Origin of the sequence: Stenotrophomonas sp. FR024, from assembly GCF_047500745.2 — a bacterium.
GTDB classification, from domain to species: domain Bacteria; phylum Pseudomonadota; class Gammaproteobacteria; order Xanthomonadales; family Xanthomonadaceae; genus Stenotrophomonas; species Stenotrophomonas maltophilia_A.
In genome coordinates this window covers 1-56,540 of record NZ_JAXAXM020000014.1, presented here as the reverse complement: position 1 = coordinate 56,540, position 56,540 = coordinate 1, and the positions used below count along the sequence as shown (strand labels likewise).

51 protein-coding genes and 1 riboswitch (1 of these 52 running past the window's edge) are annotated in these 56,540 nt (G+C 67.2%); of the genes, 34 read left to right on the top strand and 17 right to left on the bottom strand.

All coding sequences use genetic code 11. The annotated features are described in order from the left end of the window. The 12 genes from aspS to ACMZ91_RS15515 form a co-directional block, all read left to right on the top strand. A protein-coding gene (aspS, locus tag ACMZ91_RS15570) for an aspartate--tRNA ligase (RefSeq protein WP_010481582.1) crosses the window boundary here: on the top strand, positions 1-46 show its 3' portion. The gene continues 1,706 nt to the left of window position 1, outside the view; 46 of the gene's 1,752 nt are visible here — the last part of the coding sequence; its start codon lies beyond the left edge, outside the window; it ends in the stop codon at positions 44-46. A gap of 16 nt (positions 47-62) precedes the next feature. Next, the gene (locus ACMZ91_RS15565) at positions 63-380 is read left to right on the top strand and encodes a DNA primase (RefSeq protein WP_414577333.1); all 318 of its coding nucleotides are present in this window, start codon (positions 63-65) and stop codon (positions 378-380) included. Positions 381-411: 31 nt separating this feature from the next. Further along, entirely contained in the window at positions 412-933 is a 522-nt protein-coding gene (locus tag ACMZ91_RS15560) for a GNAT family N-acetyltransferase (protein WP_134951171.1), read from the top strand. 75 nt (positions 934-1,008) lie between these two features. After that, the gene (locus ACMZ91_RS15555) at positions 1,009-1,641 is read left to right on the top strand and encodes an esterase/lipase family protein (protein WP_110713300.1); all 633 of its coding nucleotides are present in this window, start codon (positions 1,009-1,011) and stop codon (positions 1,639-1,641) included. A gap of 179 nt (positions 1,642-1,820) precedes the next feature. Next, the gene (locus ACMZ91_RS15550) at positions 1,821-2,552 is read left to right on the top strand and encodes a YebC/PmpR family DNA-binding transcriptional regulator (protein WP_414577336.1); all 732 of its coding nucleotides are present in this window, start codon (positions 1,821-1,823) and stop codon (positions 2,550-2,552) included. 105 nt (positions 2,553-2,657) lie between these two features. Beyond that, positions 2,658-3,179 carry a crossover junction endodeoxyribonuclease RuvC gene (gene ruvC, locus ACMZ91_RS15545; RefSeq protein WP_032128530.1) on the top strand — a complete coding sequence of 174 codons (522 nt, stop codon included), beginning with the start codon at positions 2,658-2,660 and terminating at the stop codon, positions 3,177-3,179. A gap of 13 nt (positions 3,180-3,192) precedes the next feature. Beyond that, entirely contained in the window at positions 3,193-3,786 is a 594-nt protein-coding gene (gene ruvA, locus ACMZ91_RS15540) for a Holliday junction branch migration protein RuvA (protein ID WP_005410756.1), read from the top strand. Between the two features lie 49 nt (positions 3,787-3,835). Next, complete coding sequence (locus tag ACMZ91_RS15535) at positions 3,836-5,755, top strand: potassium transporter Kup (protein WP_032128529.1); 1,920 nt, start codon at positions 3,836-3,838, stop codon at positions 5,753-5,755. A 630-nt stretch (positions 5,756-6,385) separates the two neighbouring features. Next, on the top strand, positions 6,386-7,021 hold the full coding sequence (locus ACMZ91_RS15530) for a ubiquinone biosynthesis accessory factor UbiJ (protein ID WP_049420999.1): 636 nt from the start codon (positions 6,386-6,388) through the stop codon (positions 7,019-7,021). Next, positions 7,018-8,673: a ubiquinone biosynthesis regulatory protein kinase UbiB gene (ubiB, locus tag ACMZ91_RS15525; protein WP_049461676.1), complete on the top strand. Its 1,656-nt coding sequence runs from the start codon at positions 7,018-7,020 to the stop codon at positions 8,671-8,673. The genes ACMZ91_RS15530 and ubiB overlap by 4 nt, the downstream gene beginning before the upstream one ends. Before the next feature lie 5 nt (positions 8,674-8,678). Beyond that, positions 8,679-9,257: an O-methyltransferase gene (locus tag ACMZ91_RS15520; protein WP_414577512.1), complete on the top strand. Its 579-nt coding sequence runs from the start codon at positions 8,679-8,681 to the stop codon at positions 9,255-9,257. Between the two features lie 117 nt (positions 9,258-9,374). Beyond that, entirely contained in the window at positions 9,375-10,142 is a 768-nt protein-coding gene (locus tag ACMZ91_RS15515) for a pseudouridine synthase (RefSeq protein WP_414577510.1), read from the top strand. A 75-nt stretch (positions 10,143-10,217) separates the two neighbouring features. On the opposite strand, the gene ACMZ91_RS15510 is transcribed toward ACMZ91_RS15515, so the two are convergent. Beyond that, positions 10,218-10,745 (bottom strand): DUF2059 domain-containing protein, encoded by a 528-nt coding sequence (locus ACMZ91_RS15510; RefSeq protein WP_010487093.1) that lies wholly within the window; start codon positions 10,743-10,745, stop codon positions 10,218-10,220. A 134-nt stretch (positions 10,746-10,879) separates the two neighbouring features. Between ACMZ91_RS15510 and arfB the strand changes: the two genes are divergently transcribed. The 3 genes from arfB (at position 10,880) to dcp (ending at position 14,186) form a co-directional block, all read left to right on the top strand. Then, on the top strand, positions 10,880-11,311 hold the full coding sequence (gene arfB, locus ACMZ91_RS15505; RefSeq protein WP_032130467.1) for an alternative ribosome rescue aminoacyl-tRNA hydrolase ArfB: 432 nt from the start codon (positions 10,880-10,882) through the stop codon (positions 11,309-11,311). A gap of 46 nt (positions 11,312-11,357) precedes the next feature. After that, a complete protein-coding gene (locus ACMZ91_RS15500; RefSeq protein ID WP_223276957.1) occupies positions 11,358-11,918 on the top strand; it encodes a lysophospholipid acyltransferase family protein in 561 nt (186 codons plus the stop codon). Between the two features lie 111 nt (positions 11,919-12,029). After that, complete coding sequence (gene dcp / locus ACMZ91_RS15495) at positions 12,030-14,186, top strand: peptidyl-dipeptidase Dcp (protein ID WP_049461673.1); 2,157 nt, start codon at positions 12,030-12,032, stop codon at positions 14,184-14,186. A gap of 113 nt (positions 14,187-14,299) precedes the next feature. On the opposite strand, the gene ACMZ91_RS15490 is transcribed toward dcp, so the two are convergent. Beyond that, positions 14,300-14,746: a 3-dehydroquinate dehydratase gene (locus ACMZ91_RS15490; protein ID WP_004153636.1), complete on the bottom strand. Its 447-nt coding sequence runs from the start codon at positions 14,744-14,746 to the stop codon at positions 14,300-14,302. 3 nt (positions 14,747-14,749) lie between these two features. Next, positions 14,750-15,151 carry a hypothetical protein gene (locus ACMZ91_RS15485; protein WP_049461672.1) on the bottom strand — a complete coding sequence of 134 codons (402 nt, stop codon included), beginning with the start codon at positions 15,149-15,151 and terminating at the stop codon, positions 14,750-14,752. A 304-nt stretch (positions 15,152-15,455) separates the two neighbouring features. Here ACMZ91_RS15485 and lepB point away from each other — a divergent pair, with 304 nt between their 5' ends. Next, positions 15,456-16,082, top strand: coding sequence for a signal peptidase I (gene lepB / locus ACMZ91_RS15480; RefSeq protein ID WP_049461671.1), 627 nt, complete (start codon positions 15,456-15,458; stop codon positions 16,080-16,082). Positions 16,083-16,205: 123 nt separating this feature from the next. Further along, positions 16,206-17,462 carry an MFS transporter gene (locus ACMZ91_RS15475; protein WP_071228781.1) on the top strand — a complete coding sequence of 419 codons (1,257 nt, stop codon included), beginning with the start codon at positions 16,206-16,208 and terminating at the stop codon, positions 17,460-17,462. A gap of 82 nt (positions 17,463-17,544) precedes the next feature. Here ACMZ91_RS15475 and ACMZ91_RS15470 read toward each other — a convergent pair whose 3' ends face one another. Further along, positions 17,545-18,453 (bottom strand): LysR family transcriptional regulator, encoded by a 909-nt coding sequence (locus ACMZ91_RS15470; protein WP_049461669.1) that lies wholly within the window; start codon positions 18,451-18,453, stop codon positions 17,545-17,547. Positions 18,454-18,802: 349 nt separating this feature from the next. Further along, entirely contained in the window at positions 18,803-19,771 is a 969-nt protein-coding gene (locus ACMZ91_RS15465; protein ID WP_049421009.1) for a LysR family transcriptional regulator, read from the bottom strand. Between the two features lie 110 nt (positions 19,772-19,881). On the opposite strand from ACMZ91_RS15465, the gene aceB reads away from it, so the two are divergent. The 4 genes from aceB to ACMZ91_RS15445 all read left to right on the top strand — a co-directional run bounded on the left by aceB (position 19,882) and on the right by ACMZ91_RS15445 (position 26,866). Then, a complete protein-coding gene (aceB, locus tag ACMZ91_RS15460) occupies positions 19,882-21,504 on the top strand; it encodes a malate synthase A (protein WP_049462808.1) in 1,623 nt (540 codons plus the stop codon). Positions 21,505-21,568: 64 nt separating this feature from the next. Beyond that, positions 21,569-22,870: an isocitrate lyase gene (gene aceA / locus ACMZ91_RS15455; RefSeq protein ID WP_004153647.1), complete on the top strand. Its 1,302-nt coding sequence runs from the start codon at positions 21,569-21,571 to the stop codon at positions 22,868-22,870. Positions 22,871-23,290: 420 nt separating this feature from the next. Beyond that, positions 23,291-24,334: a GGDEF domain-containing protein gene (locus ACMZ91_RS15450; RefSeq protein ID WP_071229558.1), complete on the top strand. Its 1,044-nt coding sequence runs from the start codon at positions 23,291-23,293 to the stop codon at positions 24,332-24,334. 42 nt (positions 24,335-24,376) lie between these two features. Next, on the top strand, positions 24,377-26,866 hold the full coding sequence (locus ACMZ91_RS15445) for a putative peptide modification system cyclase (RefSeq protein WP_414577507.1): 2,490 nt from the start codon (positions 24,377-24,379) through the stop codon (positions 26,864-26,866). Between the two features lie 3 nt (positions 26,867-26,869). Here ACMZ91_RS15445 and ACMZ91_RS15440 read toward each other — a convergent pair whose 3' ends face one another. Then, on the bottom strand, positions 26,870-27,157 hold the full coding sequence (locus ACMZ91_RS15440; RefSeq protein ID WP_049462810.1) for an NHLP-related RiPP peptide: 288 nt from the start codon (positions 27,155-27,157) through the stop codon (positions 26,870-26,872). 120 nt (positions 27,158-27,277) lie between these two features. Here ACMZ91_RS15440 and ACMZ91_RS15435 point away from each other — a divergent pair, with 120 nt between their 5' ends. Further along, entirely contained in the window at positions 27,278-28,474 is a 1,197-nt protein-coding gene (locus ACMZ91_RS15435; RefSeq protein ID WP_049462820.1) for a putative peptide maturation dehydrogenase, read from the top strand. Between the two features lie 18 nt (positions 28,475-28,492). Here ACMZ91_RS15435 and ACMZ91_RS15430 read toward each other — a convergent pair whose 3' ends face one another. The 3 genes from ACMZ91_RS15430 to ACMZ91_RS15420 are packed head-to-tail and all read right to left on the bottom strand — an operon-like array spanning position 28,493 to position 33,286. Further along, entirely contained in the window at positions 28,493-30,493 is a 2,001-nt protein-coding gene (locus ACMZ91_RS15430) for an acetyl/propionyl/methylcrotonyl-CoA carboxylase subunit alpha (RefSeq protein ID WP_414574478.1), read from the bottom strand. A gap of 8 nt (positions 30,494-30,501) precedes the next feature. Beyond that, positions 30,502-32,112, bottom strand: a complete 1,611-nt coding sequence (locus ACMZ91_RS15425) for a carboxyl transferase domain-containing protein (protein WP_049400582.1) — start codon at positions 32,110-32,112, stop codon at positions 30,502-30,504. Between the two features lie 10 nt (positions 32,113-32,122). After that, the gene (locus ACMZ91_RS15420; protein ID WP_014645571.1) at positions 32,123-33,286 is read right to left on the bottom strand and encodes an isovaleryl-CoA dehydrogenase; all 1,164 of its coding nucleotides are present in this window, start codon (positions 33,284-33,286) and stop codon (positions 32,123-32,125) included. A 161-nt stretch (positions 33,287-33,447) separates the two neighbouring features. Between ACMZ91_RS15420 and ACMZ91_RS15415 the strand changes: the two genes are divergently transcribed. From ACMZ91_RS15415 to ACMZ91_RS15405, 3 genes are all read left to right on the top strand, one after another. Beyond that, positions 33,448-34,056, top strand: coding sequence for a TetR/AcrR family transcriptional regulator (locus ACMZ91_RS15415; protein WP_414577504.1), 609 nt, complete (start codon positions 33,448-33,450; stop codon positions 34,054-34,056). 205 nt (positions 34,057-34,261) lie between these two features. Beyond that, the gene (locus tag ACMZ91_RS15410; protein WP_149909497.1) at positions 34,262-34,780 is read left to right on the top strand and encodes a c-type cytochrome; all 519 of its coding nucleotides are present in this window, start codon (positions 34,262-34,264) and stop codon (positions 34,778-34,780) included. A 172-nt stretch (positions 34,781-34,952) separates the two neighbouring features. Then, positions 34,953-36,395, top strand: a complete 1,443-nt coding sequence (locus tag ACMZ91_RS15405; protein ID WP_049400583.1) for an ExeM/NucH family extracellular endonuclease — start codon at positions 34,953-34,955, stop codon at positions 36,393-36,395. Positions 36,396-36,455: 60 nt separating this feature from the next. Here the strand turns inward: ACMZ91_RS15405 and ACMZ91_RS15400 are convergent, their stop codons facing one another. Then, the gene (locus ACMZ91_RS15400) at positions 36,456-37,313 is read right to left on the bottom strand and encodes an EamA family transporter (protein ID WP_032128214.1); all 858 of its coding nucleotides are present in this window, start codon (positions 37,311-37,313) and stop codon (positions 36,456-36,458) included. Between the two features lie 43 nt (positions 37,314-37,356). On the opposite strand from ACMZ91_RS15400, the gene ACMZ91_RS15395 reads away from it, so the two are divergent. Then, complete coding sequence (locus ACMZ91_RS15395; RefSeq protein WP_049400585.1) at positions 37,357-38,028, top strand: alpha/beta hydrolase; 672 nt, start codon at positions 37,357-37,359, stop codon at positions 38,026-38,028. After that, positions 38,025-39,125 carry a cell division protein ZapE gene (gene zapE / locus ACMZ91_RS15390; protein WP_032128212.1) on the top strand — a complete coding sequence of 367 codons (1,101 nt, stop codon included), beginning with the start codon at positions 38,025-38,027 and terminating at the stop codon, positions 39,123-39,125. The genes ACMZ91_RS15395 and zapE overlap by 4 nt, the downstream gene beginning before the upstream one ends. A 75-nt stretch (positions 39,126-39,200) precedes the next feature. Here the strand turns inward: zapE and ACMZ91_RS15385 are convergent, their stop codons facing one another. Next, positions 39,201-40,037, bottom strand: coding sequence for a DUF2884 family protein (locus ACMZ91_RS15385; protein ID WP_414577501.1), 837 nt, complete (start codon positions 40,035-40,037; stop codon positions 39,201-39,203). Positions 40,038-40,567: 530 nt separating this feature from the next. Here ACMZ91_RS15385 and ACMZ91_RS15380 point away from each other — a divergent pair. Continuing rightward, positions 40,568-42,970 carry a ribonucleoside-diphosphate reductase subunit alpha gene (locus ACMZ91_RS15380; RefSeq protein ID WP_032128210.1) on the top strand — a complete coding sequence of 801 codons (2,403 nt, stop codon included), beginning with the start codon at positions 40,568-40,570 and terminating at the stop codon, positions 42,968-42,970. Positions 42,971-43,097: 127 nt separating this feature from the next. Continuing rightward, positions 43,098-44,117 carry a ribonucleotide-diphosphate reductase subunit beta gene (locus ACMZ91_RS15375; protein ID WP_004153683.1) on the top strand — a complete coding sequence of 340 codons (1,020 nt, stop codon included), beginning with the start codon at positions 43,098-43,100 and terminating at the stop codon, positions 44,115-44,117. Positions 44,118-44,306: 189 nt separating this feature from the next. Here the strand turns inward: ACMZ91_RS15375 and ACMZ91_RS15370 are convergent, their stop codons facing one another. Next, positions 44,307-44,942, bottom strand: a complete 636-nt coding sequence (locus ACMZ91_RS15370; RefSeq protein ID WP_032128209.1) for a LysE family translocator — start codon at positions 44,940-44,942, stop codon at positions 44,307-44,309. Between the two features lie 152 nt (positions 44,943-45,094). On the opposite strand from ACMZ91_RS15370, the gene ACMZ91_RS15365 reads away from it, so the two are divergent. The 3 genes from ACMZ91_RS15365 (at position 45,095) to ACMZ91_RS15355 (ending at position 47,572) form a co-directional block, all read left to right on the top strand. Then, positions 45,095-45,496: an acyl-CoA thioesterase gene (locus tag ACMZ91_RS15365; protein ID WP_004153688.1), complete on the top strand. Its 402-nt coding sequence runs from the start codon at positions 45,095-45,097 to the stop codon at positions 45,494-45,496. Positions 45,497-45,551: 55 nt separating this feature from the next. Further along, the gene (locus ACMZ91_RS15360; protein ID WP_149909494.1) at positions 45,552-46,358 is read left to right on the top strand and encodes an NAD-dependent protein deacetylase; all 807 of its coding nucleotides are present in this window, start codon (positions 45,552-45,554) and stop codon (positions 46,356-46,358) included. Positions 46,359-46,471: 113 nt separating this feature from the next. Then, entirely contained in the window at positions 46,472-47,572 is a 1,101-nt protein-coding gene (locus ACMZ91_RS15355) for an NADH:flavin oxidoreductase/NADH oxidase (RefSeq protein WP_032128207.1), read from the top strand. A 3-nt stretch (positions 47,573-47,575) separates the two neighbouring features. Here the strand turns inward: ACMZ91_RS15355 and ACMZ91_RS15350 are convergent, their stop codons facing one another. Next, on the bottom strand, positions 47,576-48,487 hold the full coding sequence (locus ACMZ91_RS15350; protein WP_414577499.1) for a LysR family transcriptional regulator: 912 nt from the start codon (positions 48,485-48,487) through the stop codon (positions 47,576-47,578). A gap of 114 nt (positions 48,488-48,601) precedes the next feature. On the opposite strand from ACMZ91_RS15350, the gene purU reads away from it, so the two are divergent. Further along, on the top strand, positions 48,602-49,453 hold the full coding sequence (gene purU / locus ACMZ91_RS15345) for a formyltetrahydrofolate deformylase (protein WP_414577514.1): 852 nt from the start codon (positions 48,602-48,604) through the stop codon (positions 49,451-49,453). A 287-nt stretch (positions 49,454-49,740) separates the two neighbouring features. Here the strand turns inward: purU and pncA are convergent, their stop codons facing one another. From pncA to ACMZ91_RS15325, 4 genes are all read right to left on the bottom strand, one after another. Beyond that, positions 49,741-50,367 carry a bifunctional nicotinamidase/pyrazinamidase gene (gene pncA / locus ACMZ91_RS15340; RefSeq protein WP_414577674.1) on the bottom strand — a complete coding sequence of 209 codons (627 nt, stop codon included), beginning with the start codon at positions 50,365-50,367 and terminating at the stop codon, positions 49,741-49,743. 55 nt (positions 50,368-50,422) lie between these two features. Beyond that, positions 50,423-51,109 (bottom strand): epoxyqueuosine reductase QueH, encoded by a 687-nt coding sequence (locus ACMZ91_RS15335; protein ID WP_005407678.1) that lies wholly within the window; start codon positions 51,107-51,109, stop codon positions 50,423-50,425. A 161-nt stretch (positions 51,110-51,270) separates the two neighbouring features. After that, positions 51,271-51,500, bottom strand: a riboswitch (cobalamin riboswitch). Between the two features lie 135 nt (positions 51,501-51,635). After that, positions 51,636-53,045, bottom strand: a complete 1,410-nt coding sequence (locus ACMZ91_RS15330) for a nicotinate phosphoribosyltransferase (RefSeq protein ID WP_414577672.1) — start codon at positions 53,043-53,045, stop codon at positions 51,636-51,638. A 64-nt stretch (positions 53,046-53,109) separates the two neighbouring features. Then, a complete protein-coding gene (locus ACMZ91_RS15325; protein WP_032963117.1) occupies positions 53,110-54,159 on the bottom strand; it encodes a bifunctional nicotinamide-nucleotide adenylyltransferase/Nudix hydroxylase in 1,050 nt (349 codons plus the stop codon). Positions 54,160-54,352: 193 nt separating this feature from the next. Here ACMZ91_RS15325 and ACMZ91_RS15320 point away from each other — a divergent pair, with 193 nt between their 5' ends. Further along, complete coding sequence (locus tag ACMZ91_RS15320) at positions 54,353-56,245, top strand: patatin-like phospholipase family protein (RefSeq protein ID WP_024956216.1); 1,893 nt, start codon at positions 54,353-54,355, stop codon at positions 56,243-56,245. Positions 56,246-56,540: the final 295 nt, after the last annotated feature.

The window sequence follows — 56,540 nt, the reverse complement described above, 5'->3', positions numbered from 1 at the left end:
GCAGCTGGCCGAAGTGCACATCCAGGTTCGCCCCAAGACCAACTGATCAGGAGATCCAGGCAATGACCGAGTTTGCGTTTTCGCTGGAGTGGGAAAAGCTGGGCAATGAAGGCTCCGAGGCCACCCTGGTCACCGAGCGTGCGCGCGTGTTCGGTGGTTGGCTGGTTCGCGTCGGAACCAACCCGACGGCGATGGCCCTGACCTTCGTCGCCGACGGCGAAGGCCGTTGGGACGGTGAAGACTTCGGCGTCGAGGATTACGAGGACGACGAAGAGGAAGAGTACGACGAGGACGAGGAAGGCGAAGAAGAGGACGAGGACGAAGAGGAGTACGAGGAAGAGGACGAGGAAGAAGAAGCGGAATCGCCTGAAAAGGCTTGACCCGCGCTTCGCCCTGACGTCAACTTCCTGCATGTATTCGATCCGCCGCGCCACCGTGGACGACGCGCCGACCCTGTCGGCGCTGGCTGCCCGCACGTTCACCGAAACCTTCGGCCATCTGTATCCGCCGCAGGACCTGCAGGCCTTCCTCGCGGAGGCCTACTCGGTCGAGCGCCAGCGCGTGATCCTGGCCCACCCCGATTACGCGGTGTGGCTGCTGGAGCTGGACGGGGAGGCGGTCGGCCATGCCGCCGCCGGCCCCTGTGGCCTGCCGCACCCGGACGTGAAGCCCGGTGACGGCGAACTCAAGCGCCTGTACCTGATCAAGACGCAGCAGAGCTGCGGCTGGGGCAGCCGCCTGCTGGAAACCGCGCTGGCCTGGCTGGAACACGAAGGCCCGCGCACGCTGTGGCTGGGCGTGTGGTCGGAGAACTTCGGCGCACAGCGTTTCTACGCCCGCTATGGATTCGAGAAGGCCGGCGAGTACCTGTTCCCGGTCGGTGATACCCAGGACCTCGAGTTCATCCTGCGCCGCGCACCGCGCGCGACCTGACGTTCACCGCCGCTTGCTGCGCGCGCGTGTTCAATCACCGTACGTTTCCGCCCCGCTGACCGCCAGGCTGTTTGCATGACTCCCCCCGTATTGCTGTTGCATGGCATCTGGAATGCCCGTGCCTGGGTCGGGCCGCTGGCCTGGCGCCTGCGCGCGCGTGGTTTCCAGGTGCACGCGTTCGGTTACTCCTCGGTGTTCGGTGGCCCCGACGTGGCCGTGCCGCAGCTGCTGGAGCGGCTGGCCGATGCCGGCCCGTTGTCGCTGGTCGGCCACAGCCTGGGAGGCCTGCTGGCGCTGGAAGCGCTGCGCCGCAATCCGCAGCTGCCGGTGCAGCGCGTGGTCTGTCTGGGCTCGCCGCTGCGCGGCAGCGGTACCGCGCGCTCGTTGTCCGATCACGGCTGGGGCCTGGCGCTGGGGCGCAGCAGCGAGCTGCTGCTGGATGGCCTGCCGGACTGGCGGGGCAAGGCCGAGGTCGGCCTGATCGCCGGTTCGGTGCCGCACGGCCTGGGCAGCCTGCTGGGCGCCATCGACGATGCCTCCGACGGTACCGTGGCCCTGGCCGAGACACGCCTGCCGGGCCTGGCCGACCATTGCGTGGTGCGTACCAGCCACAGTGGCCTGGTGGTATCGCCCGATGCCGCGCGGCAGACCGCGCATTTCCTGCGCCACGGCCAGTTCGATCACAGCCGCGACGCCGCCGCTGCGTAAGGCGGTTCGCCGGGCAGGGCGGTGCACTCTCGGTAGCGCCGGGCCATGCCCGGCGGCAGTAGATCCACGCCATGCGTGGATGGCGCCTTCCCGATATCCATTCGGCCCTAGACACGGTTGCCGCCCCCGATCAGGTAGAATCCGCGCCTTGATCCTGAAGCAGCCAGACGGTAGCACCCATGGGTAGAGGCCCCTCCATCGAAGCCCGCAAGAACGCGTCCGACGCGAAGCGCGGCAAGATTTTCACCAAGATCATCCGCGAGATCGGCGTTGCCGCGCGCGGCGGTGGAGGCGACCCCAACAACAATCCGCGCCTGCGCGTGGCCGTGGACAAGGGCCTGGCCGTGAACATGTCCAAGGACGTGATCGAGCGCGCCATCAAGAAGGCTACCGGTGAACTGGAAGGCGTCGATTACGAGGAAATCCGCTACGAGGGCTACGCCCCGGGTGGCGTGGCCGTGATCGTCGACTGCCTGACCGACAACCGCGTGCGCACGGTGGCCGATGTCCGCCATGCGTTCAGCAAGTGCGGCGGCAACATGGGCACCGAAGGCTCGGTCGCCTTCATGTTCAAGCGCCTGGGCGTGCTCAGCTTCGCCCCGGGTGCCGACGAGGAAGCCATCACCGAAGCGGCCATCGAGGCCGGCGCCGATGACATCGTGGTCTACCCGGACGACGTCTCGATCGACGTGGTCACCAGCCCTGACGCGTTCAACGCGGTCAAGGATGCGATGGCCGCCGCTGGCCATGTCGCCGACCACGCCGAAATCACCTTCCGCGCGGACAACGACATCAAGGTCGAGGGCGAGGTTGCCCTGCAGGTCAAGAAGCTGCTGGACATGCTTGAAGACCTGGACGACGTGCAGGACGTGTACTCCAACGCCGAACTCGGCGCCGACGCCTACGCCTGAGCCGTCCTTGACGGCCTGGGCGCGGGCCGTTGAACGGTCACCGCGGACAGTCATGAGCCCATACGCCTGCCAGCGCCTCCCGTTCCGCCCCGCCAGGAGTGCAGCATGACCCGCATCCTCGGCATCGACCCCGGTTCGCAGCGGACCGGGGTCGGCATCATTGATGTCGACGCCACCGGCCGCGTCAGCCACGTGCACCACCAGCCGCTGGTGCTGCTCGGCGCCGACGATTTCCCGCAGCGCATGAAGCTGCTGGTGCTGGGCCTGGCTGACCTGTGCCGCGAGTACCAGCCGCAGGAAGTGGCCATCGAACGCGTGTTCATGGCCCGCAACCCCGATTCGGCGCTGAAGCTGGGCCAGGCCCGTGGCGCGGCGATTTCCGCCGTGGTGCTGCGTGACCTGCCGGTGCACGAATACGCCGCCAGCGAGATCAAGCTGGCGGTGGTCGGGCGCGGTGGCGCCGAAAAGCAACAGGTTCAACACATGGTCGGGCTCATGCTCAACCTGAAAACCAAGCTGCAGGCCGACGCGGCCGACGCGTTGGCAGTGGCGATCACCCATGCCCACGTAAGGGCAACGGCCAACCGCCTGGGGCTCAGTGCCCGCCAGGCGTGGGGCCGCAAATGAGGAGCTGCACGCAATGATCGGTCGACTGCGCGGCATCGTCGCCTACAAGGCGCCGCCGTGGCTGGTGGTGGACGTGAACGGAGTGGGCTACGAGCTGGAGGCGCCGATGAGCACCTTCTACGACCTGCCCGAGCTCGGCCGCGAGGTCACCCTGTACACCCATTACTCGCAGAAGGAAGACAGCGTCTCGCTGTACGGCTTCCTGCGCGAAGGTGAGCGGCGCCTGTTCCGCGACGTGCAGAAGGTCAGTGGCATCGGCGCGAAGATCGCGCTGGCCGTGCTGTCCGGCGTCACCGTCGAGGAATTCGCGCGCATGGTCCAGGCCGGTGACATCACCGCGCTGACCCGCATTCCGGGCATCGGCAAGAAGACCGCCGAGCGCATGGTGCTGGAGCTGCGTGACCGCGCGGCGCAGTTCGGTGCCGGCGGCGCGCTGCCCACCGGCAGCGGCCCGGCCCCGGCCGATCCGCTGTCCGATGCCACCGTGGCCCTGCAGCAGCTGGGCTACAAGCCGGCCGAAGCGGCGCGCATGGCCCGCGATGCCTTCAATGAAGGTGACGAAGTGGCCACCGTGATCCGCAAGGCGCTGCAGTCGGCACTGCGCTGACCCGCCTTCCTTTCCCCCAACCCACCGCCTGAGCCTCGCCAGGAGTCCCATGTCCAGCAGTCAAACCCCGCACGCGGCCGCCCCAGGCGGTCATGGTCACGCCCCTCCAGCCGGAGGCCTGGCGCTGATCATCGGTGCGATCGGCGTGGTCTTCGGCGATATCGGTACCAGCCCGCTGTACACCCTGAAGGAGGCGTTCTCGCCGCACTACGGGCTCAACAGTGACCACGACACCGTTCTGGGCGTGCTGTCGCTGGCGTTCTGGGCGCTGAACATCGTGGTCACGCTGAAGTACGTGACCATCATCATGCGCGCCGACAACGACGGCGAGGGCGGCATCATGGCGCTGATGGCGCTGACCCAGCGCACGCTGCGCAACGGGTCGCGCTCGGCCTATGTGGTCGGCATCCTCGGCATCTTCGGTGCCTCGCTGTTCTTCGGTGATGGCGTGATCACCCCAGCGATATCGGTGCTGGGTGCGGTGGAAGGCCTGGAAGTTGCCGCGCCAGGACTGCACGCCTTCATCGTTCCGATCACCGTGGTGGTACTGCTGGCGGTGTTCGCGGTACAGCGCTTCGGCACCGCGAAGATCGGCAAGCTGTTCGGGCCGATCACCTCGATCTGGTTCATTTCGCTGGCGGCGATCGGCATCTACAACATCGTCGATGCACCGGAAGTGCTGAAGGCGTTCAACCCGTGGTGGGCGATCCGCTTCTTCATGGAGCATGGCTGGCACAGCATCTTCATTCTCGGCGCGGTGGTGCTGGCAGTGACCGGCGGTGAGGCGCTGTACGCCGACATGGGCCACTTCGGTGCCAAGCCGATCCGCCACGCCTGGTACTTCTTCGTGCTGCCGTGCCTGGTGCTGAACTACCTGGGGCAGGGTGCGCTGGTGCTCAACCACCCCGAGGCAGTGAAGAACCCGTTCTTCGAAGCGGTGCCGTCGTGGGCGCTGTATCCGATGATCATCCTGGCCACCATGGCCGCGGTGATTGCTTCGCAGTCGGTCATCACCGGCGCGTTCTCGGTATCGCGCCAGGCCATGCAGCTGGGCTACATCCCGCGCATGCGGATCAAGCACACCTCGCACGACACCATCGGCCAGATCTACATCCCGGGTATCAACTGGGGCATCGCGGTGATGGTGATCGGCCTGGTGCTGGCCTTCCGCAGCTCCTCCAACCTGGCGGTGGCCTACGGCATCTCGGTGTCGGCCACCATGCTGATCGACACCCTGCTGCTGGCCCTGGTGGCGCGCTCGCTGTGGCCGAAGGCGCGCAAGTGGATCCTGCCGCTGTGTGTGGTGTTCTTCGTCATCGACCTCGGCTTCGTCATCGCCAACGGCGCCAAGCTGCTGCAGGGCGCCTGGTTCCCGGTGGTGCTGGGCATCTTCCTGTTCACCATGATGCGCACCTGGCGCCGTGGCCGCGAGCTGCTGCGCGATGAGATCCGCAAGGACGGCATCCGCCTGGATACCTTCCTGCCGGGCCTGATGCTGGCGCCGCCGGTACGCGTGCCGGGCACCGCGGTATTCCTCACCGCCGACCCGACCGTGGCCCCGCACGCGCTGATGCACAACCTCAAGCACAACAAGGTGCTGCACGAGCGCAACGTGTTCCTGCACGTGGAAACCCTGCCCATTCCCTATGCGATGGAAGGGCAGCGGCTGAAGATCGAATCGGTGGGCGACGAGTTCTACCGCGTCTACGTGCGCTTCGGTTTCATGGAGACCCCGGACGTGCCGCTGGCGCTGATGCGCTCGTGCGACCACGGCGGCATCTACTTCGACCCGATGGACACCACCTTCTTCGCCAGCCGCGAAACCATCGTCGCCACCGCCAACCGCGGCATGCCGATCTGGCGCGACAAGCTGTTCGCGCTGATGCACAGGAACGCCGCTCCGGCCACGGGCTTCTTCCGGATTCCGGGCAACAGATTGGTGGAACTGGGCGCGCAGGTGGAGATTTAATCTCCACCTGCGCTACGTCCCACGATTTGCTGCGCAAACCGTGGGTCCCGCGCGCATTCCACCTTATCCCCGCGCCTGTCGGCGCGCCCCCTTGAAACGCAGGCGCCTTGGGCGCCGGCGTTCCGCGCATTCCACCTTAACCCCCCGCCTGTCGGCGCGCCCCCTTGAACAACAAGGGGGCTCCACTTGCGGAGACCACTCGACTTCTCAGGTCCATCCGCGCATGGCGTGGATATACCGTGTCGACCAAGGTCGACACCTACCAGATCTGACCCCGTGCCGACCAACGGTCGGCACCCACCAAAGCAGAACGCCGTTCCGACAGGCCGCAGGAAACTGTCGAAGGCGGGGTGGGTCCGCTTGCGGGGGCGTGAGCCGCATGGATGCGGCGACCGAGCTTACATGGGTGAGGGCGCTTTGCTTGCGAAGCACTGCTTCGCAAGCGCCCGAACGCACAGCCGCCAGCGGCTGGGCCGGGCCCCGGAGGGGGACTTGCAGCGGCCCCCGCAACCGAACCCACCCCGCCTCTCCACAGGAAGCCAGCCTTTGATGTTGCTCTGGCAGTGGCATCTGCGGGTGCCGGGCGGCAGCCCGGCCCAAGCCCCCCACCCACGCAGGTAGAATGCGCACATGGCTCTCTCCCTGCTCAAGTCCCTCAAGCCGGTCGCTGGCCGCGCCCTGCAGATCGCCCTGAACCGCGCGCTGGCGCTGGATCCGGATACCCGCCACGCGCTGGCCAGTCTGGATGGCCGGCATATCGACCTGACCCTGGAAGCGCCGTCGCTGGCCATGCGCATCAGCGTCGACGGTGATGCACTGCGGGTCGGCCCGGTGGACGCGCAGGAAGCCGACCTGGCCGTGCGCAGCAGCCTGGCCGGCGTGCTGGCGCAGCTGCCGCTGCTGGCCAACGCACGGCGCGGCGACAACAACGGCAAGGGTCGCGTGCGCGTGGCCGGTGATGCCGAACTGGCGCGTCGCCTGCAGCAGCTGGCCAAGGGCTTCGATCCTGACTGGCAGCAGCCGTTCGTCAGCGTGTTCGGCGAAGTGCTGGGCGTGCAGGTGGCCAACACCCTGCGCAGCGCCCTGCAGCATGCGCGCCAGGGCGCGATCGACCTGGCCCACAGCGCCGCCGAGTTCATCACCGAGGAATCGCGTGACGTGGTGCCGCGCGCCGAGCTGGATGCCTTCCACGACGATGTGGACGTGCTGCGCGATGACGTCGAACGCCTCGGTGCCCGTGTGCAGCGTCTGCGGGGTGCCGCATGAAGGCCGTGCTGCGTGCCAGCCGCATCGGCCGGGTGATCCTGCGTTACCGCCTCGACGACCTGTTGCAGGGCACTCCCGCCGAGCGCTGGCTGCGCCTGGCCAAGCCGTTCGTGCCGCGCGCCTCGGCCGACATCGCTGCTCAGTCGCGCGGTGCACGCCTGCGCCTGGCACTGCAGGATCTGGGCCCGATCTTCGTCAAGTTCGGCCAGATCCTGTCCACCCGCCGCGACCTGGTGCCGCCGGATGTGGCCAATGAACTGACCCTGCTGCAGGACCGGGTCAAGCCGTTCGATGGTGAGACCGCGCGTCGCATCGTCGAGGAAGCGCTGGGCCTGCCGGTCAGCGAGGCCTTCGCCAGCTTCGATACCGAACCGCTGGCCTCGGCCTCGATCGCGCAGGTGCACGCAGCCACGCTGGCCGATGGCCGCCAGGTGGTGGTCAAGGTGCTGCGCCCGGGCATCGAGAAGCAGATCGACGCCGATATCGCGTTGCTCAATTCGCTGGCTGCCCTGGTCGAGCGCACCCACCCGCGCGCCGACAAGATCCGCCCGCGCGAAGTGGTGGCCGAAGTCGAGAACACCCTGGCTGCCGAGCTGGACCTGCAGCGCGAAGGCGCCAATGCCAGCGTGCTGCGCCGCTTCTGGGAAAACAGCGACGATCTGTACGTGCCGGAAGTGATCTGGAGCCACACCGCCGAGCGGGCACTGACCCTGGAACGCGTGTGGGGCATCCCGTCCGATGACATCGCCGCACTGGACAAGGCCGGCATCGACCGCAAGGCGCTGGCCGCCAAGGGCGTGCGGGTGTTCTACACCCAGGTGTTCCGCGACAACTTCTTCCACGCCGATGCGCACGCCGGCAACATCTGGGTCGACACCGATCCGGCGCGCCGCGCCAACCCGCGTTTCATCGCGCTGGACTTCGGCATCATGGGCCAGCTCTCGCAGGAAGATCAGTACTACCTGGCCGAGAACTTCATGGCCATCTTCAACCGCGATTACCGCCGCATCGCCGAACTGCACGTGCAGGCGCGCTGGATGCCGGACAACGTGCGCATCGATGACCTCGAGGCCGCCGTGCGTTCGGTGTGCGAGCCGTACTTCACCCGGCCGCTGTCGCAGATCTCGCTGGCCGAAGTGCTGATGAAGCTGTTCCGCGTGGCCCAGCGTTACCAGCTGACCCTGCAGCCGCAGCTGATCCTGCTGCAGAAGACCCTGCTGAACATCGAAGGCGTCGGCCGCCAGCTCGACCCGCAGATCGACATCTGGGCGGTGGCCAAGCCAGTGCTGGCAAGGATCCTGCGCGAACGTTACAGCCCGCGCCGGGTGGTACGCGAGATCGGCAAGCGCCTGCCGGAAATCATGACCCATGCGCCGGACATGCCGCGCCTGGTGCACGCCTGGCTGACCCAGCAGGTGGAAGGCCGCCACGAACTGTCGATGCGTTCGCGCGACCTGGCCGCACTGGATGCCAGCGTGCAGCGCCTGCAGAAGCATGCGGTCGGCGCGATCACCGGTGTCGGCCTGCTGGCCATCGCTGCACTGATGTATGTGCTGCAGCCGCCGGGCTGGTACTGGGGCGACGTGCCGGCGTGGAGCTGGCTGTCCGGTGCGGTCGGCGCAGTGGCGCTGCTGCGCGCGTGGTGGAAGTAGGCCCCATGCTGCAGACACTCAAGGACAAACTGATCCGCTTCGGCGCCGACAACGACGCACGCGAAAGCGAGCGCGGCCGACGCATGCTCAACATCACGCCCGACACCGGTGAATTCCTGTCGGTGCTGGTGCGCTTCGGCAACGCTCGCCGGGTGCTGGAAATCGGTACGTCCAACGGCTATTCCACGCTGTGGCTGGCCGAGGCAACCGCCGCCATCGACGGCCACGTGACCACGCTGGAATACGCCGAGGACAAGGTGGCGATGGCGCGTGATACCTTCGCGCGCAGTGGTCTGGCCGATCGCATCACGCTGGTCCACGACGATGCCGGGCTCTGGCTGGCGCAGGCCGCCGATGCCTGCATCGACCTGCTGTTCCTCGATTCGGACCGCGGGCAGTACGCCGGCTGGTGGCCGCAGTTGCGTCGCGTGCTGCGCCCGGGTGGCCTGCTGGTGGTGGACAACGCCACCTCGCATGCGGAAGAGATGCAACCGCTGCGCGTGCTGCTGGACGCTGATCCGGACTTCAGCACCAGCCTGGTGCCGGTGGGCAACGGCGAGCTGCTGGCCGTGCGCAGCGCCTGACCGCTCTACAGGTAGGTGCCAACCTTGGTTGGCACGCGGTTGCCGGCCGCTGGCCGGCAACCGCAGCCATCCGATTGCCCGGAGGCAGCCGGCCAGCGGCCGGCTCTACCCCATTCAGTGCCCAGCCCCGATAATCCTGCCGTGAGCAACGAACCCGATACCCTCGCCGCGGTCGAGACCGACACCGCGCCCCTGCAGCTGCTGCACCTGGATGAACGCCTGGCCGTGGTCAACAAGCCTGCCGGGCTGATGGTCCACGACAGCAAGCTGGCCCGTGGCGAAGACGACTTCCTGGCCGACCGCCTGCGCGAGCAGCTGGGCCGCCCGATCTTCCTCGTGCATCGCCTGGACCGGGCCACCAGCGGCTGCCTGCTGCTGGCCTTCGACCGCGACACCGCCAGCGCGCTGGGCAAGGCCCTGATGGGCGGCGAAGTGCTGAAGGACTACCTGACGGTCTGCCGGGGCTGGCCGGCCGAGCTCGCCTGGCAGGTCGATCATGATCTGGACGGCGGCCCGGGCAAGCCGGTGAAAAAGCCGGCGATCACCGACTTCCAGCGCCTGGCCACCGGCGAGCTGTCGGTGCCGGTCGGTGAATTCACCAGCTCGCGGTACGCGCTGCTGCGCTGCCAGCCGCAGACCGGACGCTTCCGGCAGATCCGCCGGCACCTCAAGCACCTCTCGCATCACATGATCGGCGACACCAGCCACGGCGATGGCCGCCACAACCGCATCTTCCGCATGCAGGGCGTGCACCGCATGCTGCTGCACGCCGAGCGCCTGCGCTTCCCGCATCCGGACGGTGGCACGGTGGACGTGCGTGCGCCGTTGGACGGCGGGTTCCAGAAGGCGCTGGACCTGTTCGGCTGGCAGGTGGATACCGATTGACGGTAGTGCCGGCCGCTGGCCGGCATCTGCGCGATTCCAGATGTAATGGGGAGCCGGCCAGCGGCCGGCACTACTTCATTTCTTTTCCGGCTCGTTGACGATCGCTTCCAGATCCTTCTGCAGGTCCGCAAACAGCGGCTGCATGCGCGCCTGGATCGCCACCATCACGTTCTGCATCAGCGCCGGGGTCTTGTCCAGCAGGCTCTGGCCGGCCGCGCTCTCGTAGAACTCGGCCATCGCCAGCACGTCTTCCTTGCTGAAGGTCTTTTTGTACAGGTCCACGTACATCGGCCGCAGCTGCTGCCACGACAGGGCCTGGCGCAGGGTCTGGCTGGTCCGCGCCTGGATCCGCTTCAGCTGTTCCTGCTGCTGGGCATTGAGCTGGCGCTGTGCGGCTACCTGCTGGAACTGCTGCTGCTGCATCGCCTCGATCTGCGGCAGCATGGTGTCGATCATGCTCTGCGCGCGTGACGCCGACAGCAGGCGGTTGATGTCGCCATCGGTCGGCGGCGCGGCCAGGGCCGGAACGCTGGCCACGGCCAGCGCCAGCAGCAGGGCGGCGCGGCGCAGCAGGGACGGCAGGGCGGGTGCGGTGCGGGTCATGCGGGGCTTCCTGCAGTACATGGGACGGCCAGCATACCCGCAGCCAAGGCGAAGGCGGCGTGTTCGGTACCTGATCGGCGGCATACGGGGCGCGATGCCGCACTCCGGTGCGTGGCTGCCGCTACAATGCGCGGATGGGCAGTGGACCGGTCACCATCAGCGCGCAGCTTGAAATCCCCGACGGCGAGATCGTCGAGCGGTTCGTGCGTGCCAGTGGCGCCGGTGGCCAGAACGTCAACAAGGTCTCCACCGCGGTGGAACTACGTTTCGATGTGGCCAACTCGCCCTCGTTGCCCGAACCGTTGCGCGCGCGCCTGCTGGCGCGGCGTGACCGGCGCATGACCGGCGAAGGCGTGCTGGTCATCGACGCGCAACGTTTCCGGACCCAGGATCGCAATCGCGAGGATGCGCGCGATCGGCTGGCGGCCTTCATCCAGGCCGGGCTGAGCGTGCCCAAGCCGCGCAAGGCCACCAAGCCGACCCTCGGGTCGAAACTGCGTCGTCTGGACGCCAAACGCGGGCGCGCGCAGATCAAGCGCGGGCGCTCATCACGTGACTGGGAGTGATTGCTTGAACAACCCGACTTCGTTGCTGCCGGCCGTGCCGCCGCAGATGCCGCAGGTCAAACCCAACGCCTTCCTGCGCTGGCTGGCGCGCTGCACCCTGCGCATGGGCGGCTGGAAGGTGACCGGTACCCTGCCCGACATCCCCAGGCTGGTCTTCATCATCGCCCCGCATTCGTCCAACTGGGATGGCCTGTGGGGCATGGCCGCGAAGATCGCGCTGGGCATGAAGGTGAAGGTGCTGGGCAAGGCATCGCTGTTCTGGTGGCCGCTCGGCCCGCTGCTGCACAAGCTGGGCGTGATCCCGCTGGACCGCAGCTCGCCGCAGGGCACCGTCGGCCAGGCCGTGGACCTGCTGCGCAACAACGAGAAGATGTGGTTCGCCATCACGCCCGAGGGCACCCGCAAGGCCGTGAAGGACTGGAAGGCCGGCTTCCTGAAGATCGCGCGGATGGCCGACGTGCCGATCCTGGCCGCGTATTTCCACTACCCGGAGAAGACCATCGGCATCGGCCCGCTGTTCACGCCGACCGGCGATGACGCCGCCGACATGGCCGCCATCCGCGAGTTCTACCGGCCCTGGATCGGCAAGACCCGCGGTACGGTCTGAGCCGGCCGCAGGCCGCCGCATAGACGCCACGTCCGGCACATGCCGGGCGAGCGCGACAGGAGTAGGGTGGAGGGCTGGTATCCCATACCGTCTGCCCAAGGAGCGTTTTACATGTCGCGTACCGTAGTCCTGGCCGCCGCCATCAGCCTGGCGCTGGCGGCCTGTTCCGGCAAGGAGTCCACCCCCGTGTCCGATGCCCAGAAAGCCCCGGCCCAGCAGCCGGCCGAAGCCTCCACCAATCCGCTGCTGAGCGCCAGCACGCTGCCGTTCCAGGCGCCGCAGTTCGACAAGATCAAGGACAGCGACTACCTGCCGGCGTTCGAGGAAGGCATGCGCCAGCACCTTGCCGACGTGCGCAAGATCGCTGACAGCAGCGAGCCGGCCACCTTCGACAACACCATCGTGGCGATGGAGCGCAGCGGCGAGACGCTGAACCGCGTGTCGCGCATCTTCTTCGGCCTGGTCCAGGCCGATACCAACGATGCGCGCCAGAAGATCCAGGAAGACGTGGCGCCGAAGCTGGCCGCGCACCAGGACGAGATCAACCTCGATCCGAAGCTGTTCGCGCGCGTGAAGTCGCTGTACGACCAGCGTGACACGCTGGAGCTGGACCCGGTGCAGAAGCGCCTGGTCGAGCACTACTACGACGGTCTGGTGCGCGCCGGTGCGCAGCTGTCCGACGCCGACAAGGCCACCCTGCGCAAGCTCAACGTGGAAGAGACCACTCTCTCCACCCAGTTCCACACCCGCCTGGTGGCCGCCACCGCCGCTGCTGCCGTCGTTGTCGATGACAAGGCCAAGCTGGCCGGCCTGGACGAAGATGCGATCAACAACGCTGCGGCTGCCGCCAAGGAACGCAAGCTGGATGGCAAGTTCCTGCTGCCGCTGCAGAACACCACCCAGCAGCCGGTGCTCGGCTCGCTGAGCGACCGCGACCAGCGTGCCGCCGTGCTGAAGGCTTCGGAAACCCGCGCCGAGCGTGGCGATGCCAACGACACCCGGCAGACCGTGCAGCGCCTGGCCCAGCTGCGTGCGCAGAAGGCCAAGCTGCTCGGCTTTGACACCTTCGCCGACTACCAGCTGGGCGACCAGATGGCCAAGACCCCGGCCGCCGCGCTCAAGCTGCTGACCGACACCGTGCCGGCCGCCACCGCCAAGGCGCGCGCCGAGGCCGGCGAGATCCAGAAGGTGATCGACGCGCAGAAGGGTGGTTTCCAGGTCGCTGCCTCGGACTGGGACTTCTACGCCGAGCAGGTGCGCAAGGCCAAGTACGATCTGGACGAGTCGCAGATCAAGCCGTACTTCGAACTGGACAACGTGCTGCAGAACGGCGTCTTCTACGCCGCCACCCAGCTGTACGGCATCACCTTCAAGCCGCGTACCGACATTCCGACCTACAACCCGGACATGAAGGTGTATGAAGTGTTCGACAAGGACGGCACCTCGCTGGCCCTGTTCTACACCGACTACTTCAAGCGTGACAGCAAGTCCGGCGGCGCCTGGATGGACGTGTTCGTCGAGCAGGACGGCCTGACCGGTGCCAAGCCGGTGGTCTACAACGTCTGCAACTTCACCAAGCCGGCCGCCGGCCAGCCTGCGCTGATCAGCTTCGACGACGTGACCACGATGTTCCATGAGTTCGGCCATGCGCTGCACGGCATGTTCTCGAACGTGAAGTACCCGTCGATCGCCGGTACCGCCACCTCGCGTGATTTCGTCGAGTTCCCGTCGCAGTTCAACGAGCACTGGGCGCTGGATCCGAAGGTGTTCGCCAACTACGCCAAGCACTACAAGACCGGCGAGGCGATGCCGCAGGAACTGGTCGACAAGATCCTCAAGGCACGCAGCTTCAACCAGGGTTATGCGACCACCGAGTACCTGTCGGCCGCGCTGCTGGACCTGGCCTGGCATACGCAGAAGGCCGATGCGCCGCTGCAGGATGTCGGCGCCTTTGAAGCCAGTGCGCTGAAGAAGTTCAAGGTCGACCTGCCGCAGGTGCCGCCGCGTTACCGCACCACCTACTTCGACCACATCTGGGGTGGTGGTTACTCGGCCGGTTACTACGCCTACTTCTGGGCCGAAGTGCTGGACCATGACGCCTACCAGTGGTTCACCGAACACGGTGGCCTGACGGCGGCCAATGGCCAGGAGTTCCGCGACAAGATCCTCTCGCGCGGCAACAGCGTGGAGCTGTCGACCCTGTACCGCGATTTCCGCGGCAAGGACCCGTCGGTGGAACCGCTGCTGAAGTTCCGCGGGCTGAAATAAGAAAGCGAAAACGGCGGGGGGAACCCCGCCGTTTTTCTTTGTGTAGCGTCGAGCTTGCTCGACGGTCTTTCCACGAAAAGCCAGTCGAGCAAGCTCGACTCTACACAAGCGGCTTACGTCCCCACGTGCACCCGGTTCGCCTGCTCGGCCAGGCCCAGGTGATCCAGCGCGATATCCAGCGCCAGCACATAACTCTGCGCGCCATACCCAGCAGCGATGCCCAGCCGCTGACCGACACCCGCCGGCAGGCACGGCTCGGCCACCGCGCCGTCGTCATGCACTTCCACGTAGGCGTTGTGCAGGTACGGCAGCAGGCGCTGCAGGCGCAGGCTGTTGGCACACGCACCCGGATCCAGCAGGGTCACCTCGCCGCGGCTGTGGTCAGCCACGCGCAGCGCGTCCAGCAGTTCCTGTTCCGAACCACAGGCACGGATCGCCACGCTGGTACCGGCGTCGATCGCGCGATGCACCAGTGACTTCAGGACCGGTGCCGGCAGCGGCATCGCGGTGCGGATCAGGGCACCGGCCGCTTCCGGGCCACGGATGATGAAGATCGACATGGCTCAGCCCTCCTGTGCCAGACGGCGGCCGACAATGGCCAGCGACAATGGATACCCGGCCTGCTGGCTGCGCTGGTCCACCACCACCGCGGCGGGGCCATGCTGCAGGCGCAGGCGCGCATCCAGGCCGGGCTCGCTGGGGGCCTGCAGCTCGATGTACTGCGCCGGCAGCCGTTCCAGCGCCGCCTGCAGCGCGCCACCTTCGGCCTGCCATTGCGCCTCGTCGGCGGCGCCGACATCCAGCAGTACCCAGTCGGCCGAGCGCGCCTGCGGCTGGCACAGGCACTGGCGCACTTCGGACAGGCTGGCGCAGTCGCTGCACAGCACGCGATGGCCGCTCAGCTGCGCCGGCAGCTGCGGGCGCGGCGCCGACGAAGACGCGTGGCGGATCACCAGGAGGGTCATACAACACCTTGCGGAATGCGCCCTGTGGCGCGGTGGGCACACGATGCGCGTGCTGCCCGTAAAGGTGCGATGCCCGCGGCCGGGCCGGCGCGTAAAACCTGCGTAACCCGTATTGTAGAGCCGAGCCCATGCTCGGCTGCCGTTACGTAGAGTCGAGCTTGCTCGACTGCTCTGCGCCTCAGTCGAGCAAGCTCGACGCTACAAGAGCAAGCCGAGCATGGGCTCGGCTCTACAGGTTCCAGGCGCGGGAACCTCCTGCGCCCGCATGTGGTCTGATACCGCTACCAACCACCCGGAGCCTGTCATGGATGCTGTTGCCCGTCCTCCCTTTTCCGAACGCGCGCTGGCCTGGCTGAAGAAGGAGGCGCTGCCGCTGCTGGTGATGCTTGGCCTGCTCGCCGCCGCCCGCGATACCCTCGCCAACCACTACGTGGTGCCCAGCGGCTCGATGCAGCCGACCCTGCAGCCCGGCGATCGGGTGGTGGTGGACATGCGCGCCTATGGCCTGCGCCTGCCGTTCACCGGCAAGGAACTGATGTCGACCGGCGTTCCGCAGCGCGGTGAAGTGGCGGTGTTCGATTCACCGGCCGACGGCACCCGCCTGATCAAGCGCGTGGCTGCAGTGGCCGGTGATCATGTGCAGCTGCGCGAAGGCCATCTGAGCATCAACGGCCAGCCGCTGCAGATTGCCGACCTGCAGGACGTGGAGGCCTTCGGCGACCGCCATGCCAGCCTCGACCTGGACATGGGCGGCGGCCCGGACATCGCTGACCTGGTGGTGCCGGACGGCAAGGTACTGGTGCTGGGTGACCACCGTGGCAACAGCTTCGACGGTCGCTTCTTCGGCTTCGTTGACGCCGACAAGCTCTACGGCCGCGCCGTGGCGGTGTACTACCGTCGTGGCGACGGTTTCGAGTGGCAGCGTCTGTAAGCTGAATTGATACTTCTTATGTATCAATCATGACCTATCAGGTTATGGATCGACTGGATGGACGGGCCTAGTCTGAGGCCCGTTCCCTCCCACGCTTGGCCGCCCCACCGGCCCATCGATCCCATGACTGGCGAAACCGCGGCGGCAGTAGAACGCCGCCCCCCCACTGTCGATCCCATCGCCGAGACCCGCATCCAGCAGGGCACACCGGCCTTCCGCCGCACCGCGCTGGCGCTGTTCCTGGCCGGTTTCTCCACCTTCGGCCTGCTCTACACGGTGCAGCCGCTGCTGCCGGAGTTCAGCCGTCATTTCGGTGTGTCCGCCGCCGGCAGCGCGATGTCGCTGTCGTTGACCACCGGCACGCTGGCGGTGGCGATGCTGCTGGCCGGCCTGCTGTCCGATGCGGTCGGCCGCCGTCCTTTGATGATCGTCGCGCTGTTGGCCTCGGCCACGCTGTCGCTGTGCACGGCGCTGGTGGATGACTGGACCACGCTGCTGGTGCTGCGCACGCTGCTCGGCCTGGCGTTGAGCGGCGTGCCGGCAGTGGCGATGACGTACCTGGTCGAGGAAATGGACAGCCGCGCGCTGGGCCTGGCGATGGGCCTGTACATCGGCGGCAACGCCATCGGTGGCATGAGCGGGCGCCTGCTGGCCGGCATCATCGCCGACCACTGGGGCTGGCGCTGGGGCATCGGCGTCGTCTCGATCATCGCCATCGCCAGTACCGTCCTGCTCTGGCTGCAGCTGCCGCCGTCGCGCCACTTCCACCCGCGCCGCGATGGCCTGCGCCAACTGCCGTCGCGCTGGCGCACGCTGTTCGCCGACCCGGGCCTGCCGTGGCTGTTCGCTACCTCGTTCGTGCTGATGGGCGTGTTCGTCACCCTCTACAACTACCTCGGCTATCACCTGCTGGCGCCGCCGTACCACCTCAGCCAGACCGTGGTGGGGCTGATCTTCAGCGTATACCTGGTTGGTACCTTCAGTTCGGCGTGGATGGGCCAGCAGGCCACGCGCTACGGGCGCGGTCGCATCCTGTCGATCTCGTTCGCACTGATTGGTGCCGGCATCGTGCTGTTGGCGATGCCGTGGCTGAGCACGATGGCACTCGGTATCGCGCTGGTGACGTTCGGCTTCTTCGGCGGTCACTCGGTGGCCAGCAGCTGGGTCGGCAGCCGCGCCGGTGCGATGCGCGCCGAAGCGTCGGCGCTGTACCTGTTCGCCTACTACCTGGGTTCGAGCGTGCTCGGTGGTGTGGGCGGCCTGGCCTATGCAGCGTGGGACTGGCTGGGTGTGTGCCTGTTCGCCGCCGTGCTGACCCTGATCGGCGGTGGCATCGTCTGGGCGCTGCAGCAGCGCGCCCCTCAGCCGGTGACGGCGTGAACCTGCTCTGGTAGATGCCGACCTTGGTCGGCGCCGTGGCCGTGGGCCAACCAAGGTTGGCCGCTACCGGGTGAGTTGCGCCTCACCCTTCCGCGAACGCCTCACGCAGCAGCCCAGCAAAATTGCGGATCAGCGGCGTCACACCCTCGCGGTGCCACGCCAGCTGCACTTCCGAATGCGCCCCGGCATCGGCCAGCGCCACGAAGCGCGCGCCTTCCACCCGGATGTGATCACAGGACGACGGCAGGATCGCCGCACCGAGACCGGCAGCGGCCAGACTGATCAGCGTCGATGCCTCGCCCGCCTCCTGCACGATGCGCGGGGTGAATCCCGCCGCCGCACACAGCGCGATCATGTGGTCGTGGATGCCGGCACCGGCACTGCGGCGGAACGCCACGAACGGCTCCTGCGCGAAGTCGCGCAGCGACAGCGTGCCCTGTTTCGACAGTCTGCGCAGGGCAGGGTGATCGGCATGCACGATCAACGCCAGCGGATCGACGAACAGGCTGTGCGCAACCAGTTCCGGCGGCAACGCGCGCTTGCGGATGATGCCCACGTCCAGGCTGCCATCGAGCAGTGCATCGATCTGCTGTAGGGTGTTCATCTCGCTCAGCTGCAGCCGCACCTGCGGATAGCGTTGGCGGTACTGCAGGATTGAACGCGGAATCTGCGGCGACAGCGGCGTGGCGCGGGTCAATCCGATGCGCAGCTCACCCTGCTCACCGCGCTGCGCGCGCTGCACCTCGTCCACCGCCGTTTCCACCTGCTGCACGATGGCGCGTGCACGTTCCTGCAGCAGCTCACCGGCAGGCGTCAGCTGCACACGACGATGGCTGCGCACGAACAGGCGCGCACCGATCAGGTCTTCCAGCTGGCGGATCTGCTGGCTGAGCGGCGGCTGCGACATACCCAGCCGCTCAGCCGCCTGGCCGAAGTGCAGCGTATCGGCAACGGCGAGGAAGTAACGCAGGTGGCGGAGTTCGATGGACATGGGGCCAGTCTAGCCAGACCGGCACCGGGCTTGTCGCCTTCTTCGATCGCTTTTCCGCCAGTCGAGCATGGCTCGACTCTACAAAATCCGGTTTCGATCATTTGCAGCGGGGGTCAGAGCCCATTGCGCAGCAACTGGATCCGACCCCGACAGATCGCGGGAATCTGTCAGAGGCGGGACGGCGTGGGTGGGCAGGACCGTTGGCGCCATGGATGGCGCCATCGAGCCCCCATGGACGGGTTTACGGCGTGTCCTGCCCACCCACGCCGCCCCGCCATCCCACGGATAGCCCGCTGTTGCCGTTGCTTCGGCTTCGGCAGGTGCAGGGCGCAGCCCTGCCGAACACCCCTCACCGCTCGGAATGCCCGCTCTGGTCGTAATCGCGCGGGCTGAACAACTCCGGCTGGATCAGCTCGATGAACGCCCGCGCCTGCGCCGACAACGCCTTGCCACGCCGCACGATCACCCCGTAACTGCGTTCCGGGAACCAGCGCTTCATCGACCGCGCCGCCAGCCGCTCGCGGTCAGCCTCGTTCAGGCACAGCGCCGGCACGATGGAAATGCCCATGCCCATCGCCACGTACTGCTTGATCACCTCCCAGCCACCCACTTCCAATGCCACGGTGTAGGCGATGCGGTGGCGCTGGAATACCTGGTCGACCAGGCGGTAGGTGATCTGCCGCTTCGGTGGCAGCACCAGCGGAAAACGCGCGATGTCGGCCAGTTCCAGCTCGCCACCGCTGGCCAGCGGATGGTCGTGCGGCGCGATCAGCACCTGCTCGAAACGGTAGGCCGGTGCGTAGCTGAGATCGGCCGGCACATCAGTCATCGAGCCGATCGCCAGGTCGGCGGCATCCTCGCGCAGCAGGTCGGTGCCATCGGCACTGATCGCGTTGTGCAGGGTCAGGCGCACGTCCGGATGGTGCAGGCGGAAGCGTTCGACGATCTTCGGCAGCAGGTACAGGATGGTTGAACTGTTGGCGGCGATGTTCAGCTCGCCCGCGTCCAGGCCGCGCACCTTGTCGCGGAAACGCGCCTCCAGCCCATCCAGGTTCTCCACCAGCGGCTGTGCCATCTCGTACAGCAGCTGGCCCTCGCGGCTGGGCACCAGGCGGCGCCCGCTGCGCTCGAACAACGGCACCCCCAGCTCTCGCTCCAAGGCCTGCAGCTGCAGGCTGATGGCCGGCTGGCTAACGAAAAGCGCCTCAGCCGCCCGTGAGACCGACCCCAGGCGCACGGTCTGGCAGAACGCGCGCAGCGGCTTCAACCGGTCGGATTTGTAGGAAAAACGCGGACTTGGCGGGGGGCGTGTGCTCATCGTGTCACAAGTATTAGCACAACTTATGTAGAGCATTGCAAAAACTGTTTTGCCAAATACTCGGCGCCGACGGCACCGTGGAGGCGTTCCCCCACCGCTGGAGTCGCCCCATGTCCGCCGTCGCTTCCGCTGTTCCCACCCCCGCCAGCAAGGCCACCCCCGGCATCGCCCTGGCGACCCGCGTGGCCGGCCAGGACACCCTGCTGCCGGCGCCGCTGCTGGCCCTGCTGGTGTCGCTGCACCGCGCGGTGGAACCGGGCCGGCAGGCACGGCTGCAGGCCCGTCGGGAGCGTCAGGCGTTCTTCGACCAGGGCGGCCTGCCGGACTTCCGCGAAGACACCACCGCGATCCGCAGCGGCGACTGGCGTGTTGCCCCGCTGCCGGCGGCGCTGCAGGACCGCCGCGTCGAGATCACCGGCCCGACCGACCCGAAGATGGTCATCAACGCGCTGAACTCCGGCGCCAAGGTGTTCATGGCCGACTTCGAGGATTCGACCTCGCCGACCTGGCGCAACCTGCTGGCCGGCCAGCAGTCGCTGGCTGCCGCGGTGCGTGGCGATCTCGAATACACCGCACCCAATGGAAAGCACTACGCCCTGCGCCCATACGACGAACAGGCGGTGCTGATCGTACGCCCGCGCGGCTGGCACCTGGACGAGAAGCACGTGCGCATCGATGGCCAGTTCATCGCTGGTGGCCTGTTCGACGCGGCGGTGTTCGCCTTCCACAACGCCCGCACCCTGCAGGCCAAGGATCGCGGCCCGTACTTCTACCTGCCCAAGCTGCAGAGCATGGAAGAGGCGGCGCTGTGGGAGACCGCGCTGTCGCACATCGAAGGCATGCTCGGCCTGCCGCACGGCCAGATCAAGGTGACCGTGCTGATCGAAACGCTGCCGGCGGTGTTTGAGATGGATGAGATCCTGTACGCGCTGCGTGACCGCATCGTCGGCCTGAACTGTGGGCGCTGGGACTACATCTTCTCGTACCTGAAGACCTTCCGCCGCCACGGCGACCGCGTGCTGCCCGAGCGCGGCCAGGTGACCATGACCCAGCCGTTCCTGAAGGCGTATTCGGAGCTGCTGATCCAGACCTGCCATCGCCGTGGTGCGCATGCGATGGGCGGCATGGCCGCGCAGATTCCCATCAACAACGATGCCGCCGCCAACGAACAGGCGATGGCCCGCGTGCGCGCCGACAAGCTGCGCGAAGTGACCGCCGGCCACGACGGCACCTGGGTCGCGCATCCGGCATTGATTCCGGTGGCGATGGCGATCTTCGACGAACACATGCCCGGTGCGAACCAGCACAGCGTGCTGCGCCAGGATGTGCGCGTCGGCCGCGACGAACTGATCGCACGGCCGCCCGGCACCATCACCCGCGCCGGCTTCGAAGGCAATGTGGAAGTCTGCGTGCGCTACCTGGCGGCATGGCTGGATGGCAACGGCTGCGTGCCGATCCACCACCTGATGGAGGACGCGGCCACCGCCGAGATCAGCCGCAGCCAGCTGTGGCAGTGGCTGCATACGCCGGGCCAGCAGCTGGACGACGGCACCGCCATCGACCTGGCACTGCTGGATGCCACGCTGGCGCAGCTGCCGGCACGGCTGGGTGACACCACCGCGCTGCCCGGTGGCGCACGCATCGGCGAGGCCATCGCCCTGCTCGGCGAACTGAGCCGCAGCGACGAACTGACCGATTTCCTGACCCTGCCGGCCTACGCGCGCATCGACTGACCGCCGCCCGCGTTTCCCGCCGTTTCCCTCCCCGCTGCACGCACGAACCGAACTGGAGAAAGACATGAGCAAGCTGCCCACTGCCGAACAGATCCAGCACGACTGGGATACCAACCCGCGTTGGGAAGGCATCCAGCGCAACTACAGTGCCGCCGACGTGGTGCGCCTGCGTGGCACCGTCCACATCGAGCATTCGCTGGCCCGCCTGGGTGCAGAGAAGCTATGGGCATCGCTGCATGAGCGCGAGTTCGTCAACGCGCTGGGTGCGCTGACCGGCAACCAGGCCATGCAGCAGGTCAAGGCCGGCCTGAAGGCGATCTACCTGTCCGGCTGGCAGGTGGCGGCCGACGCCAACCTGGCCGGGCAGATGTACCCGGACCAGTCGCTGTACCCGGCCGATTCGGTGCCGGCGGTGGTCAAGCGCATCAACAACACGCTGCTGCGCGCCGACCAGCTGCACCACGCCGAAGGCAAGGACGACATCGACTTCCTGCAGCCGATCGTGGCCGATGCGGAAGCCGGTTTCGGCGGCGTGCTCAATGCGTTCGAACTGATGAAGGCGATGATCGAGGCCGGTGCCGCTGGCGTGCATTTCGAAGACCAGCTGGCCTCGGTGAAGAAATGTGGCCACATGGGCGGCAAGGTGCTGGTGCCGACCCGCGAGGCGATCGAGAAGCTCAACGCTGCGCGCCTGGCCGCCGACGTGCTGGGCGTGCCGACCCTGCTGGTGGCACGTACCGATGCCGAAGCCGCGGATCTGCTGACCAGCGACATCGATGGCAACGACAAGCCGTTCGCCACCGGCGAGCGCACCGTGGAAGGCTTCTACAAGACCCGCAACGGCCTGGACCAGGCGATCAGCCGTGGCCTGGCCTATGCGCCCTACGCCGACCTGGTGTGGTGCGAGACCGGCAAGCCGGACCTGGAGTTTGCACGCAAGTTCGCCGAGGCGATCCATGCGAAGTTCCCGGGCAAGCTGCTGGCCTACAACTGCTCGCCCAGCTTCAACTGGAAGAAGAACCTGGACGACGCCACCATTGCCAAGTTCCAGCGCGAGCTGGGCAGCTACGGCTACAAGTTCCAGTTCATCACCCTGGCCGGCTTCCATGCATTGAACTACGGCATGTTCAATCTGGCCCACGGCTATGCACGTCGACAGATGAGCGCGTTCGTGGAACTGCAGGAAGCCGAGTTTGAAGCGGCCGAGCGCGGCTTCACTGCGGTCAAGCATCAGCGTGAGGTTGGCACCGGCTACTTCGATGCGGTGACCCAGGCGATCCAGCAGGGCCAGTCGTCGACCACCGCATTGACCGGTTCGACCGAGGAAGAGCAGTTCCACGGCGGGCGCAGCGAACGCGCGGCGTGATGCGGTAGTGCCGGCCGCTGGCCGGCAACCACGTGATCCTTCGGGCACCACAGGGAAGCCGGCCAGCGGCCGGCGCTACCGAAGCTTCGGAATCCGATCAGGGTGGCCAGGGAAGGGCCAGACAACGCCGGCCGGTCGGGGGACCTGCCGGCGTTGTTGTATCGATGCAAGGGAGCAGCGCGCAGCCAGCGTCAATCCGGCGCACCCCCGCGTGCCGGCAACTTGGCCGAAAGCCTGTGAAACCCAGCATCGGATTGATCCAGCAGGGGTTTTGCCCGGACACCCGTGACCAGAACGGGCCACCACCGATCTTCACATCAATCAAGATCGGCAGACGGGTCAAAATGAGATAGGGCGCACACTTTAAAGCGGTGCTATGCTCCGCGGCTCACCAGGGGACGCTGGCGGCGGGTGCAGGGAATGACCGGCAGGGGTGCGGCCGAGAACAGTGATGTGACGTCAGGTATCGCCCGGGTGGCGATGGCCGAGATCGTGCACGCGCTGCTGTCCGCTGCCGAGGTTGCATTGTTCGCCAGATTTGCCCGTCCATGCAAGCTTCATGCCGGACAGTGGTTGTTCCAGCGTGGCCATCGCGGCGAACGGATGTATGTGATCCTCCAAGGCCAGATCGAACTGGACTTCGGCGAGGACCTGGTGATCAAGACGCTCGGCCAGCATGAGTTCTTCGGTGAGCTTGGCCTGCTGGTCGGCGATCACCTGCGCAGCGCCAGTGCACGCGCGCTGGCCGACTGTGAAGTACTGGAGCTGGGCCCGGCCGACTTCCATCGCCTGGTGGAATCCGATCCCGGCCTGGTCGCCTACTTCCTGCGCCGTACGATCATGCGCGTGCTTACCAACGAGCAGGCGCTGATCAGCCAGCTGCGCCGGCGCAACCACGATCTGGAAACCGCGCTGGACAACCTGTACATCACCACCCACCAGTTGACCCACACCCGTGAACTGGTACGTACCGATGAACTGACCGGGCTGCACAACCGCCGTGGCCTCACCCTGTACCTGCAGGAATGCCGCGCCGATGGCGAAGGGTTGCCGCAGGCACTGCTGCTGATCGACTGCGACCGCTTCAAGCAGATCAACGACCGCCACGGCCACCAGGCCGGCGACCGTGTGCTGCAGAGCATGGGCAACATCCTGCGCTCGATGGCCGGCGAACAGGACCTGGCCTGCCGGCTCGGCGGCGATGAGTTCTGCCTGATCCTGCGCCGTGGCAACCATGAGATCGTGCAGCACGCGGCCGAGTTCATCCTCAGCGCGGTGCATGGCCTGCTCGAACGCAGTCATGGCACGCCGCATGTAAGCCTGGTCAGCATCGGAGCCAGCCTGCTGGCGCCGGAGGCGGGCTGGAGCGAGTGGTACGCCAACGCGGACCGCGCGCTGTACCAGGCCAAGCGCGATGGTGGCAACTGCCTGCGCTGGGGCGGCGACTCCGAAAGCGGACAATGAGCAGCAGAGGTGGCAATGGACGGCATTCCGGATTTTCTCCCGATGCAGAGTTCGCAGGTGCGGACTCTGCTGTTCACCGATCTGTGCGATTCGCTGCAGCTGGTCGAGCGGATCGGTGACATTGCCGCCGCTGAGCTGTTCCAGCAGCATGACCGCCTGGTGCTTGGCCTGCAGCAGCGCTGGAACGGCCAGCTGATCGATCGGTCTGACGGATTGTTCATCCTGTTCGAACGTCCCATCGATGGCATCGGCTTTGCTCTTTCCTACCAGAACGCCGTTGATGCACTGGGGCGCGAACGTGGCGTTGTTCTGCGTGCACGCGCCGGCCTGCACGTGGGTGACGTGCTGCTGTGGAACAACAGTGCCGAGGCCGTTGCCCACGGCGCAAAACCGGTGGAGGTGGAAGGCCTGGCCAAGCCCATGGCTGCGCGCCTGATGCAGCTGGCGTGGCCTGGACAGGTCCTGCTGTCCGCGGCCGCCGAACAGATGGCACGTCGGGCAGCCAGCGAACTGCCCTGGGCGGCTGACGAGCTGCGCTGGAAGGATCACGGCTGCTGGCGCTTCAAGGGCATCGGCGAACGCCAGGAAGTATTCGAAGTGGGATTGCGTGGCAGCGCCCCGCTACGTCGCCCGCGCTCGGGTGAAAAAGCGTGGCGGGATCTGCCGCTGTGGCGTCGCCCAGCGGCGCTGGTGACCGAGGCGGCACTCATGCTGGCGCTATGCGGAGTGCTGTGGACGCTGTTTCGGCCGGCACCGGCCATCGCCTTCGCCGAACGCGACTGGGTGATCGTGGCGGCGGTGCACAACGCCACGGCTTATCCCCAGTTGGACAGTAGCCTGGAGCAGGCGCTGTACATCAGCCTGGGGCAGTCGCGTTTCGTCAACATCCTCAGCGAGCTGAAGGTGCGTGACACCCTGCAGCTGATGCAGCGGCCGCCGCAGGCGCGGCTGGACCGCAGGCTGGCCATCGAGGTCGCGCTGCGTGACGGAGTTCGTGCGGTACTGATCCCCAGTGTGCTGGAGCTCAATGGCAAAGTACGGGTCAGTGTCGAAGTCGTGGATCCGCGTAGCGGACAGACCGTTTACACGCGCTTTGCCGACGGTCGCGGGCTGGATTCGATCCTCGCCTCGACCGATCAAGTGGTTGCGGCGCTGCGTACCGACCTTGGCGAAGCGCTTCGTGACGTCGGCGCAGACCAGCGGCCGCTGCCAACCGTGGCTACCGCCAATCTGGACGCACTGCATGCCTATGCCAAGGGCGTCGATGCAACGGCTGCCGCGCGCTATGACGATGCGTTGATGTTCTTCGAGCAGGCGACCCGACTGGATCCTGCCTTTGCCTTCGCCTACGTCGGGCAGATGAACATCCAGCACGCAAAGGGCAATCTGGAGCAGGCCGCGGCGCTGTACCGCAAGGCGGTCAGCCAACGTACGCACCTGACCGCGCGCGACCAGCTCTATCTCGATGCCTGGGCGGCCGATTTCGAAGGGGCACCGCCTGCACGCATCGCTGACAAATGGCGCATGCTGACCGAGTTGTACCCGGACGACCCGGCCGGCTGGATGAACTACTCGATGGTGCAGTTCGCGCAGGGTGACTACGATGGCGCACTGGCCGCGACGCAGCCGCTGCTGGGACGCCAGCATTCGCGCCGTGCATTGGTGCTGGCGTTTGTTGCACGCATCCAATTGGCCCGTGGCGAAGCCTCCGCAGCGGAAGCAGCCCTGCGCGGTGCGCGGCTGCACCCGGGTTGGAACGGCGATGGCATGGAGCCGGTGATTGCCGCATTGGCTGGCGACTTCGAAGCGGCCAACGCCGGGTTCACCGCGATGGGGCCACTGGGCCCCGGGACACGCATGGAGCGGGCTGCCGTGCTGACCATGCAGGGTCGCAGCGCTGAAGCTGCGGGCGACATGCAGCAGGCTGCGTCGCAGTGCCCCAGCGCAGGTGGGATGTGTGACATCCTCGCTTTGCAGGCGCTGGCCTGGCGTGCACGGCAAGGCGTTTCCGTGCCGGGGCAGGAGTACCAGCAGGTGCTCGATCGCGCGCTCGCGGCGATCGATCGTGGCCAGCCTGCATCGGCACGGCGCAACGCATTCATCGCTCTTGCCGCTGCCCACCATGCGCTGCGCGCCGGCCAGGCAACGGTGGTCATGCAGCGAAGGGACGCGCTGCAGGCGCTGCCCGAACGCGACGACGATCCCCGCCTGCGCGAACTGTGGAACCTGCTGCAGGCACGCATGGCCCTGGACGCTGGAGAAACGCTGCGTGCACAGCAGTTGTTGGCGCAGCAGCGCCAGGCAAGTTTGTTCCAGTGGCGCGTGCTGCAGTTGGATCTGCTGCGATCCCAGGGTCAGCACGATGCAGCGCAGCGTCAGCTGCGCTGGCTTCAACACCATGCCGGCCTGGCCTTTGCAGAGAACATCGGCGACTACGCACTGCTGCCGTTGAACGTGAACGACGTGCAGCGGCTGGCATTAATGGAGAGTCCCGTGGCCTCTCACAGCAGCCCGGACGCAGCGGCACCCTGATCGTTACTCCTGCTGGAGACCAGGCAAGCCATCCTCGAACAGGAACGGCACATTGAAGGCGGCGCGTGTCCCAAGCAGGGTCCGCATGCGTGATGCGGCCTGGGCGAACTCCATCTTGCTGCCCAGGGACGCCAGTGATGCACGGCAGGCACGCACGGTGTCTTCGTCCGCACCCAGTGCGAGCAGGGCCAGGCCGGGATCCTTGGCAAACTCGGACCGGAAGGCATCATCGCTGGCCAGGCGCTCCAGCAGCTGCTGGACAACGTCGGCGGAAAGGGGGGAAGCAGACATGGGATCAGCACCGGCAGAATGGGAAAATGGAATTATCGGCGGTGGCGCCGCGAAGTTGATGGGTACGTGCACCCGCCACGCTATGATCGGCGCCCCGAACAGCCCTCGGATGCCATTGCGATGAGATTCCGTCGTTGCCGGACCTTGTTCGTCGAGCCGGTCGAACGCCCGTCCTTCAACCTGGAGGAACTACTGGCTGGTGGTACCGGCGTGCAGCTGCAGCCGGTCCTGCAGGTGCGTGCGGCGCACCTGCCGTCGGTGCAGGTGATCGACGCGGAAAGCTGTGCCTGGTTGCTGGCCTGCAGTGCCGAACAGTGGCAGCCGTTGCCGGAAGCAGCGGACGCGCGCGGTCGGGTGCTGTCATTGCTGCAGCAGGGCCTGCTGGTCAGCGATGATCCGGCCCACGCCAAGGCCTGCGCTGCCGAGCAGCGCCTGCGCGATAGTCACTGGTGGCCGCTGTCGGCGGTGCACTACCAGCAGTCGTGCTGGGACGAGGTGGACAGCGTGCAGGACATGGAGCAGCACCAGCTGGTGACCGCACGCGATCTGGTGCGCAGCTACGGCAGTCCGCCACCCGAGGCACCTCCGCGTATACATGGCGCGCAGGCACTGCCGTGCTACGAGGATGATCCGATGCAGTCGCAGCTGCAGGCACGGGCTACCTGCCGCAACTTCGATAGCGCGCGTGCGCTGCCGTTGCCACTGCTGGCGCGCGTGCTGCAGCAGGTGCTGATGGCACAGGCCGAGGTGGAAACCGATCCAGGTGTGCGGTTCCTGAAGAAGAACGTGCCTTCAGCCGGCAGCCTGCATCCGCTGGAGGCCTACTTGCTGGTACGCAACGTGGAGGGAATGGCCCCGGGGCTGTATCACTACCATGCGGTGGCGCACGAGCTGGGCCGGCTGCCGGCACAGCCACAGGACCTGGAGTCGCTGTGCCAGCGCTTGCTGGCCGGGCAGCATTGGTTCGCCGATGCACACGTGCTGCTGGTGCTGGTGTGCCGCTTCGAGCGCAACTTCTGGAAGTATCGGAACCATGCCAAGGCCTACCGCGCTGTCACGCTGGATGCAGGCCATGTTTCACAGGCACTGTATGCGTCGGCCACCGCACTGGGCCTGGGCGCTTTTGTTACAGCGGCCATCAATGAATCCGAGGCCGGGCGTGCGCTTGGCCTGCAGCCGATGGCCGAAGGTGCGTTGGCGATCTGCGGGCTGGGCTGGCGCAGTGGCACAAAGATCACCGCGGAGCTGGACCCGGATGGCCACGTGTGGCCGCGGGCGGACCCACGGGCAGGGAATGCCGATGCAGCCGGGCCCTAGGGCCCGGCGCGTCATCGTTCACGCCGCTTCGAAGTCCACCAGCACCGCACCGTCACCCACCTGGTCGCCGGCCTTGGCGCGGTAGCCCTTCACCGTGCCGTCTGCCGGTGCCTGCAGGGTGTGCTCCATCTTCATCGCTTCCAGCACCACCAGCGGCGTGCCGCGCTTGACCTCGGTGCCGGCCGCGACCAGTGTCGCGACGATCTTGCCCGGCATCGGCGCCAGCAGGCTGCCGGCATCGGCCACGGCGTGGTCCGATTCGCCCACCGGATCGTGCAGGGTGAAGCGGTGCTGGCCATCGGCGCCGAACAGATACAGCTGGTCGCCTTCGCGCAGTAGCTGCAACGACCAGCGGCGCTCGCCCAGCAGCACGGTCAGATGCTGCGCATCGGCCGTGCCAAGCACCTGCACCGGCGCGGCGTCATCGCACTGCACGCGCCAGCCATCGGTCTGCGTCCACACCTTCAGCGTGTGCTTGCGTTCGCCCTGCTGCAGCGGCAGCACGCGCGGTGCCGATGCGCCAAGGCGCCAGCCGTCCTGGGCCTGCCACGGCGAATGCGGATCGCGCGCGTCGGTGCTGGCGCCGCCCGTGCTTGCAACCGCAGCCACCGCAGCCAGCTGCCACAGGGCATCATCCGTGTCGCCCACTGCACTCAATGCCGCCTGTTCGCGTTCGATCAGCGCGGTGTCCAGCTTGGCGTGCGCGAACGAATCGGTGTTGACCAGGCGACGCAGGAAACCGGCATTGGTGGTCACGCCCACCACCTGGCAGTCGGCCAGCGCCTGGCTCATGCGGCGCAGTGCGGCCTCGCGGTCCAGGTCCCAGACGATCAGCTTGGCAATCATCGGATCGTAGTACGGGGTGATGCTGTCGCCTTCCTCCACGCCGGTATCCACGCGCACATGGGCCGACGGGGTCGGAAGGCGCAGGCGGCGCAGGGTGCCGGTGGAGGGCAGGAAGCCCCGGTCGGCATCTTCGGCATACAGGCGCGCTTCGATGGCGTGGCCGTGGATCGCCAGCTGTTCCTGGCGCAGCGGCAGCGGCTGGCCCGAGGCCACGCGCAGCTGCCACTCCACCAGGTCGGTGCCGGTGATGTACTCGGTCACCGGGTGCTCGACCTGCAGGCGGGTGTTCATTTCCATGAAGTAGAAATCGCCGTCCGGGCCGGCGATGAACTCCACCGTGCCGGCACCGACGTAGCCCACCGCGCGCGCGGCATCGACTGCCGCCTTGCCCATCGCAGCACGACGTTCGGGACTCATGCCCGGCGCGGGTGCTTCTTCCAGTACCTTCTGGTGGCGGCGCTGCACCGAGCAGTCGCGCTCGAACAGGTAGACCGCCTCACCGTGGCTGTCGCCGAACACCTGGATCTCGATATGGCGTGGGCGCTCGACGTACTTCTCGACCAGCACATGGTCGTTGCCGAACGCCGAGGCCGCCTCGCGCTGGCAGCTGGCCAGTGCATCGACGAAGTCCTCGCTGCGCTCGACCTTGCGCATGCCCTTGCCACCGCCGCCGGCGCTGGCCTTGATCAGCACCGGGTAGCCGATGCCGTCGGCCTGTGCGCGCAGGAAGTCCGGCGCCTGCTGGTCGCCGTGATAGCCGGGGGTCAGCGGCACACCGGCCTCGGCCATCAGCGCCTTGGCCGCGCTCTTGTCGCCCATCGCGCGGATGGCGCTGGCCGGCGGGCCGATGAAGGTGATGCCGGCCGCCGCGCAGGCATCGGCGAAGTCGGCGTTCTCGGACAGGAAGCCGTAGCCGGGGTGGATCGCCTGCGCGCCGGTCAGGCGTGCGGCGTCGAGCAGGGCATCGCTGCGCAGGTAGCTCTCACGTGCGGCGGCCGGACCAATGTGGATGGCTTCGTCGGCCAGGCGCACATGGCGTGCGTTGCGGTCCGCATCGGAATACACCGCCACGGTGGCGATGCCGAGGCGGCGGCAGGTGGCGATGACGCGACAGGCGATTTCGCCACGGTTGGCGATCAGGACTTTGGTGAACATGGCAACAGACTCGGTCATGGCACGGGTTACATGCGGAACACGCCGAAGCGCGTCTGCTGCGGGGCGGCGTTGAGGCTGGCCGACAGCGCCAGGGCCAGCACCCGGCGGGTGTCGGCCGGATCGATCACGCCGTCATCCCACAGGCGCGCGCTGGCGTAGTACGGATGGCCCTGCTGCTCGAACTGGTCGCGGATAGGTGCCTTGAATGCATCTTCCTCCACTGCCGGCCACTGGCCGCCCTTGGCTTCGATGCCATCGCGCTTGACCGTGGCCAGCACGCTGGCGGCCTGTTCGCCGCCCATCACGCCGATGCGTGCGTTCGGCCACATCCACAGGAAGTTCGGCGAGTACGCGCGGCCGCACATGCCGTAGTTGCCGGCACCGAACGAACCACCGATGACCACGGTGAACTTGGGCACCTTGGCGCAGGCCACGGCCATCACCAGCTTGGCGCCGTCCTTGGCGATGCCGCCCTGTTCGTACTTGCGGCCGACCATGAAGCCGGTAATGTTCTGCAGGAACACCAGCGGGATGTTGCGCTGGGTGCACAGCTCGATGAAGTGTGCGCCCTTCAGTGCCGACTCGGAGAACAGGATGCCGTTGTTGGCGATGATGCCGATCGGGTAGCCGTTCAGATGCGCAAAGCCGGTCACCAGCGTTGCGCCGTAGCGCGGCTTGAACTCATCGAAGCGCGAGCCATCGACCAGGCGCGCGATGACCTCGCGCACGTCGTAGGGCTTGCGCGTGTCGGCCGGGATCACGCCATACAGCTCGTGCGCCGGCAACAGTGGTTCCTCGTTGGCCTGCACCGCCATCGCCGGCTCCGGCTTGCGCCAGTTCAACTGCGCGATGATCGCGCGCACCCGCGCCAGCGCCTGCAGGTCGTTGTCGGCCATGTGGTCGGCAACGCCGGAAATGCGCGTGTGCACGTCGGCACCGCCCAGTTCCTCGGCCGTCACCACTTCACCGGTGGCGGCCTTCACCAGCGGCGGGCCGCCGAGGAAGATGGTGCCCTGTTCGCGCACGATCACCGTCTCATCGCTCATCGCCGGCACATAGGCGCCGCCGGCGGTGCAGCTACCCATCACGCAGGCAATCTGCGGGATGCCCTGCGCGGACAGGTTGGCCTGGTTGTAGAAGATGCGGCCGAAATGATCGCGGTCGGGGAACACCTCGTCCTGCAGCGGCAGGAAGGCGCCACCGGAATCGACCAGGTAGATGCAGGGCAGGTGGTTCTGCTCGGCGATCTCCTGCGCGCGCAGGTGCTTCTTCACCGTCATCGGGTAGTAGGTGCCGCCCTTCACCGTGGCGTCGTTGGCCACGATCACGCATTCCACGCCGCTGACGCGGCCGATGCCGGCCACCACGCCCGCGGCGGGCACGGCGTCTTCGTACATGCCGTGCGCGGCCAGCGGCGCGATTTCCAGGAAGGCGCTGCCGGGATCGAGCAGGGCGTCGATGCGGTCGCGCACCAGCAGCTTGCCGCGTGCGGTGTGCTTGGCGCGCGCGGCTTCGCTGCCGCCCAGCGCGGTGCGGGCGAGGGTGGCATGCAGGTCGTCGACCACGGCCTGCATGGCGGCGCGGTTGCTTTCAAACGTTTCGCTGCCCGGTTGCAGCTGGCTGTTCAGGACGGTCATCGCGTTGGCCTTACAGGGTGCGCTGGAACAGTTCGCGGCCGATCAGCATGCGGCGGATCTCCGACGTGCCGGCGCCGATTTCATACAGCTTGGCGTCGCGCCACAAGCGGCCGGTCGGATATTCGTTGATGTAGCCGTTGCCGCCCAGGATCTGGATCGCCTGGCCGGTCAGCCAGGTGGCCTTCTCGGCGGCGTACAGAATGGCACCGGCGGCATCCTGGCGGGTGGTGCGGCCCTGGTCGCAGGCGCGCGCGACGGCATAGACGTAGGCGCGGCACGCGCCCAGCCCCACGTACATGTCGGCAATCTTGGCCTGGATCAGCTGGAAGCTGCCGATCGGTTCGCCGAACTGGTGGCGCTCGTGCACATAGGGCATGACCACGTCCATGGCCGCGGCCATCAGGCCCAGCGGGCCACCAGAAAGGACCACGCGCTCGTAATCCAGGCCGGACATCAACACGCGCACGCCACCACCGACCTGGCCCAGCACGTTTTCTTCGGGAATCTCGCAGTCCTGGAACACCAGCTCGCAGGTGGGCGAGGAGCGCATGCCCAGCTTGTCCAGCTTCTGCGCGGTGGAGAAGCCCTTCATGCCCTTCTCGACCAGGAACGCGGTGATGCCCTTGGCGCCGGCCTCCATGTCGGTCTTGGCATAGACCACCAGCACGTCGGCGTCCGGGCCGTTGGTGATCCACATCTTGTTGCCGTTGAGCACGTAGCGGTCACCGCGCTTGTCGGCGCGCAGCTTCATCGACACCACGTCCGAACCGGCACCCGGCTCGCTCATCGCCAGCGCGCCGACCAGGCTGCCGTTGCACAGGCCGGGCAGGAAGCGCTGCTTCTGTTCTTCGTTGCCGTTCTTGCGCAGCTGGTTCACGCACAGGTTGGAGTGCGCGCCATAGGACAGGCCGATGCCGCCGGAGGCACGCGAGATTTCTTCCATCGCCACCACATGGGCCAGGTAACCCATGCCGGTGCCGCCGTATTCTTCTTCCACGGTGAGGCCGAGCAGGCCCTGCTCGCCCAGCTTCGGCCACAGGGCCAGCGGGAACTGGTTGCTGGCATCGGCCTCGGCGGCCAGCGGTGCGACCTCGGCGGCGGCAAAATGGGCCACGCTCTGGCGCAGCAGGTCGATGTCTTCGCCAAGATCGAAGTTCAGGGATGGCACGTGCATTGTGGTGGCTCCACGGCGGGATGGCAGGAAATGGACGCACCCGGCGGGGGAGCGGGCGGCGGTCTGCAGGACCGCTGCCCGCACGGGCGATTGGACCCCAGCGTAGCGGGGTTCGGGTAAGAAGTGAATACAAATTCAAAAATTGAAACTAGAATCAAAACATGGCCTACAAACGCTCTGCACTGATGGAAGAACGCCTGGCCGGGGCCCGTGAACGGATCCTGCTGGCCACCCGTGAGCTGGTCGCCACCGGCGGCTGGCGCAATGCCCCGGTGACCGCCGTGGCGACCCAGGCGGGGGTGTCCACCGGCCTGATCTACCGGCACTTCCCGTCCAAGGCCGAGCTGTTCGTGGAGGTGCTCAACGCCGCGGTGGCCCACGAGGTCGCGATCATGGAGCGCATCGCCAGCGGCCCGGAGGTGGCCAGCGAGCGCCTGCGGTTGGCGATCATCGCCTTCGTCCGCCGCGCCCTGGCCGGGCCGGGGCTGGCGCATGCCTTCATCGTCGAACCGGTCGACCCGGACGTGGAAGCCGAGCGCATGCGTGGTCGTCGTGCCTTCGGCGACGTGTTCCTGCGGCTGGTGGAGGAGGGCGTGGCCGCCGGTGAGCTGCCGGCGCAGGACGCGCATGTGGCCGCCGCCTGCCTGGTCGGCGCCTTCACCGAGGCGATGGTCGGCCCGACCGCGCCCAGCCGCGAAGCACACCGCGACGAAGACGCACTGGTGGATGCGATCTGCAGCTTCTGCCTGCGCGCGATCGGCGCCCGGTAATCCGGTAGAGCCGGCCGCTGGCCGGCTTCTGCACGATCCATCCGGCGGGCTGGCGATGCCGGGCAGCGGCCGGCACTACCGGGTCCGAATGCTGCGCCGCACCAGCAGTGACGCCTGTTGTCGCACGCAAAGCGCGTTCTATACTCGGTCCATCACGCAGTCGCTCAGCCGTGGTCCAACGACTATCAGCCAGGGGTAACGAAGAGTGCGGAATTACGATCTGGAGTTCCTGAAACGCTTCTCCATGGTGATCGCGCTGCTGGCGACCATCACCCTCGGCCTCATCCTCCTTGCCGCATACATCCACACCCGGATTCCGCCCGAGGTGTCGCCGACCGCGGCCAAGCGCACCGAACAGCGCATCTCGCCCACCGGCGCGGTCTATGCCGGCAGCACCGGCGCCGCCGCGCAGGCTGCGGCCAAGGCCGCCGCGCTGGCCAAGGCCGCCTCGCAGGTGGCCTACGGCGGCACCAAGGACGGCAAGGTCATCTTCGACAACCTGTGCACCGCCTGCCACACCACCGGCGTGGGCATGGCGCCGACGCTGGACCATTCGCACTGGGACAAGCGCATCGCACAGGGCAAGGAGACCCTCTACAAGCACGCCATCGAGGGCTATACCGGCCCGGATGGCGGCATCATGCCGCCCAAGGGCGGCAACCCGGCGCTGACCGAGGAACAGATCCACGCCACCGTGGACTGGATGCTGGGCAACCTGAAGTAACCGGTAGTGCCGGCCGCTGGCCGGCAACCACGCATCGCACCAAGGTCATGAGGTTGCCGGCCAGCGGCCGGCACGACCCAGGCTTTGCCCACCAAGGTCAAAACCCTGCCCGCAGGCGGGGTTTCGTATTTCAGGGTTAGTCTGTGCGCCTCTTCCATGGAGTCGCCCGTCGATGCGCCGCCGTTCCCTCGCCCTTGCCCTGTCCCTGCTGCTGCCGGCCGGCGCCTTTGCCCAGGCCCAGCCGCAGGCCGCACCGGTCGCGTCGCCGTCCGCCGCGCGCAGCAGCGCCACCGTGGTGCTGACCACCGCGCCGGCCGACTGGCGTGCGCTGGATGGCCAGCGCGTGCGCATCGCCGCACCGCTCACCCTGGCCGGCACCGATGGCCTGGAGCGCTTTGGGCAGCTCACCGTGGCCTTCGATGGCCGCCTCTGGCAGCCGACCGAAGTGGCCGCGCCGGGTACTGCCGGCTATGAGCAGGTGATGGCCGACAACCAGCGCCGCCGCCTGCTGCTGGACGACGGCAGCGAAGCCCGCGACCCGGCCAGCGTGGCCTACCTGCCAGCCAACCCGGTGCTGCGCACCGGCATGCAGCTGCGCAATGTGGAAGGTGTCGTGCACGTGGACGCACAGGGCCGTCCGCGCCTGCAGGTCGAGGGTGCACTCACGTTGCCCGAGCTGAAGCGTCCGGCGGTGCCGACGGTGCCGGGCAGCCTGCATATCGCTGCATTCAACCTGGAGAACTTCTTCAATGGCGATGGCCAGGGCGGTGGCTTCCCGACCCTGCGCGGCGCACGCACGCTGGAAGAGCACAAGGCGCAGGTCGGCAAGCTGGTGGCCACGGTCAACGCGCTCGGTGCCGACATCGCCGCGTTGATGGAACTGGAAAACGATGGCTATGGCCCGCAGTCGGCCATCGCCGAACTGGTCAGCGCCCTCAACGCCGGTCTTGCCGCCGACAAGCAGTGGGCCTTCGTCGATGCCGGCGAGGGGCCGGGCAGCAACCCGATCCGGGTTGGCATCATCTATCGCAGGAGCGCGTTCAAGCCGCTGGGCAAGCCTTTGACCAGAACCGACGGTCCGTTCGCCGAACACAGCCGCGCACCGCTGGCGCAGGCCTTCCAGGGCAAGGGCGCACCGTTCATGGTGGTCGCCAACCATTTCAAGTCCAAGGGCTGCCGTGATGCCAGCGGCGGCGATGCCGACCGCAACGATGGCCAGGGTTGCTGGAATGCCACCCGGGTGGAATCGGCAAAGCAGTTGAACCAGTGGGTGCAGGCCGAAGCTGGCCGCCTGAAGGTGAAGGACGTGGTGCTGCTGGGCGATTTCAACGCCTACGCGATGGAAGACCCGATCCGCACCCTGCATGACCTGGGCTGGCAGGACGCATTCAAGGTCGCCCAGGTCGAGCATCCTTACAGCTACGTCTACAACGGCTATACCGGCCGCCTCGACCATGCACTGCTGAGCCCGGGCATGGCCCAGCGCCTGCGCGGTGCCGCCGAGTGGCACAGCAATGCCGACGAACAGGACGCCAGCGGCTACCAGGGCCGCAACGTGCAGGGCCCGTGGCGCAGCTCCGACCACGATCCGTTGCTGCTGGGCTTCGATAAATAACGCCCAGCGCCGGGGTCGGATCCCATTCCAACGAAATGGGCTCTGACCCCGAGGCCGGGCTCACCCCCAGGCGATCAATCCAATCGCCAGCACCGCCAGCGCCAGCCCGGCGCGGTTCCACTTCGTGGTGGCCTCGCCGAAGGCGAACACGCCCACCAGCGCGCCCAGCACCACCACGCCGATGTTCATGCCGGCGAACACGGTGGCCGGGCTCTCCGGCATGGACTGATGCGCGTGCACATAGAAAAGAATGTTGCCGCCGTTGAGCAGGCCCAGCAGCGCGCCCGCACCGAGGTTGCGCCAGGCCAACCGGCTGCGGCCACTGGCGTGCCGCCACAGCTGAAGTGCCAGCATCAGCACGAAGGCCACGCTGAAGCTGGCCAGCACCGCCGCCATCGACGGCGTGCCGGACAGCGCCACCTGCTTGAGCAGCACGTCGACCACCGCGAACCCGGCCCAGACGCCCAGCAGCCAGCCCCAGCCGCCGGGTGAGGACGCCACCGCCGGGCCGCGCGGGCGCAGGCTGATCGCCACCATCGCCAGCAGGCCCAGGCCGAGACCGGCGAGCTTCCACGGCGTCGCAGTCTGGCCGAAGAACAGGAAGGCGGCGGCCAAAGACAGCAGCAACGACAAGCGCTGCGCCACGTCGCTGCGGACGATGCCGGCCACCGCCACCGCGCGGCCCAGCACCAGGAAGATCGATGGCAGCACCACCGCCAGTGCCAGCAGCGACAGCCACGGGGCATGTGGCGCGCGCAGTGCGTCCAGCGGCGGCTGCAGCACCACGGCGGTGAGCGTTGCCGCCACCAGATAGTTCCAGGTGACCATCTGCGAAACATCCAGCTGGCGGCGTCCGGCCACCTTCAACAACACCGAAACCAGCACGCTGCAGATCACGGCCAAGGACAGGTAGAGCATGGGGCGGGCACAGGGCAGGGGCAGGGGACGGTATCATGGTGCCATGCACAAGCCTTCGTTCCCCGTCGCCCCCGGCGAAACCGCCTGCCTCGAACTGGACGGCCCGGCCGGCCCGCTGGAAGTGGTCGTTGACCTGCCCAAGGCCGATGTGCCGGTGCAGCCGATCGTGGCCATCGTCTGCCATCCGCTGTCCACCGAAGGCGGCACCCTGCACAACAAGGTGGTCACCATGACCGCCACCACGCTGCGCGAGCTGGGCATCGCCACGGTACGCTTCAACTTCCGCAGCGTCGGCGCGTCGGCCGGTGAGTTCGACCATGGCGTGGGCGAGCAGGACGACCTGAAAGCCGTCGCCGCCTGGGTGCGCAGCCAGCGCCCGGACGACCGCCTGTGGCTGGCCGGTTTCAGCTTCGGCTCGTTCGTTTCTTTGAAGGCCGCTGCCGCGCTGCAGCCGGAAGCGCTGATCTCGATCGCGCCGCCGGCCGGTCGCTGGGACTTCGATGGCATCGCGCCGCCGGCGCGCTGGCTGGTGATCCAGGGCGAGCAGGATGAGATCGTCGACCCGCAGGCCGTCTACCAGTGGCTGGACACGCTGGACGTCCCGCATGAGCTGGTGCGCATGCCCGAGACCAGCCACTTCTTCCACCGCAAGCTGATCGATCTGCGTGGCGCGCTGACCCACGGCGTGAAGCACTGGCTGGGCGCGGCGGCATGAGTGCAACCGAGCTGACCCCGTCGCAGCGGTACGCGGAAGGGGTTGCCCGTGGCGACTGGCAGAACGACCCGGCCCAGCACGCAGCGCTGGCCGAACTGGACCGCATCCACCTGGGCCTGGTCGACAGCGCCGAAGACGGCTGGCTGGACCGCCTGTCCTCGTTCTGGAAGAAGCCCGAGCCGGTGAAGGGTCTGTACTTCTGGGGCGGCGTCGGCCGTGGCAAGACCTTCCTGGTCGACCTGTTCTACGACGGCCTGCCGATCAAACAGAAGTACCGCACGCATTTCCACCGCTTCATGCGCAGCGTCCACGAGCGCCTGCGTGAGCACCAGGGGCAGAGCGACCCGCTGGCGAAGATCGCCCAGGAATGGCGCAGCAACCTGCGCGTGCTGGTGCTGGACGAATTCTTCGTCACCGACATCGGCGACGCGATGCTGCTGGCACGGCTGCTGGAGCGCCTGTTCGCCGAGGGCGTGACCCTGGTGACCACCTCCAACACCGCGGTGGAGAACCTGTACCTCAACGGCCTGCAGCGCGAGAGCTTCCTGCCGGCCATCGGCCTGCTGCAGCGCTTCTGCGTGGAGCTGTACGCCGAGGGCACCGAGGATTACCGGATGCGCGCGCTGACCCGCTCGCCGGTGTACCGCGCACCGTTGGCCGCCGACAGTGATGAGTGGCTGGCCACGCGCTGGAACGAACTGAGCGGCGGCCAGCCGGCCAAGCCCGGCAACATCGAGATCGAAGGCCGCAAGATCCCGGTGCGCGGCCGTGGCAAGAGCATTGCCTGGTTCGATTTCGCCGCGTTGTGCGAAGGCCCGCGTGGCCCGTCGGATTACATCGAGATCGCGCACGAGTTCAACACCGTGCTGCTGGGCGGCATCCCCGCCTTCGACCGTTTGAACGAAGATGCCGCGCGCCGCTTCGTCAACCTGATCGACGAACTGTACGACCGCCACGTCAACCTGGTCTGCACCGCCAGTACCTCGCCGATCGAGCTGTACACCGGCCAGCGCCTGCAGGGCGCGTTCGAGCGCACCGCCTCGCGCCTGATCGAAATGCAGAGCGCCGAGTACCTGGGTACCCCGCACCGGGCGTGAGGGCGCCACCCAGGTAAATGCGTTGCCGGCCAGGGTTCCGGTAGTGCCGGCCGCTGGCCGGCATCCGCCGCGCGGTTACCGGGTCGGCGCCACCGCATTCCCACGCGGCCGCTCATCCGGCCCGGCCGACACATGCAGGCCCGAGCCATCGCCGTGCTCCACCCGCACGCTCTCGCCGCGCTCCAGCAGCCGCAGCGGTTGGCCCTGGTAGCGCACTTCCAGCGCGTCGTGGGTGTCGGCCAGCGACTGCACCAGCGGGCACAGCGCCTGCGCGCGGGCCTCGATGCGCTCGGCGCGGCCTTCCAGCTGCTGTTCCATCTGCGCGTCCAGGCGGTCGGCGCGTTCTTCCATCGCATCGCTGCGGCCGGTGAACACCTGCCACAGCACGCTGCGGGCGATGGACGCGGACAGCGACTCGGCCATGTCCTGCACCTTGGCCTCGAAGCCCGGCCCGAACACTGCCTGTTCCCAGTAACCCTTGCCCAGCGTGCCGCCGATCCAGTCATCGGCCTGCCGGCGCAGGCGCCGGACCTTGCGGCTGTTGGCGGTGCCGGTGAGGCTCTCATAGACCCCGTCGAGCACGTCGAAGCTCAGCCCACTCACTTCATGGGCCAGCGCGGTGGCCGCCGGCATCAGCTGCCGCGCCCCGGCCTCCATCTGCCGCAGGCGGGCGGCGTCGGCCTCGCTGACCGGCACGATCGTGTCGTCCAGGCTCAGCACGCCATCGTGGAACACCACTTCATGCGGCGCCTGCGGGCCATGCCGCAGCCAGATGCCGCCGCTGTCCACCAGCACGTCGTAGTCGGTATGGATGCCGCACTGGTCCGAACGCAGGTCCGGCCCTTCGGCGGCCAGCGCCGGGGCAATGAACAGGGCAGGCAGCAGGGCCAGCGCGGGCAACCGCAGGTGCATCGGAGCATCCTTTTCCGGGAGCGAGCGGCCAGCATCCGCTGCCAGCGCGCGGGCGTCACCGGCCGGAAGTCACCCGTCCACCGGATTCCCACCGACTGCCCACCACCTATCCACAGGGTTGTCCCTAGCCAGTTTCATCACTGTCATGTGAAGCTGTCATTGTTCCGTTTTCGCGGTGCGTTGTACCACCGTGATGACGCCTTTCGGGCTTGACTGCGCAGCCCGTTCCGGCAGGTCTGAAGCGTCTGATCCGGGCGCCGATGGCACGATCCTTGCGGCGCAAGGGATTGCCGAATTTCACTACATTTGGCGTTGACGGACCCCATTACCCCCACTATCTTGTGGCCGTCGGTCGCAGCAACCCCAATTCCAGGGGGTGCCCGGGGTATCCATCCGCGATCGTCAACGGCAGTGGCAGGCGCAGGGTCTCATCCCCTGCGACGCCGTCCTGCCATCCTGGGCTGTCATGTCCCGGGCTGCGTCACCCGATGCATCGAGCACCCACCAATCACGCCAAGAGGACACACGCCGTGACCACCGAATCCAGCGCCACCATCGAGAAGGAAAGCGAATTCCTGTTGACGTCGCCGCCGACGGCCAACGCGATGAGTGTGACCAAGCGCAATGGCACGACCGAACTGGTGGACCTGAACAAGATCGTGCGCGCGGTGCAGCGTTCCTCCGAAGGCCTGCACGCCGTCGATCCGATGCGCGTGGCCACCCGCACCATTTCCGGCCTGTACAACGGCGCCACCACCCGCGAGCTGGACGAACTGTCCATCCGCACCGCCGCCCTGCTGATCGGTGAAGAGCCCGAGTACGGCCGCCTGGCTGCGCGCCTGCTGGCCAACTACATCGCCAAGGAAGTCTCGGGCCAGGAAATCTATGCCTTCTCGCAGTCGGTCAGCCGTGGCCATGAAGTCGGCCTGATCAACGATCGCCTGCTGAACTTCGTGCAGACCAACGCGCGCAAGCTCAACGATGCCATCGACATCTCGCTGGACCTGAACTTCGATTACTTCGGCCTGCGTACCCTGTACGACCGTTACCTGCTGCGCCATCCGCACACCCGCAAGGTGATCGAGACCCCGCAGCAGTTCTTCCTGCGCATTGCCAGCGCGCTGAGCGAGGATGTGTCCGAGACCCTGGCGCTGTACAAGCGCATGGGCAACCTGGACTACCTGCCGTCCAGCCCGACCCTGTTCAATTCCGGCACCACCCACGAGCAGCTGTCCTCGTGCTTCCTGCTGGATTCGCCGCAGGACTCGCTGGAGTCGATCTATTCCAAGTACGGCGACATCGCCCAGCTGTCGAAGTTCTCCGGCGGCATCGGCGTCAGCTACACCCGTGTGCGTTCGCGTGGTTCGCTGATCAAGTCGACCAACGGCCACTCCAACGGCATCGTGCCGTGGCTGAAGACCATGGATTCGTCCGTGGCCGCGGTGAACCAGGGCGGCAAGCGCAAGGGAGCGGCCTGCGTGTACCTGGAGACCTGGCACGCCGACGTCGAGGACTTCCTCGAACTGCGTGACAACACCGGTGACGAAGCCCGCCGTGCGCACAACCTGAACCTGGCCAACTGGGTGCCGGACCTGTTCATGAAGCGCGTCGAAGCCGACCAGGAATGGTCGCTGTTCGATCCGCGCGTCGTGCCGGAGTTCACCGACCTGTTCGGCGAAGCCTTCGAGCAGGCCTACCTGCAGGCCGAAGCCCAGGGCAAGGCCAACCGCACCATCTCCGCGCGCAAGCTGTACGCCCGCATGATGCGTACGCTGGCCGAGACCGGCAACGGCTGGATGACCTTCAAGGACAAGTGCAACCGCGCCAGCAACCAGACCCTGCGTCCGGGCAACGTGATCCACCTGTCCAACCTGTGCACGGAAATCCTGGAAGTCACCTCCAACGATGAAACCGCGGTGTGCAACCTGGGTTCGATCAACCTGGGCAACCACTTCGACGAGCACAACGAGTTCGACTTCGAGAAGCTGGCCGAGACCGTGCGCCTGGCCGTGCGCCAGCTCGATCGCGTCATCGACCTGAACTTCTACCCGATCGAAACCGCCCGCCGCGCCAACCTGCGCTGGCGTCCGGTCGGCCTGGGTTGCATGGGCCTGCAGGACGTTTTCTTCCGCAAGCGCCTGCCGTTCGACAGCGCCGAAGCCCGCGCCCTGTCGAAGAAGATCGCCGAAGCGATCTACTTCCACGCGCTGGAAACCTCCTGCGAGCTGGCCCAGGAACGCGGCAAGCACCCGTCGTTCAACGACACCCGCGCCGCCGGTGGCGAACTGCAGTTCGACGCCTGGAACGTGGTGCCGGAAGACACCGCGCGCTGGGATGCCCTGCGTGCCCGCATCAAGGAGCATGGCCTGCGCAACTCGCTGATGATCGCGATTGCACCGACCGCCACCATCGCCTCGATCGCCGGCTGCTACGAGTGCGTCGAGCCGCAGGTGTCCAACCTGTTCAAGCGCGAGACCCTGTCCGGTGACTTCCTGCAGGTCAACCGCTACCTGGTGAACGAGCTGAAGAAGCTGGGCCTGTGGACCGCCGACATGCGCGATGCCATCAAGCTGGCCGAAGGCTCCATCGCCGGCGTGGCACAGATTCCGGAAACGCTGCGCGAGGTCTACCGCACCGCGTGGGAACTGCCGATGCGTTCGCTGATCGACATGGCCGCCGAGCGTGGTGCCTTCATCGACCAGTCGGCCTCGCTCAACCTGTTCATGGAAAGCCCGAACATCGGCGCGATGTCCTCCATGTACATGTACGCCTGGAAGCAGGGCATCAAGACCACCTACTACCTGCGTTCGCGCCCGGCCACCAAGATCGCCAAGACCACGGTGAGCAGCGCAGCCCCGGCCAAGGTGTTCAGCCCGGACGAAGCCATCGCCTGCTCGCTGGAAAACCCGGAAGCCTGCGAGGCCTGCCAGTAAAAGCGGCCGTGCCGGCCTTTGGCCGGCACACCCCTTTGTAGAGTCGAGCCATGCTCGACTGCAGAAAACACCAAGGTAGCGCCGGGCCATGCCCGGCGTTTTGACCCGAGAAGACAAGGAAACACCCATGGCCGACAAGCCCAAGCAGATGCTGCTCGATCCCGGTTTTGAACTGACCCTGCGCCCGATGCGCTACCCGCAGTTCTATGACATGTACCGGAACGCGATCAAGAACACCTGGACGGTGGAAGAGATCAACTTCCAGATCGACATCACCGACCTGCACAGCAAGATGTCGCCGGGTGAGCGCCATCTGATCCACCGCCTGGTCGCGTTCTTCGCCACCGGCGACTCGATCGTGTCCAACAACCTGGTGCTGAACCTGTACCAGCACTTGAATGCGCCGGAAGCGCGCATGTACCTGTCGCGCCAGCTGTATGAAGAAGCGCTGCACGTGCAGTTCTACCTGACCCTGCTCGACAACTACCTGCCGGATCCGGAAGAGCGCGTCAAAGCGTTCGCCGCGGTGGAGAACATCGACTCGATCAAGAAGAAGGCCGATTTCTGCTTCAAGTGGATCGACTCGATCCAGGACCTGAAGCGCATCGAGACCCGTGCCGAGCGCCGCCAGTTCCTGCTCAACCAGATCTGCTTCGCTGCGTGCATCGAAGGCCTGTTCTTCTTTGCTGCCTTCGCCTACGTGTACTACTTCCGTTCGCGCGGCCTGCTGCCGGGCCTGGCCTCGGGCACCAACTGGGTGTTCCGCGACGAGAGCGCGCACATGGAGTTCGCGTTCGAGTCGGTGCGCGTGGTGCGTGAGGAAGAACCGGACCTGTTTGACGAAGAGATGAAGCAGCAGGTCTACGACATGCTGGCCGAAGCCATCGAATGCGAAGTGCAGTTCGCCGAGGACGTGCTGTCCGGTGGCGTGGCCGGCATCTCGACCCGTGACATGCGCCAGTACCTGCAGCACTGCGCCGACCAGCACTTCGCCAAGCTGGGCATGGAAAAGAAGTACAACGTGCGCAACCCGCTGCCGTTCATGGAACTGCAGGACGTGCAGGAGCTGACCAACTTCTTCGAACGCCGCGTCTCGGCCTACCAGGTCGGCGTGCAGGGCGAAGTCGCCTTCGACATGAACTTCTGATCGAACCGGTCAGATCTGTCGCAACGAAAAACCCCGGCCAACGCCGGGGTTTTTTGTTGGTAGCGCCGGGCCATGCCCGGCGGAGCCTGCCTGGTGCTACCGGCCGTCATGCTGCACGCGGGCCTTTGTAGAGTCGAGCTTGCTCGACTGCCGTTCGCGCAAAGCGGTCGAGCAAGCTCGACTCTACAATCAGCGTCGCCCTTCCACCGCCATGCGTACCGCCAGCCCGGCCAGCACCGTGCCCATCAGCCAGCGCTGCACCACCTGCCAGGTCGGGCGCGCGGCCAGGAAACCGGCGATGCTGCCAGCGGTCAGCGCAATCATGCCGTTCACGGTCACACTCACCGCGATCTGGGTGGAGCCCAGCACGATCGACTGCATCAGCACACTGCCCTCGCCGTCCGGATGCAGGAACTGCGGCAGCAGCGACAGGTACATCACCGCCACTTTCGGGTTCAGCAGGTTGGTCAGGAAGCCCATCGTGAACAGTTTGCGCGGGCTGTCCTGCGGCAGTTCGCGCACCGCGAACGGCGAGCGGCCACCGGGCTTGAGCGCCTGCCAGGCCAGGTACAGCAGGTACAGCGCGCCGCCGATGCGCAGCGCGTCGTAGGCGAACGGCACGGTCATCAGCAGGGCGGTGATGCCCAGTGCCGCACACAGCATGTAGAACACGAAGCCCAGCGCCACCCCGCCCAGCGAGATCAGGCCTGCCATCGGCCCCTGGCAGATCGAGCGTGAGATCAGGTAGATCATGTTCGGCCCGGGCGTGAGCACCATGGCCAGTGAAACCAGCGCGAAGGCCAGCAGGTCAGAAGTGGCGGGCATGGGCGGTCCTGGCAGTGGGCGTGGCGCAGTGTAACGCCTGCCGCAGGCGCGGCCTGCGCAGGCACCGCTGCCGGGTGACCGTTGCACGTGCATTCCGATGGCCATCACGCCGGTCGCTTAGAATCCGCAGCACCCCACACCGAAGCCCCCCCATGACCCCCATCCCCGAGACCGTGCCGCCCACCGAAGTGCGCATGGCCGAAATCGTCTTTCCCAACCACACCAACCACCTTGGCACCCTGTTCGGTGGCCAGGCGCTGGCGTGGATGGACAAGGCCGCCTTCCTGGCCGCCGCCCGTTACTCGCGCCGCACCGTGGTGACCGCGCGCAGCGACCAGGTCGACTTCAAGCTGCCGATCCGCATCGGCCAGATGGTGGAAACCATCGGCCGCATCGTCGAAGTCGGCCGCAGCTCGATGAAGGTGGAGGTGGAACTGGTCGCCGAAGACCTGCACAGCGGCGAGCGCAAGCTGTGCACCCGCGGCCACTTCGTGATGATCGCGCTGGACGAGGAAGGCCACCCGATCGCGGTACCGCCGCTGCCGGCGGCCTGACCCGGCCAACGGACCGGCGCTTGCGGGGGCGCCACCGCGCCCCCATCTGGCAGCCATGACCCTGCCACTGACCGACTTCATCGACCGTGCCCAGCGCCTGTTCGTGCTGACCGGCGCCGGCTGCAGCACCGCCTCGGGCATTCCCGATTACCGGGATGCCGACGGCCAGTGGAAACGCACGCCGCCGGTGACCTACCAGGCCTTCATGGGCGAGGCGGCCACCCGCCAGCGCTACTGGGCGCGCAGCCTGCTCGGCTGGCCGCGCTTCGGCCTGGCCCGGCCCAACGGCACCCACCAGGCCCTGGCCGCGCTGGAAAGCCGAGGCAAGCTGCAGGTGCTGCTGACCCAGAACGTGGACGGCCTGCACCAGCGTGCCGGCAGCCACAACGTGATCGACCTGCATGGCCGCCTGGATCTGGTGCGCTGCATGGGCTGTGAGCGTCGCAGCGATCGTGAAGACTTCCAGCAGCGCCTGCTGGACGCCAATCCCGGCTGGGACGCGCTGGAGGCAGGCATCGCGCCCGATGGTGATGCCGATCTGGAGACCGATTTCTCCGCGTTCGTGGTGCCCGAGTGCCCGCATTGCGGCAGCGTGTTGAAGCCGGATGTGGTGTTCTTCGGCGAAAACGTGCCGCGGGAGCGCGTGCAGGCGGTGCAGGAGCACCTGCAGCAGGCCGACGCCGTGCTGGTGGTGGGTTCATCGCTGATGGTCTATTCCGGCTTCCGCTTCGTGCAGGCGGCGGCCAGGGCAGGGCTGCCGGTGGCGGCGTTGAACCGTGGCCGCACCCGCGCCGACGACCTGCTGCAGTTCAAGGATGAACGGGACTGCGCCGAGGCGCTGGCCGCGTGGGCTTCGTCCTGAGCCGAGCACACGCTCGGCTGCACGCCCACCGCGAAACAGCGATCCATCCAGACGGTTGATTCGCAGGCCGTGCGGCGGTGCAATACGCACCCCCTACGTCGTTCATCACCGTCTTGAGCCAGCTGTTTTCGCCGATCTCGTTCGGCCCCCTGACCCTGTCCAACCGCATCGTCATCGCGCCGATGTGCCAGTACTCCGCCGAAGATGGCCGCGCCAGCGACTGGCACGCCATGCATCTGGGCAACCTGGCGCAGTCCGGTGCCGGCCTGCTGATCCTGGAAGCCACCGCGGTCGAACCGCGCGGCCGCATCAGCTGGGCCGACCTGGGCCTGTGGGATGACGGCACCGAGGCCGCACTGGCGCAGGTGCTGGCCAGCGTCCGCCGCTGGTCGCCGATGCCGCTGGGCGTCCAGCTGGGCCATGCCGGCCGCAAGGCCTCGGTGAGGCGTCCGTGGGACGGTGGTGGCCAGTTGCCGGCCGACGATGCGCGTGGCTGGGCCACCGTGGCGCCGTCGCCGCTGCCGTTCCATGCCGCCGATCCGGCACCGCAGGAACTGGACGAGGCCGGCATCGCCGAGGTCATCGCCGCCTTCGCCGCCAGTGCGGTGCGCGCCGAGCGCCTGGGCTTCGAGCTGATCGAGCTGCATGCCGCGCACGGTTATCTGCTGCACCAGTTCCTGTCGCCGCTGAGCAACCGCCGCACCGATGGCTACGGTGGCTCGCTGCCGAACCGCCTGCGCCTGCTGGTGGAGGTGTTCGATGCGGTGCGTGCGGCAGTGTCCGACAAGGTCGCGGTGGGCGTGCGCATCTCCGCCAGCGACTGGGTCGATGGCGGCTGGGATCTGGTGCAGAGCGAAGCGCTGGCGCAGGTGATGGACGCGCGCGGCTGCAACTTCCTGCATGTCTCCAGCGGTGGCCTGGACGAGCGCCAGAAGATCACCGTCGGCCCGGGCTATCAGGTGCCGTTCGCAGCGGCGATCAAGGCCAAGGTGCGCATGCCGGTCATCGCCGTGGGCATGATCACCGAACCGGAGCAGGCCGAATCGATCCTGCGCCATCGCCACGCCGATGCGGTAGCCCTGGCGCGCGGCATCCTCTACGACCCGCGCTGGCCGTGGCATGCCGCCGCCGCGCTGCGCGACAGCGTGGAACCGGCGCCGCAGTACCTGCGCTGCGAGCCGCGCGATGCGCGCGGCGTGTTCAAGACGCGCTGAGGCTCACACCCGCCAGGCCGGCGCGATGCCGGCCTGAAGGTGTTCGAACAGCGCGCGGATCTTGGCGGTGAAATCGCGGCGGTCGCTGACGCAGAAGTAGACCTCCATCGGTGCCGGGCGCCACGCGGTGTCGGCGCCGAACACCGCCTGCAGGCGGCCATCGCGCAGGTACGGCTCGGCCACGAATGCGGCCAGCCGGGTGATGCCGGCACCGGCCGCCGCCAGCGTCGCCAGCGCATCGATGTCATCGCAGACCATGCTCGGTGGCAGCGCGGCGTCCACGCGCTGGCCGTCCTTCAGCAGGCCCCAGCGCAATGGCCGGCCATCGGTGGGGAAGCGGTGCAGCAACCCGCGATGACCGCCCAGATCGGAAGGCTGTTGCGGGACGCCGTGCGCCTTCAGGTAGGCCGGCGAGGCACAGAACACGAACGGAACACGCGCCAGCTGCCGCGCGACCACGCCGTCCTCCAGCTGCGCCCCGATGCGGATGCTGGCATCCACCGCTTCCGGCCCATGCTGCACGGCGCGGTCGGTCAGGCGCAGCTCCAGCTGCAGTTGTGGGTAGCGCTGCTGCAGTGAAGGCAACAAGGGGGCAAGCACGTGGCGACCGAAGGCGCTGCTGCTGGCGATGCGCAGCGGCCCGGCCGGTTCGATGTCACCGGCGGTGACCATCGCCTGCGCGCGCGCCAGGTCGGCTTCGATGTGGCGCACCTGCGCCAGGTACAGCGCGCCGGCCTCGCTGAGCGCCAGCTGCCGCGTACTCCGGTTCAGCAACCGTACGCCCAGATGGGCCTCCAGCCGGTTGATGTTCTGGCCGACCGCGGTGGCGCTGATGCCAAGGATGCGGGCCGCGGCGGCAATGCTGCCGGTCTCTGCGGTGCGGGTGAAGCTGCGGATCAGTTGCAACAGGTTCATGACCGACCAGCTTGCCACGGGAAGGTCCAAGTATCGCTTGGTACTGAACCAAGCAGGTCGGTTGCACCCGTGATCATCCGGCCGCTGGGCAGGGCGCTGCCCTACACTGTGGCGATGCGCCCCGATTCCATTCTTACCCTGTCCTGCCCCGACCGCACCGGCATCGTCTACCGCGTGTCCGGCCTGCTGTTCGACCACGGCTGCAACATCCTCGACGCCCAGCAGTTCGGCGATGAGGAGAGTGGCCGCTTCTTCCTGCGCGTGCACTTCGACCGCGATGCCGGCCTGCCGCTGGAAACCGTGCACGTCGCCATGGCCACGCTCGCCGAGGGCTTCGGCATGGACTGGCAGCTGCACGATGGCCGACGCCGCGCGCGGCTGCTGGTGCTGGTCAGCAAACAGGGGCATTGCCTCAACGACCTGCTGTTCCGCGCCCACAGCGGCCAGCTGAAGGTGGACATCGCAGCAGTGGCGTCCAACCACGCCGACTTTGCGCCGCTGGCGGCGTCCTACCAGGTGCCGTTCCACCACCTGCCGGTGACCGCCGATACACGCGCGGTGCAGGAGCAGCAGATCATCGACCTGGTCGAGCGCGAACGCATCGACCTGGTGGTGCTGGCGCGCTACATGCAGATCCTGTCACCCACGCTGTGCCGCGCGCTGGCCGGCCGTGCGATCAACATCCACCACAGCTTCCTGCCCAGCTTCAAGGGCGCGCAGCCGTACCACCAGGCACACGCGCGTGGGGTCAAGATCATCGGCGCCACCGCGCACTATGTCACCGAGGACCTGGACGAAGGCCCGATCATCGAACAGGACGTGGCCCGCGTGGACCATGCGATGGCACCGCGCGAACTGGTGCGGCTGGGCAGCGATACCGAATCGCTGGTGCTGGCCCGCGCCGTTCGGCGCCATGTGGAGCACCGCATCCTGCTCAATGGGCATCGCACGGTGGTATTCCGGTAATCGCCCATCCCGCGTCCGCCGGGCATGGCCCGGCGCTACCACGGGTGCTATCCGGTAGTGCCGGCCGCTGGCCGGCAACTGCAGAGATCCCGAGGTTGCCGGCCAGCGGCCGGCACTACCGAATCCTGATTTCATCCAATGAAAAGCCCCCGGTTCGGCCGTCCCGCGATCTATAGGGGGGCGTAGTTAGGGGGCTGGATGAATCGATTGTGTTGTTGTGGGCAGGAGCGCGCAAGCGGCATAAGCGACGTGCGCGGTAGCGCCGGGCCATGCCCGGCGGTCACGCCTCAGGCGATCGCGATCCCCGCCTTGCCCAGCGCCTCGCGCACCATCGCGTCGTTGGCGTCGGTCACCGGCTTGGTCAGCTCCCACAGGAATTTCACCCGGAAGCCGGACTTCACCGCGTCCTGCGCGCTCCACAGCACGCAGTAGTCACGGGCCAGGCCGCATACGTGCACTTCGCGGATGCGGCGTTCGTGCAGCCAGCCGGCCAGCCCGGTGGCCGGGCGCTCGCCCTCGGGGCCGTGGTTCTCGCGGAAGGCGCTGTACGAATCCACCTGTTGGCGCGTGCCCTTGCGCAGGATCAGGTCGGCCACGGTCCAGTCCACGCCCGGGTGCAGGGCGGCACCGGCGCTGCCCTGCACGCAGTGGTCCGGCCACAGGGTCTGCGGCTGCGCGTGCAGCAGGATGGTCTCGAACGGGCGTTGGCCGGGGTGCTGGCTGGCGAACGAGGCATGGTCGGCCGGGTGCCAGTCCTGTGTTGCCACCACGGTGCGGTAGCGGCGCTGCGCCAGCAGATCGGCAATGGGTGCCACCAGCGCATCGCCCTGGTCGCAGGCCAGGGCGCCACCGGGCATGAAGTCCGGCTGCAGGTCGATCACCAGCAGGGCGACATCGGCGGGCAGGGCGGTCATGGCAGTTCCGGTACAACAGAAGGGGCGACCAGCGTGGCCGCCCCATGCCTGCACGTCAATCGTCCTGCGGCGTCCCAGCGTCCTGCCCGTAGTACAACAGGCCGATCTTGATCCGCTCGCGGCCATTCTCGCGGCGATGGCGGTTGGCATCGCGCAGCGAGTACACGCAGCCGCAGTATTCCTGCTGGTAGAACTGCTCGCGCTTGCTGATCTCGATCATGCGGCTGGCACCGCCGCCCTTGCGCCAGTTGTAGTCCCAGTACTGCAGGCCTTCATAGCGCGAGGCGGCGCGGATGCCGCAGTCGTTGATCTGCGCCATGTTCTTCCAGCGCGAGATGCCCAGCGAAGAACTGATGGTGTCGTAACCGTGCTCGTGCGCGTACAACGCAGTGCGCTCGAAGCGCATGTCGAAGCACATCGTGCAGCGGATGCCGCGCTCGGGCTCGTTTTCCATGCCGCGTGCGCGGCTGAACCAGTTGTCGGTGTCGTAGTCGCAGTCGATGAAGGGAATGCCGTGCTGCTCGGCGAAGCGGATGTTCTCCTGCTTGCGCAGCTCGTACTCCTTCACCGGGTGGATGTTGGGGTTGTAGAAGAAGATCGCGTAGTCGATCCCGGAGGCGGTGATCGCCTCCATCACTTCGCCGGAACAGGGCGCGCAGCACGAATGCAGCAGCAGGCGCTTGCCGTCGGCGGGCAGGGTCAGGGTGGGGCGTTGGAGCTCGGTCATCGTCAGGTACCGCATGGACCGCCGGCAACGGCGGTGGCCCATGCATCAGCGCGTGGGTGAACGGGTCTGGCCGGATGCCGTGAACAGGACGCGCGCGGCCACACCGCCTGCACGCGCAGGACGACGACGGCCCCGGCAACCTCCCCGCGGAGATTCCAGGTCGAGTCAGGGGACGGTCGTGTCCCCCGGCCGGGGCCGGTATTCGGGCTGATGGACTCGGGCCGCAGCCCACCTACTACCTGCCGCTTCCCAGGCGCGAGCCCAGTGCTGTTGGCAGGATTCGTTTCCATTCACCGCTGCGGGGCAGCTCCGGAATGGACGCGCGAGGCGCCTTCACCGGATTCCCGTTTAAATCCCTCCCCGCGCCGCAGCGATGGGAGGGATACCTTCGGCGTGTGCAAGGTGGACCTGTTGGTGGCGCCGGTCAAGAGCGCGGGGGGGGCAGAGCCCGCTGCGCTGCAACGGGATCCGACCCCAGTGGAAGGAAGGGGTCGGATCCCGCTGCCACGCAGCGGGCTCTGACCCCGGTCGGGATGCACCTTCAATGCCCCGCAGCAGCCCGCGTGCGGATGTCGTCCAAGCGCTGATCGTGCAGCAGGCGGCCGTTCTCCCACACAGTCACCATCGCATCCTCGAAGCCGTCCGGCAGCGTCTCATCACCGTCACACGGCAACGCCACCGTGTGCAGGCTGCCGTCATCCAGGCGCCGCAGCAGGCGCATGCGGCCGCGCTTGCTTGTTTTGCCCGCATCGGTCACCGGATCCTTGTAGACATCGATCCACTCACCCTCGACCCGTGCGGCCGAGCACTTCAGCGCGAACTTCTGCGTATCGCGGTCCAGCCGCTGCAGCAGTGCACCGCCCATGCCGAAGGCCACGTTGTCGGCAGCGTAGCCGTCGTCGGTGATGCGCTGCAGGATCGCGCGGATGGTGTCCGGATTGATGCCATCGCCCTGGATCACCCGCACGTGGTTGAGCACGCGATAGCCCTTGCCGTTGATCGCGTGGCCGAAGGCTTCATCCAGCCGGCGCAGGCTTTCGGCCACCACCTCCACCGGGTCACCCGAGTCGGGACGGATAACCAGGGTGACGCCCGACGCGATCACGTCATCGCGCAGGGTGGTGCCCCAGTGTTCGCTGATCGCGCGGTAGATGTCATAGCTGTCCGACACCACCGCCACGATCGAACCGGGCTTGCCGAACTGGCGCAGCATGTTGCGATAGGCGTCCACCTCGCGTTCGCGGCCCCAACTGGTGATGGTGCTGTGCTCGGCGGCCGGAATCGAATAGCCGGCCATCGGCGCGTGGTAGTGCGCGCGTGCCAGGCACAGCGCCGACACGGTATCGGTGCCGAGGAAGTTGACCAGGTGCGCGGCACCGCCCAACGCGGCCGATTCCAGGCTCGATACACCGCGCGCGCCGAAGTCGTGCAGCTTGAACGGCAGCTGCCCCTGCGGGTCGTCGCTGGTCTGCTGCAGGAACGCGGCGATGGTCTGCCGTGCGTGCCAGCTGATGGTGGCCACGGTGACCGGATACCACACGCGCAGCAGCAGCGTTTCCAGGTACGACGGCACCCAGAACGCAGCCGGATCGGTCGACTCGATGGTCATCAGTGCCTGGTGGGTGGGCACCACGCTGCCCTCGGGAACGGCGCGGATGCGCACCGGCAGGTGGCCGCCAAGCCGGTCGACGATATCGCGCCAGCCGGCCTCGTTGAACGGTTCGCCGTGCGCGGCGAATACCGCAGCAGCGTCGTCGATGTCGGCGTGGGTGACCGGTCGTGCCAGCGCGTCCTTGAGGATCGCCTGCAGGCCGAAGAACACCGTGCGATCGTGCAGGCCGCCACGTGATTCGACGTAGAAGAACGTGGCATCGGTACCCGGCGGATACTGCAGCCAATGGCTGGCCTTGTAGCTGTCGGTGTTGAGGAGAAGATTATCGAGGTAGTGCATGACGGAAGCTCCTTCGCGTCGAGTGACACCAGCGGTCTATCCGCCAGTGGGGAGGCCGGGCCTGTCAGCCGCGGCCGAGGAAATACTCCAGGATGTGCAGGTGGTCTTCGAACAGCTGCGGGCCCATGTCCAGGGCTTCACTCACCGGTATCCAGCGCGCCTTGTCGGCGTCATCGCCGCCGCGCACCGGCGGCAGTTCACCGGCCGGAAACTCGAAGTGGAAGCCGTGGGTGATGGTGCGGCCGCGCTGGCTGCGGTCGGGGTGGTCGAAGACCTGCTGGCCCTTCAGCGACCCCTTCAGCACCGGCAGCGGAATCTTCAGCCGGGTTTCCTCGCGTAGTTCGCGCAGGCAGCTGTCGAGCAGGCTCTGTTCCTGGCCGACGAAGCCGCCGGGCAGCGCCCACAGCCCCTTGCCGGGTTCCGAGCGGCGACGCACCAGCAGCACGTGGCCCGAATGCACCACCACCGCATCGGTGGTGACGAAGGTGGGCGCGTAGGGCGCATCCTTCCAGGCGGCCTTGTACTGTTCGATGAAGCGGTACTCGGCCACCAGCTGGCCATAGGCAGGCGCGCTTTTGCGGAACGCTTCAAGCATGTCGTACACCGGCGCCGGCACATTGCCACGCAGCATCAGCAGCGCACCGTGGAAGTCGACGTCGCCGGCTTCGAACAGGTAGCGCCGCAGCTCGGTGGCCGACAGGGTGGCGGTGTGCTGCACGTCCACCAGCGGCCACTGCGGGAACTCGCGCAGGTAGTAGCTGGACGCGTCCTTGTCCATGCCGATCAGGCCCACCTTCGCATCGGCGGCGGCGCCGTCGTTGCGCAGGGCGTCAGCCACCTGGCGCTGCACGTTGGCGATCCACTGCGCTTCGTTGTACAGGTGGTCACGCAGCGGGCGGATCAGCAGGCGGTCGGTGTGGCCATCGAGGGCGGCCTGGATCATCACGGCACGTTCGGCCACGGTCCAGGGATTGCGCAGGCTGCGAGGGGTATCGGCAGAGCCGACCAGGAAGATCAGCTTGCGGGCCCGGCTCAGGGCCAGGCGGGCAACGGCGGCGTGGCCGTTGTGGAAGGGCTCGAATCGCCCGATGAAGACGAGATAGTCGAATTCCATGAGAATCCCTCATGTCGTTGTGGCAGCCGCGGGTCTGTCCCTTGGCTTGCTGCAGATGCTACGCCGATGGCGGGGCGGGTCAAGCCTGCAGCCGTGCTTTCTGCTGAACGGCGCATCGCGTGCGCGGACTGCGCCGTTGTTCTCAGGCCCTGAGAAGCCCCTGCGCCATACTGGCACCCACGCGGCGGACGGCATGCTCGGGGGCAAGACAGTGGCGGACAAGTACTGCGATCTGGTCATGAAAGGCGGCATCACCAGCGGCATCGTGTACCCCAATGCGGTACTGGCGCTGGCGCGCGAGTATCGCTTCAAGAGCATCGGCGGCACTTCGGCCGGCGCCATCGCCGCCGCCGTGGCGGCTGCGGCGGCCTGCGGTGATCGTCGCCAGCAGGCCGGCGAGCACCTGCCCGGCGATGCAGGCTATGGCGGGTTGTCGGCGGTGTCGGCGCAGCTGTCGCGGCGCGGCTTCATCTACAGCCTGTTCCAGCCCGCACGCGGCGCACGCGCGGCCTATCGCCTGCTGGTGGTGCTGACCGGCAATGCCAGCCTGCCGCACAAGCTGCTGTGCCTGGCCGTTGCCGTGTTCGAGATCGCGCCGCTGGAAGTGCTGGTGTCGCTGGCGCTGCTGCTCGGCCTGGGCTGGTGGGGCGGTGGTTGGAGCGGGGTGGCGGCCACGCTGCTGCCGTCGCTGCTGTGTGCGTACGGTGCGGGTGTGGCCGGTGCCGCGCTTCGTGTGGCACGCGTGGCGCGACGCAATCTGCTGGGCCTGTGCAGCGGCCTCGGCCGCGATGCACGCACACCGGCACTGACCGAGTGGCTGCACGAATGCCTGCAGCAGTTGTCCGGCAAGCCGCTGGATGCACCGCTCACCTTCGCCGACCTGCACGACGCGCCGCGCTATGCCGGCGAGCCGGACAGCCCGCATGCGATCAGCCTGCAGATGATCACCACCTGCGTGTCGCACAACGAGCCGCGCACGCTGCCGCTGGGCGGCGCGCAGTTCTGGTTCCTGCGCGAGGAATTCGAGCAGCTGTTCCCGGCCAGCGTGGTGCAGTGGCTGGTGACGCAGGCCGGCCCGCCGCTGGAGGTGGAAGGGCGTCAGTACTACCACCTGCCGCCGGGCCCGAAGCTGCCGGTGCTGGTGGCCACGCGCATGAGCCTGAGCTTCCCGCTGCTGATCAGCGCGGTGCCGCTGCATGAACCCTCACGCCGCGAACGACGCTGCGAGCCTACCGCGCCGGCGGCCGACCCCGAGCACAACGTGGCCGACAGCATGGAAGGGCTGACCAGCGCCGGGCAGGCTTGCGGCCCGGTGATCACCGCCTTCCGCATCTGCTGGTTCTCCGATGGTGGCATCAGCAGCAATTTCCCGATCCATCTGTTTGATGCCGCGTTGCCGCGCTGGCCGACCTTCGCCATCAATCTGGTCTACCCGCAGCACGCCGAAGAGGTGAACCACGGCAGCAGTGGCCGCCAGTCGCTGGAGCACGCGGTGTTCCTGCCCACCGAGAACCGGCACGGCTGGCAGCGCACCTACCAGTCGATCGCCACACCGTTGGCGGCCGCCGAGCTGGGCCGCTTCCTGTTCGCGGTGGTGGCGACCATGCAGAACTGGCGCGATCTGCTGCAGGCGCGCGCGCCGGGCTACCGCGACCGCATCGTGCACGTCAGCCTGCAGGGCGACGAGGGCGGCATGAACCTGGACATGCCGCAGGAGGTGCTGACCCGCATCGCCGACAAGGGCAGCCTCGCCGGTGCGCGCTTCTGTTCGTTCTCGTTCGAGAACCACTACTGGATCCGCTGGCGCAACCTGGCCTCAGCCTACCAGCGCTACACGCTGGAAGTGGCACGCACCGATGATCCGGCGCAGCAGGTACTGGCCTACCGTGCGGCCTATTCGATGGTTGCCCGCGGGGAACCGGCACCGCCGTCGTACAAGCTGGGCTCGGAAGACAAGCGGCTGGCCTCGCAGCAGCTGTGGGGGTTGATGGTCGAGCAGGGACGTACCTGGGAAGACCTCGGCCCGGACCTTACCGACGGCGCACCGCGTCCGCTGCCACAGATGAAGGTGACGCCGATCTACTGACCCGGTAGTAGATCCACGCCATGCGTGGATGGAACCCCATCGAAATCGAATATTTCGAACATTCATCGAAGAGCATCCACGCACGACGTGGATCCACCGTGTCGACCAAGGTCGACACCTACCCACAGCAGCAAAGGATGCCGTTTCGACAGCTCGCGGAAACCTGTCGAAGGCGGGGTGGGTCCGGTTGCGGGGGCGTGAGCCGCATGGGCCCGAGGCATGCCTCGGGCGGGTTGGGCAGGACGCCCAACCCCGGTCTTGCCGTGTGCGCAGGACTGCGCACACGAGCAAGCGG

Bases quoted from the DNA above. Each gene is read 5' to 3' on its own strand.
- ACMZ91_RS15430 (WP_414574478.1), bottom strand. From the start codon at position 30,493: ATGACCGAGTCTGTTGCCATGTTCACCAAAGTCCTGATCGCCAACCGT.
- ACMZ91_RS15520 (WP_414577512.1), top strand. From the start codon at position 8,679: ATGCTGCAGACACTCAAGGACAAACTGATCCGCTTCGGCGCCGACAAC.
- ACMZ91_RS15530 (WP_049420999.1), top strand. From the start codon at position 6,386: ATGGCTCTCTCCCTGCTCAAGTCCCTCAAGCCGGTCGCTGGCCGCGCC.
- ACMZ91_RS15335 (WP_005407678.1), bottom strand. From the start codon at position 51,109: ATGCGGTACCTGACGATGACCGAGCTCCAACGCCCCACCCTGACCCTG.
- ACMZ91_RS15435 (WP_049462820.1), top strand. From the start codon at position 27,278: ATGAGATTCCGTCGTTGCCGGACCTTGTTCGTCGAGCCGGTCGAACGC.
- ACMZ91_RS15350 (WP_414577499.1), bottom strand. From the start codon at position 48,487: ATGAACCTGTTGCAACTGATCCGCAGCTTCACCCGCACCGCAGAGACC.
- ACMZ91_RS15475 (WP_071228781.1), top strand. From the start codon at position 16,206: ATGACTGGCGAAACCGCGGCGGCAGTAGAACGCCGCCCCCCCACTGTC.
- dcp (WP_049461673.1), top strand. From the start codon at position 12,030: ATGTCGCGTACCGTAGTCCTGGCCGCCGCCATCAGCCTGGCGCTGGCG.
- ubiB (WP_049461676.1), top strand. From the start codon at position 7,018: ATGAAGGCCGTGCTGCGTGCCAGCCGCATCGGCCGGGTGATCCTGCGT.
- ACMZ91_RS15485 (WP_049461672.1), bottom strand. From the start codon at position 15,151: ATGACCCTCCTGGTGATCCGCCACGCGTCTTCGTCGGCGCCGCGCCCG.
- ACMZ91_RS15325 (WP_032963117.1), bottom strand. From the start codon at position 54,159: ATGGAATTCGACTATCTCGTCTTCATCGGGCGATTCGAGCCCTTCCAC.
- aceA (WP_004153647.1), top strand. From the start codon at position 21,569: ATGAGCAAGCTGCCCACTGCCGAACAGATCCAGCACGACTGGGATACC.
- ACMZ91_RS15420 (WP_014645571.1), bottom strand. From the start codon at position 33,286: ATGCACGTGCCATCCCTGAACTTCGATCTTGGCGAAGACATCGACCTG.
- ACMZ91_RS15370 (WP_032128209.1), bottom strand. From the start codon at position 44,942: ATGCCCGCCACTTCTGACCTGCTGGCCTTCGCGCTGGTTTCACTGGCC.
- ACMZ91_RS15440 (WP_049462810.1), bottom strand. From the start codon at position 27,157: ATGTCTGCTTCCCCCCTTTCCGCCGACGTTGTCCAGCAGCTGCTGGAG.
- ACMZ91_RS15535 (WP_032128529.1), top strand. From the start codon at position 3,836: ATGTCCAGCAGTCAAACCCCGCACGCGGCCGCCCCAGGCGGTCATGGT.
- ACMZ91_RS15465 (WP_049421009.1), bottom strand. From the start codon at position 19,771: ATGAGCACACGCCCCCCGCCAAGTCCGCGTTTTTCCTACAAATCCGAC.
- ACMZ91_RS15385 (WP_414577501.1), bottom strand. From the start codon at position 40,037: ATGCACCTGCGGTTGCCCGCGCTGGCCCTGCTGCCTGCCCTGTTCATT.
- ACMZ91_RS15510 (WP_010487093.1), bottom strand. From the start codon at position 10,745: ATGACCCGCACCGCACCCGCCCTGCCGTCCCTGCTGCGCCGCGCCGCC.
- ACMZ91_RS15400 (WP_032128214.1), bottom strand. From the start codon at position 37,313: ATGCTCTACCTGTCCTTGGCCGTGATCTGCAGCGTGCTGGTTTCGGTG.
- ACMZ91_RS15445 (WP_414577507.1), top strand. From the start codon at position 24,377: ATGCAGAGTTCGCAGGTGCGGACTCTGCTGTTCACCGATCTGTGCGAT.
- ACMZ91_RS15405 (WP_049400583.1), top strand. From the start codon at position 34,953: ATGCGCCGCCGTTCCCTCGCCCTTGCCCTGTCCCTGCTGCTGCCGGCC.
- ACMZ91_RS15395 (WP_049400585.1), top strand. From the start codon at position 37,357: ATGCACAAGCCTTCGTTCCCCGTCGCCCCCGGCGAAACCGCCTGCCTC.
- ACMZ91_RS15330 (WP_414577672.1), bottom strand. From the start codon at position 53,045: ATGCACTACCTCGATAATCTTCTCCTCAACACCGACAGCTACAAGGCC.
- ACMZ91_RS15320 (WP_024956216.1), top strand. From the start codon at position 54,353: ATGCTCGGGGGCAAGACAGTGGCGGACAAGTACTGCGATCTGGTCATG.
- arfB (WP_032130467.1), top strand. From the start codon at position 10,880: ATGGGCAGTGGACCGGTCACCATCAGCGCGCAGCTTGAAATCCCCGAC.
- ACMZ91_RS15470 (WP_049461669.1), bottom strand. From the start codon at position 18,453: ATGTCCATCGAACTCCGCCACCTGCGTTACTTCCTCGCCGTTGCCGAT.
- ACMZ91_RS15360 (WP_149909494.1), top strand. From the start codon at position 45,552: ATGACCCTGCCACTGACCGACTTCATCGACCGTGCCCAGCGCCTGTTC.
- pncA (WP_414577674.1), bottom strand. From the start codon at position 50,367: ATGACCGCCCTGCCCGCCGATGTCGCCCTGCTGGTGATCGACCTGCAG.
- ACMZ91_RS15415 (WP_414577504.1), top strand. From the start codon at position 33,448: ATGGCCTACAAACGCTCTGCACTGATGGAAGAACGCCTGGCCGGGGCC.
- ACMZ91_RS15555 (WP_110713300.1), top strand. From the start codon at position 1,009: ATGACTCCCCCCGTATTGCTGTTGCATGGCATCTGGAATGCCCGTGCC.
- ruvC (WP_032128530.1), top strand. From the start codon at position 2,658: ATGACCCGCATCCTCGGCATCGACCCCGGTTCGCAGCGGACCGGGGTC.
- ACMZ91_RS15425 (WP_049400582.1), bottom strand. From the start codon at position 32,112: ATGACCGTCCTGAACAGCCAGCTGCAACCGGGCAGCGAAACGTTTGAA.
- ACMZ91_RS15550 (WP_414577336.1), top strand. From the start codon at position 1,821: ATGGGTAGAGGCCCCTCCATCGAAGCCCGCAAGAACGCGTCCGACGCG.
- purU (WP_414577514.1), top strand. From the start codon at position 48,602: ATGCGCCCCGATTCCATTCTTACCCTGTCCTGCCCCGACCGCACCGGC.
- ACMZ91_RS15490 (WP_004153636.1), bottom strand. From the start codon at position 14,746: ATGTCGATCTTCATCATCCGTGGCCCGGAAGCGGCCGGTGCCCTGATC.
- lepB (WP_049461671.1), top strand. From the start codon at position 15,456: ATGGATGCTGTTGCCCGTCCTCCCTTTTCCGAACGCGCGCTGGCCTGG.
- ACMZ91_RS15365 (WP_004153688.1), top strand. From the start codon at position 45,095: ATGACCCCCATCCCCGAGACCGTGCCGCCCACCGAAGTGCGCATGGCC.
- ruvA (WP_005410756.1), top strand. From the start codon at position 3,193: ATGATCGGTCGACTGCGCGGCATCGTCGCCTACAAGGCGCCGCCGTGG.
- ACMZ91_RS15560 (WP_134951171.1), top strand. From the start codon at position 412: ATGTATTCGATCCGCCGCGCCACCGTGGACGACGCGCCGACCCTGTCG.
- zapE (WP_032128212.1), top strand. From the start codon at position 38,025: ATGAGTGCAACCGAGCTGACCCCGTCGCAGCGGTACGCGGAAGGGGTT.
- aceB (WP_049462808.1), top strand. From the start codon at position 19,882: ATGTCCGCCGTCGCTTCCGCTGTTCCCACCCCCGCCAGCAAGGCCACC.
- ACMZ91_RS15450 (WP_071229558.1), top strand. From the start codon at position 23,291: ATGACCGGCAGGGGTGCGGCCGAGAACAGTGATGTGACGTCAGGTATC.
- ACMZ91_RS15375 (WP_004153683.1), top strand. From the start codon at position 43,098: ATGGCCGACAAGCCCAAGCAGATGCTGCTCGATCCCGGTTTTGAACTG.
- ACMZ91_RS15565 (WP_414577333.1), top strand. From the start codon at position 63: ATGACCGAGTTTGCGTTTTCGCTGGAGTGGGAAAAGCTGGGCAATGAA.
- ACMZ91_RS15500 (WP_223276957.1), top strand. From the start codon at position 11,358: ATGCCGCAGGTCAAACCCAACGCCTTCCTGCGCTGGCTGGCGCGCTGC.